Origin of the sequence: Anaerospora sp. (assembly GCF_032013335.1) — a bacterium.
Taxonomy (GTDB): domain Bacteria; phylum Bacillota; class Negativicutes; order Sporomusales; family DSM-15969; genus Anaerospora.
Genome location: NZ_DALZUO010000031.1, coordinates 1 through 43,070, shown reverse-complemented (window position 1 = coordinate 43,070; position 43,070 = coordinate 1). Strand labels below are relative to the sequence as shown.

The window sequence follows — 43,070 nt, the reverse complement described above, 5'->3', positions numbered from 1 at the left end:
CATTCTTACGGATTTCTTCACGTGATTATTTCACCGCCCTGCTAGATAAGTACAAAAATCATCATAATTGCTAAGTACTGTAAAAACTGTTGCCAATAAAGAGCGATTTAGATTAAAACATAAGAAATGCCAGGCTGCATTTTGCAACCTGGCAGCCATATACAAAAATGTACGTAGACCCATAGCTTTGCGTCCTTACTTTTCAATAAGTTTGCAGTTTATTGCCTTATTTTATTTTTAAAAACATAATTGGCAATTTGAGTCACTATTTTTACATTTTATCATTATTATATAATTTGTATCAAGCTTTATTATAACGGAATCACTCTTATTAGATTTGTAATTTTTTCTAACATTCATTGATATTGTGTGAAATAACTAAAAATAAAACTGGAGAAGTTACTTTACCAAAAACTATCATGATTCTTAATACCAAACTTTTCTGCTCTTGCAAGTAATGCATCTTTTTTCGTACTCTGACAATACTTTTTATTATACATTGCCTCATCTGCTATATGTAATAAAGCATCAACGCCTACTTCCATCCTGCTGTCTACCATGATTAATCCCGTACTTACCCCCATAGAAAAGGGTTTATTCACCGATGCTGAAATAGTCTTCAGTTGCTGCTGAAGGCGGTTAATACTTTGCTCGGCATAAGACACTGAGCATTGGCTGAATATTACTGCAAACTCATCGCCTCCGATTCTGCCGGCAATGTCGGTTCTCCGTAGTGTTTTAAGAAGAAGCGAGGTGAACGTGTTAATATACCAATCACCCTCTAGATGGCCATAAGTATCATTAACCTTCTTTAAATCATCTAAATCCATGAATGCCAGAAAGAATATGCCGTCTTCGGCCCGTAATTTCTGTAATGCCATTTCTAGATTTACGCGAAAAGTTCTGCGATTCAGCAACCCAGTCATGTCATCCATCATTGCAAGCTGCTCTAATTTTTTGATTTGATTATGCGTCGTAGTTATATCAACTAAGCTAAGTAATACATGGGACATCCCTTTAAAGGTAACGGAAGCAGTATGAATTTTTACGATTTTTTGTTGATCTTTCAGCAATAAGACATATTCAGGTATGTCCATACAGTTATTTTGAATACATTGCTTCCAGGCTTTGAAATTTTTATGTTCTATATCAAAGAAGCTGTTTATCAAGTTTGCTGCATTTTCGTCTTCCGCATATCGTAAAAAGCTAACAGCAGCCGCGTTTAATCGTACTATCTGCAGCTCATTTCTTGATACCATCAGTATCGGTACAGGTACCATATTGAATAGATATTCTACATTATCGCTTCTCAGGAAATTCAATATAATCACCCGCTTTCTCAGGTCACCATAACCAGCATTCAGCATGTGGAGAAAGCCAAGGCCCGGCCAGTATGCTAGCCTAACTATAGCAAATGATTTATTTAATTCCTATTGGCTGGGAGGATAAAAAAAAATCCTCTGAAATATCATCAGAGGATAACGAGCCGTACTACAGTAATCCTTAACAGCGGAATTGCAGTAAATGCAATGCAATGGCTATATTAAACCTGGTCTCAAAGGTCTCGATCGAGGCCCCCAAAATGCTTTCTATCCGCTGCTTCCGGGACACAATTGTTTTGTGGTGAAGAAACATATCCTGGGCAACAACTTTCAGATTAGAAGACTGAATGATTTTCTTTAGTGTCATCATCAGGTCGGTATTATTTTCCCGATCATAGTTTATTAACTTGCCCACCATTCGGTCAATGAATTCGGCAGCATCCTGCCCGTCAGCCAATGGATAAAGCAGCTGGTAGGCCTGCCCATCATAATAGTGATGAATTTCCCTCTCTGGCCAAAGTCGTAAGCCAAGATTCGCTGCCGCTCTTGCCTGATAACAAAGCAAGGCAAAGCTTTCCACTTTGCCTTGCTTACCGGCAGTCCCTACTGAAAGTCCAAACTGGGAAAGGTTGTGTTCCAACTGTTTTTTCAATTCAAGACCGGTATGTATTTGCCGTTCTTTCGAGTCTCCCGTTAATGCAGTGTGGAGCACACCGATACCATTGCCCCATTCCCATGCCACAACGCCCTGGTAGGCATTCAGCTTATCTACCATCATATCGATAATGATCTGTACTTCAGCTGCATCCACAGTAGTCTGGCTGAGCGGATTGCCTTGCCAGCTGGTTAACTGTATATAAAATACATGAAACATCGCTGGCAAATACAACTTTAACTGCCGCGCCACACTCCAGGCCGTTTCATCAAAAATGCGGCTCCCTTCCGCTAATTCAAGCAGAAACTGATTGCGCCGGTGTCGATTATAGGAATGGACAACCTTTTCCTCGGCCTTAATTCTTTCTTCAATTTCCCGCTCTAATTCATGTTGAATCTCCTGCAAGTACACTTGCTGAGAATCACTTATTTTGGTCATCTTCATCATAGATTGGAGATTTCTTTCAAAGATAGCAGCCATGTGCTTATACTGAACGAGCAATTCATTATCTATATATTGTTGATCATTGCATATCCCTTTAATTTGCGCTAATTGTTCTAACTCCTCTTGAAACAACTGGCGAATATCACTACCCAATTCAAACACCTCTAAATTCGGAGTCCCCTAATTGGGGGATGATTATTGGTAAACCTCTTCGGCAATTACATTAAATTTCACATTAAGTTCTTCACGAAACTCCTCACCGCATTCCCTCATGCTTCTGTTTCTTGCTGTATAATGCCAATTGATGCAGACGTTGGCTCCGGCATTAAACGCATCCTCCAACAAATAGATCATATCCATTATGCATTTTGTACTGCTGGTATTCATATATGAAATATTTAGTTCAACAATAATTTCATGATCTGCAGCAGCCAGATACTTTTTCAGCCACACAAATAAATCATGATAAAATGCTGGTGGATTTTCAGGGTAGGATTGTCCCATTATTTTTAAAACTCCTGCTTCCGGATTGAAATCAACTTCCGGCGAGGACTTTGTACTTGCCCGATATAACCGTTCCAACAACAAAACCTCCTTGCTACAGGCTTACTTTTAGAGTGAAAAAAGAGTATTGCTCATCACGTGCCATGAACATATACTCGAGAGGGAACGCCGCCTTGCGTGCCATATCAATAATTCCTAAACCAGCGCTTTCAGAAGTATTGCTGGTTTTTCTTAATGTTGCTTTATAAAATTGTTTTAACTGTTCTTTTGTTAAGGTATTAAGATAATCAATGCGCTCTTTCAACTTTTCTACATCTTCATTATGCACCAAATTACCAGAGCAAACAAAGAACCGTTCTTTCTGCCGTCCGATAACAATAATACTTTCGAAAGCACGACGACTGATTTCCAGCTGATCATTACCTAAGGCTTTCTTTAAGAAATAAGTTTTAATATTTTGCGCCTGCTCAATATAAACGGAAAACACATTGTGGCTGTCGGTTTCGTCAGTCCCTTTTTCTGCTTGCAAATAGGACGTGATTGCTGTCCCGATCTCTTCAATAATCCCTTGGGTGAAAGAGCCGTTAAAACTCACAATAATTCCATAGCTAGTCAATTCACCAATCAATTGATGCAGATTTTCATTAATCACAATCTACAAGCCTCCTTTTAAAGCTCAAAGCCGATAACCGTAATATCATCGCGTTGTTTTTCGCTTCCCATGTACGCGTGAAGACTATCCATCAAAACGTTTTTTTGTTCTTCCAGCGGAAGTGCTTCGTTCTCCAGCAGTAATTGTGCAAAATTATCCATGCCAAAAGGATTCGAGTCATTCTCGCCATGCTGATCAAAAAAGCCGTCAGTAGACAAATACAACCTATCCCCATCCTTATAGGTAATTTCTCTGTTTTGAAAAGAATTAGCCGCCTTCTTCCCCAAACGGTTTCTTGCTTCATAGCCAATACTGCGCCTGGAGCCGGAAATTTCTTTTATTTTTTTATTACGCAGATGAAACAGCGGCAGCCGTGCCCCAGAAAATACGATTTTCCGCTCACCACAGTTAACGAAAACCAGCCCCATATCCAAACCGGCATAGAGATGATCGTGATTGGTGCCTGATGAGTAAAAAGTCTCCCGCACTTTTTCATCCAAAATCGTAAGAAGATCAGCAGGCGTAAGATCTAACTTGTTTTCAAAAGCTTTAAGCATTTGATTAACTGCTAGTGTCATAAATGCCCCTGGTACACCATGTCCAGTGCAGTCAATAACTGCTGCCATAAAGCCGCCAACGCGGGGAACAATCCAATAAAAATCTCCGCCCACAATGTCACGGGGCTTCCAGATAACAAATGACGCCGATGCAAAACCAGCCATTAGCTCTGAATTGGGTAACATCGACCGTTGAATAACGGCAGCATAGTGGATACTGTCCGTAATGAATCTGTTTTGTAACCGAACCTCTTGCTCGGCCTTTTGCCTGATCAGGATTTCTCCCTTTAAGAGTTGTTCCCGCTCCTCTAGTTTGACCACCATGGAGTTAAATGCAAGAGAAAACTCTCCCATGAAATCAATTCGCTGCTGGTAGTCACCCTTTTCTATCTGTTGAGCCTGCCAGGTCAGGTGACTAAGCTTAGAATGGAGTTCTTTCAGCCCGCTGGCTAAAAAATTCGTTTTCCCCGGACGTTGGGCATTCAGGACACCTCTGGTCAAAGGTATTGTATATTCGTACAGTTCCTTCAACTGCCTGGCTAAGCGATTGAAAGAGATTACCACTTCCGCCAGCGGCTCACTGCACTCTGTTACCGATATTTCATCCGGATATTTACCTTGTATTAGCAGCTTGAAGCCTGCTTGCAATTGACTGGCCGCCGTCACATCATGATCATTCATACACACACCTGATAATCAGCCGCTACAAGTGACGAGAAACCGGCACGTGCGGTCTCCGGTCGCCCAGCAGTCGATTTCCTTTGCAGTAAACTGCTTGCCTGTGTATTCATTGAGTATACCAGCAATAAATCCTTCATCGTAATCGCAGACTGATTCCTCTGTAATAGGCAGTCCGGAGCAGTCCAAATCTTCTTCTACTGTTAAAATAAACTCCAATTTATCCATATCTGCCGATTCCAGGCGAAGAATACCGATCTTGAGTTCTGCCAGCTTCTTCTGCAGTTGAGCAACAAAGCTGTCAAATTCAAGATTTTTATCTATCATATTTTTACAGAACTCCGTACCTGCAAGTTTTCCAGCCTCTCGCAGAAGGTTGCTGGCCTGCTCGCAGCCATATTCACGGTTCAACACATCACGCAATGTAAACTGAAATAAGCGATAAACAAGAACCGGCATATCTGCTCCTAAGTTAGCCCGTCCAGAGCCAATGTCCCCTAAACATTCCCAATCAAATTTATCATTTTGCTGATCATCCTTGAATTTATACACACAGCTCACCCCAGCCTATCATGTTTTATCAATCAGAAGACAAAATTCATCATTATTGGTAATTATTCGTAATTTACCAACATTTTTCCTTCCAAACAAACAGATATTGTCCAAATTCGTTACAGCGAACAGGCTCCGGCGAGCTAAGGGTATGTGAATTTATAAAGTAAAATATCCTCAGCTTTTCAGCTGAGGATCTCCGCTATCTCCCTATTCATTCTTGCAGGGTGAGAAGGAAATTTGAATACTATGACCAATAGATTTAATTAAACAAAGAGAATTCTTTTAGCATTTCCGCTTGTTCAGGGTCATCAATAAAATCATCCAGGAATTCTAACCCCACCCAAAAATCACAGTCAAACTTTTCCATAATCATCATTACCGTCAGACCTTCTATCGCGAATTTCTTGGTAATTGACTTGTTTTTTACATATGCATCAATGAGAGGCTGCAGCTTTTGATCCAAATGACTTACACTAGTAACAGAATCATCTATCTGCGTTTCTTGATAACCATCTTCCAACATGAGTCTTCGCACCGCTTCCCGATCAAAACTGACCACTTACATCCCTCCTTTTGCTTACGCCTTGCTCCATATAATGCTACGCAGGCGGTATTTGAAGTTAGAACAATCGTAAGGAGATTTTGTATGGAACTCAACGGCATTCACTTATCCAGCTTACTTATTACGCTGATCATTGTTATTGGCAGCAGTCTCTATTCTTCACGATCGGTAAAATCTGCTCAGGACTATAGTCTAGGTGGACGAACAGCGGGAGCACCGCTTATTGCTGGCTGTATTGCGGGAACCGTTGTAGGCGGGGGAGCTACGGTAGGAACTGCCCAATTGGCCTATTCAGCGGGACTTTCTGCTTGGTGGTTTACCCTAGGCTCAGGGATTGCCTTTATCATCATGGGACTATTCTACGCACGTCCGCTGCGCAGTACCGGATTAGAAACCATTCCGCAATATCTCGTCCTTAACTATGGAAAAAAAGCAGGTCCGATCGCCAGTGTCATTTCATCGATCGGCATTTTATTTAGTGCCGTAGCAAGCTGTTTGCCTGCAATACAGATTATCGCAGCAATATTTACTATTACCCCTTGGATGGCAGCGATACTATTGATATTCTTAGTAACTGCTTATGTCTTCTTCGGTGGAATGAAAGGCTCCGGGATATCAGGAATGCTCAAGCTTGGAATTGTCTGGCTAACTCTGTTTGCGGCAGGTGAAACTGCCTACTCTGCTTTACAAAGTATGTCTGCTTTAGAAATAGTTTTTCCGGTCTACCCATGGTTTAGCCTTTTTGGCAATGGTTTTGGAGCAGCGCTTAGTAATCTTTTCTCACTGATTGTCGGCATTATTTGTACCCAAACATATATACAGGCAATTTTTTCTGCTTCTGATTCCCGCACCGCTTCGATCGGTGCTTTTACAGCAGCGCTTGTCGTAATTCCAGTCGGCCTGCCGTCTATTGCAATTGCCATGTACATGCAGGCAGCCCATCCCCCGGTCCTGCCAATCTTGGTTTTACCAATCTATTTGCTCCAGTATCAGCCCGCCTGGCTGGGAGGAGTTGGGTTAGCCGGGATCCTGTTATCTTTAATTGGCTCAATTGCGGGGCTGTCTTTAGGAATTGGAACGATGGTTGCTAAGGATCTCTGCTTCGAACTGTTACAGATTAAAGCAGAAAAAACTTTATTATGGATTAATCGCATTACGGTCCTGTCTGTAACGTTAACTGCCGTTCTAATTGCCATCTTAAACCTAAAATCCCAGGTATTAGCCTGGAACTATTTGTCTATGGCGCTCAGAGGTAGCGGAGTTTTTCTTCCTCTTTCATTAGCAATATTTGCTCCAGGCAGATTAAAAAAAAGCTGGGCTATTTCTTCTATGATGATAAGTACTGCTGCCGCAGTAGGCTGCGCCATATTACGCCTCCCACTAGATCCTTTATCTGCAGGCATCACAGTAAGCACCGTAATTATCTCTTTTGGACTGATACGATCTGGTCAGAATACAGAAACAAACTAGTAAAGGCAGCGGAGAGATGCTCCGCTGCCTTTACTTTATCTCATTTTCGCATTTACGGGTCTTACTGCTCAGCTATTTGAGCTTTTCTATTCTTCGATTGGTACAAGCTCTGCCTGAAAGTGACGAAGGATAGGAGGCTCCCAGACAATTCTGTATCCCCTTTTAATCTCATGCGCTCTCTCTTTAATTGCAATCAGCGCATCTGCCATAATATCAAAATGACTCTGCGTATATACACGGCGCGGAATAGCCAACCGGGTAAACTCAAAGGCTGCATGAAGCTGTTCTTTTGTATCAGGATCATTCCCTAACATATAGGAACCGATATCACAAGACCGGATTCCGGCTTCCTTGTACAGCTCAATCGCAAGCACCTGACCAGGAAACTCATGGTAGGGCAGCTGCGGAAACATGGCCTGGGCATCAACGAATACGCCATGCCCACCTACTGGTGCCTGGTAAGCGATACCGGCATCATCTAAGCGTGCCGCCAGATATTCCATTTGCCCGATGCGGTATCTCAAATAGTTTTCATCAAGCCCTTCATACAATCCAATAGCCAGCGCTTCGAGATCCCTTCCCGATAATCCGCCATAAGTTGTAAAGCCTTCATACGAAATACAACGTGCTTTAATAGGCAGGATCAGTGGCGAGTTTGCATCTTTTACTCCGATTAAGCCCCCCATATTGACTACCGTATCCTTTTTCGCGGACATCGTAAACATATCAGCGCAGTCAAACATGGCTCTAATGATTTCCTTGATTGATTGGTCTTTAAATTCTTCTTCACGCAGTTTGATAAAATAAGCATTCTCAGCATAACGGGCAGCATCAATATTCAAGGGAATATGATATTTCTTGCAGACAGCAGCTACATCGCGGATATTCTGCACCGATACAGGCTGTCCGCCGGCAGAATTATTCGTAATCGTTACAACAACTAAGCCAACATTCTCAGCACCGTATTCTTGAATAAAACTCTCCATTTTTTTGACATCCATATTGCCTTTAAAGGGAGCTCTTTTAACCGGATCCTTCGCTTCCTCAACAACACAGTCAATAGCACGGGCTCCGCATAATTCCACATGAGCCCTTGTTGTGTCAAAAAACATATTCGAGATCGCCACTTTGCCCTGCTCAAGCATTGTGCCAAAAAGAACTTTCTCAGCTGCACGGCCCTGATGAACAGGCTGAATAAAACCGTAGTTAAAAATATCCTTGCCTGCTTCAAGCAGCTTATAATAGCTGGAGGAACCGGCGTAAGCCTCGTCCCCCCTCATAATACCTGCCCACATTTGATCAGACATCGCATTCGTCCCGGAATCTGTTAATAAATCAATGTACACGTCCTGCCCTGCAAGATTAAATACATTGTATTTTGCTTCTTTAATTTTTTGTTCTCTTTCTTCACGGGTAAGCATTTTAATGGGTTCTACCATTTTAATTCTAAAAGGTTCAGGAATATACTTAATTGCCATAAAAATTCCTCCCAAATTATCAATGATCTGCTCATACACACCTACCTCGCAACTATCATGCCAAATGAAAAATCAGCGCAGCCGGTGGTTTCCGGCTGCGCTGATAAATTTACTTGTCAAAAATTCTTATCACGTTGATAAGAAAACTTATCACTTTCTTCTATACTGGCAAACTACAATTTTTATCAATTCACGTGCGTATTCTCAAATTTTATACTCACGGATTTTATTTAAGATGGTGGTGTTAGATACTCCTAAGACTTGCCCCGCTAATCTGGACGAAGGATATTTCTTTAACACGCTGGTAATCACTTCTTTTTCAACATTTGCTACAACATCCCTCAAGTGCGGCCACTCATCACAAAGGGGAATATTTACTTGCAAGGTCTGTTGTTTTTTATTGATCATACTGCTTTTCAAGGCAGTATGATCAATAATGTCTGTCCAATCCCAGAAATGCTCTGGCCTGATTTCCGTCGTATCAATTAAATTAATCAATCGCTCTAACGTATTTTCCAGCTGCCGTACATTTCCCGGCCATTTCTGAGTTACCAAAAGCTCGACGCTTTCCTTGGTTAAATGCACTTCCGGCTTCTGTATCTTGTTGCAAATCTTGCGGATTAAATGTTGGGCCAATAAGGGTATATCCTCTTTTCGTTCCCGCAGAGGCAAGATTACCAGCGGAATAACGTTAAGCCGGTAGTACAAATCATCCCGGAATTCGCCGGACCTTATCATCTCTTCCAAATTGCGATGGGTCGCGGCTATAATTCGCACATCTACACGAATATCTTTATTCCCGCCTACTCTGCGAATACTGCCTTCCTGCAAAACCCGCAGCAGGCGCACCTGCAGCCTTAGCGATATATCTCCTATTTCGTCAAGAAACAAGGTACCACCGTTGGCTTGTTCAAAAAGACCCTGCCGTCCGCCCTTAACTGCACCAGTATAAGCGCCTTCTTCATAACCAAACAACTCACTTTCCAGCAAGCTCTCTGTTAAAGCAGCACAGTTGATGGGGATAAAAGGATTTTTCCCTCTCGTCCCCGCTGCATGAATAGCTGTTGCAAACAACTCCTTACCTGTACCACTTTCCCCTCGCAATAATATGGTAGAAGAGTTTCTGGCTACCGTACGGGCGGAAGCGATTAACCTAATCATGGAAGGACTTTGGTGTACAATATCGTCAAACGTAAAGCGGTTCGCTTTTTCCGCATGTAAAATAACCTTCTCTACTTGTTGAAAATCCTGAATGGTTGCCACTGCGCCGATAATTTCTCCCTGGTCATTCCGGATAGGTATACTGCCTGATAGGAATTGTAAAACCTTCTCATTTCTTGTTACTTGCCATTTTTTCAGCTTTGATATGTGTCCAAATCTCAGCGCTTCAAGAATAGGCGGTGCCTCACCTACCAGCTCTTCCACCTTTAACCCCAGGGCTTCTTCCATCGTGCACTGTAGTATATTGCAAGTAACATCATTAATGTGTGAAATGACTCCCTCTTTATTAACCGCCAGGACTCCTTCGTTAACGGAATTAAGGATAGTCCGCAGTTCAATTTCTTTTTCCTGATAAGGCATTTGCGTGCGAAAGGCAACAGAGGTAATATTTTTAAGTGCGGTAAGCTCGGCTACTAAACAGGTAACCTGCTCTTCGGCAGCACATTGAAACTGAATGACCATTCCATGATTAGGAATAACCTCCATAGCAATTTTATCAATGTTATTTTTCTCTGTAATTCTAAATATCTCATAACCCAAGCCAGGGCAATTTACAAAATCAATCTGTATGATATATTCACGCACGTTTATTCCGCCCTTCATATTGTGATGTAGGGATAGCCAGTACTACCTTCTCCAGCACATGATAAAAAGCCTTCCGGGGGGTTATCCCCAGAAGGCCTGATTTCAATTTGCCCACTCTACCGATTCTGACAAACATCGTGAACCTTTAGCTTATAGCCAATGCCGCGAATCGTTTGTATGATCACTTCATTATTAAACATCCTCAGTTTCTTTCGCAGCAATCGTACATAAGCATCGAGATTATTGGAAGATACAGCTGCTTCCACTCCCCATATCCGCTCTAAAATAAACTCTCTCGGCACCACGCGCTCCTGATTTCGCACAAGCAAATCAAGCAATTGAAATTCCCGGCTGGTAAGCTGTATTTCCGTTTCTCCCTGCCGTATACAATATGTTACGCAATTAAAAATCAAATTGCCAACTTGTAAAATTTCATCAGACATTTTCGCTCTGCTGCGCCTTGCCAATGCCTGGACCTGTGCAAGCAATTCTGTGAGCTCAATCGATTTGACAAACCAAGCATCAGCGGAGGTACTTAGGTCTGCAATACGATCCTGATCAGCCTCTTTTGCCATCAGCATCAGAATTGCCCCCCGATAACCACGTATGCGCAAACTCTTACAGATACTAACACTTGTTTGTCCGGGGATCATCCAATCAAGAATAACAACGTCATAGGGAGCATGAAGAGCATATTCGAATGCCATATCACCGTTTACTACCCAGTCAACCTGGTTTGCAGCTTCTTCCAGCATATGTTTGATTTTATTACCCAGCTTGGCATCAGCTTCAGCAAGTAATATCCGCATACAGGCAACCTCCTTCCAGTAGTTCCTCAAGTTCCTCAAGTCACTCTTATCTGTTATCAATATAATAATAATTCAATTCTTTACTGTATTTTACCAGTTGAGGGTTAAAGGAAACTGTTTCTTCGAGAAATATTTTCTTTTGCTTATCCGGTACCACAATCAGGCTATTGGGGGACTTTTGCGCAAAATCAGTTACTCCTTGAAGAGGCATTGTATATTTACTTGACCAACTCATTTCCCTATGCTGGTGCAAATCTAGCACATCGTCCCGTTCAAGTTTTACGGCAATATTTCCGTTATAAAATACCGCCGATGTACTGTAAAACTGATATAGACCAATCTTCTCTATTCCTAATGCGTCAATATTTTCTGCTAAGCTTTTCCCAGATCGGGTTTCAGCTATGACAGGAAATACAAAAAAAGAAAGTAAAATATAGGACCCCATATGACATAAACAAAGTACATTAAAAAGGTAAGCCGTATTGCGATTTTTTGACTTCCACAAAAATGCCATCAAGAGTAAAAGTAACATAATTGCCGCTACGCAAAGCACAAAACTCGCTAAATAATGGTGTGCAATGATTATATACACACAAAGCAATAGTACTAGCGGTCCCCCCAGCCAGTAGATAATTGCCTTTTTGTTGCCTCGCGCAAGCATGCCCTCAAGGTGTACGGCAGTTAATACCGCTACCGGAAGAAGTATAGGAAACGTGTAAGTTAAATATTTAGTGGCCATAGCTGAGTAAACTCCAAAATATGTCGCTACCCACAGGAGGAGAAACAACAAGAGAGGAGAAGCATTGGTACGCAGGTCTTTACAGCTTTGTAGTAAAGCTTTGATGGCTAAAGCCGACCATGGCAGCATGCTTAGCACAAATACAACAAGATAATAATAGCTCACGTCATCCGCTGGATGCTCGGACACTGTTGCCCGAAGATAATTGTGCACTCCAAAAAAAGTATTGATAAACTCAGCCCCATGCAGAAAATACATCGCAGCATACCAGGGCAGCGCCACAACTATAAAGAGGATAATCCCCTGCGGTGTCACTATTTCTCTTAGCTTTGTCCATTTACGCCTCAGAATTAAAAAGAGCAAAATGACTAAGCCTGGCAGCAATGCTCCGGCGGGACCTTTGGTCAATACTGCTAAAGCCATGCTAGCATACATACCAAGATACCAACGCTTCTTACCATCCATTTTTACATATCCAAAATAAAAAAAGATCAGCGCAGCACTGTTAAACAAAAAAAAGACCATATCTGTAATAACTAACTTCGCCAGCACGGTATACTCAAAGGATGTCCCCAGAATCACCACCGACAAAACCGCTATCGGCTTATACGTAATTTTAATTACAAACCAATATATCAGCACAAGTCCTGCGGCTGCGAAAACTGCCGGCATTAACCGTGCCGCCCATTCGGAAAACCCGAAAAGCTGAAAAGCTATAGCCGTAAGCCAATAGAAAAGCACCGGCTTATCGAACCAAACATTGCCATATATCCTTGGTGACAGCCAGTCTGCTGAGAGCACCATTTCTTTTGCAGTGAGCGCATAGTTTGCTTCTACGGGGTCGGTGATCGGGACCATTTGATTAAAGAGCATATAAATGAAAAAAGAGAGAAGAAATATGCTCAGGCAATTCCACTTGTGACAAACCTGCTTCTCTGCCGCTGCAGTTGTTTTTACATTCATACGCTTCCTCCCACCCAAGCTAATTACCATCACGTACAAACAAGATTTTATCCTCATGGGCAGCTAATACGCGAAGCTTACTCCGAATATCCGAGTTCAGCTTGTCATATTTTTCTTTTTGCACAATAAAATAAGCTTTATCGTTTTTTTCTAGCACAGCCGCGGCCAGTTCTTCCGAATTCAGCTCAATACCTGCTAGTCCGCTGTAGTACACAAAGCCTGGCCGATAAAATTTGGCAATATAGACCGGCGCTTGACCATCATACTGCTGCTTAAATTCTTCAACCATCGGTTTTACCGAAACTGCGGGGGTAATAACAGGAAGTGTATGGAGCATTAAAAAGGCTGTGAACACAACCATTCCCACTACATACGTGATAAACACCTTGCCAAAATCATGACGATAACTATGATACAAAACGGCAGCGGCCAGTATCGTCAACACTCCTGCTATCATCCTAACCGGAAAGATAAGCTCTGCCGACACCACTGCACTGGCGTAAGACAAGCCTGCAATGAGGATTGCGGCAGCCCCTCCAAAAGCGATGGCTGAAAGCTTCAGCGCCTTATATCGCCCTTGTGTCCAGGCTTTGTCAAAATAATAGCCCACTAGCATCGCTAACGGAGGATACATGGGCAAAATATACGAAACTAACTTCGTCTGGGAAAGAGAGAAGAAGCCAAACACTGTCACAATCCATATGAGCAGAAACGTACAGGTTTTTCGCTCCTGACCTTGCTCTTTCCAGCCTGTATAACAAGCTTGAGCTAAGAAGGCAGTCCAAGGAAAAAAGCCCAGAATGACTACCGGAATATAGTAATACCATAGCTTTCCCGACGAATGTTCCGGCTGTAAAAAGCGAGTAACATTGTGAAAGCCTAAGAATGTGTCAATAAAGTCCATCCCATGAAAATAATACATAGCCACATACCAGGGAAGTGCAATAACTGCAAAAAGGAGGATTCCCTTACCTGCCTTCATCTGCTTGACTGTTGCCAGTGTACTTGTCAACATCAGATATCCGCCTATGATCACCACACAGAAAAACAGTGCAACCGGCCCCTTGGTGACCACTCCAAGAGCAGCAAAACTATAAAGCAAATAGTAGTTTTTATGCAGAAAGGACAAGAGTGCCGCTAGCAAAAAGAAGGTCAGCGTCATATCCGTAACGGCTGCATTGCCTAAATAGAAATACTCCAGACTTGTTCCTAATACCAGAGCTGCAAGCAATCCGGCACGTTCATTGAATAGCTTCCGTCCTGATAAATAGACCAAAAGCGATCCTCCAACCGCAAAAAAAGCAGAAGGAAAGCGCGCGGCAAATTCTCCACCACCAAAAACTTGAGAAGCTGCTGCCACAAGCCAATAATACATGGGCGGCTTATCATACCAGAAGTCACCATAAATGCGGGGAGAAATAAAATCGTGAACCTGCAGCATTTCTCTTGCTGTTTCGGCATATACCGGCTCATCCGGATCCATCAGAGGCTGAGAACCCAAATAAGAAAACATCAGTATCCCTACTATGCCGATGATAATTGCTATATGGAGCCATTTATTTTTATCTGTCATTGTATACTGCCCTTTCCAGTCGACCTCGCACATTTATTTGCATAGCCTCTGCTGCAAAGCATGCAGCATTAGCTCTAACCCTTCAGATAAAGTATATGAGGGCTTCCACTTCAGGCCATTATAGGCTGCCTGGTTAGCGAGTACAGAACGCTGTATATCATTACAGCGCATTGCTGCATTTCTGCCAGTGACTGGCTCCTTGAGCATGGAGGACAATAAGGCAAGCAATTCATTGATACTTGTCTCTTTCGCTGTGCTCACATTGTAGCTCCGGTTTGCTGCATCTGAGAATAGGGCCTGATAGTTTGCCTGTGCCACATCTTTAACATAGATGTAGTCTCGCGTCTGGCTCCCATCACCGTAAACGGTTAACTCTTGGCCGGCAAGCAGTTTGTTCAGAAATATACTGATAACCCCACCTTCGCCGTTGGCACCCTGACGTTCGCCAAAAACATTTGCATAGCGCAGTGCGACATATTCAAGACCAAAGTTTTGGTAATACAAATTTAGATACTGCTCGCCCGTCCATTTGCTCTGCCCATAAAAAGAAGCGGGCTGCTTCTCCCATTCTTCCCCAATCGGCAAGGCAGCCGTATCGCCATAAATTGCTGCACTTGATGCAAAAACAAACCGTTTTACCTCCGATAACCGGCATGCCTCCAACAAATTGACCAAACCACGAATATTAACATCACAATCGTAATAAGGCTCTTCCAGTGATTTACCTACCGTCGTTTGAGCGGCCTGATGAATAACATAGTCAAAACGTTCTCTTGCCAGCAACTCTTTGAGATCAGCATCGCGAATGTCTTTTTTTAGAAAAACTGCCTCGGGGCTGATGTTGCCAAAGGATCCGGTTGTCAAATTATCCAGGATATATACCTGCAGATTCGCCTTAACCAAGGTGTCCACAATGTGTGAGCCAATAAAACCGGCTCCTCCCGTTACTAAAACTTTCATCTTTTCCGCCCCTCTCATTTTTCAAGCACCAAGCTTGTCTTGTTTCTGCGAAACAACATTAACGGCATTGCTCTGCAGCTCAGCACTGACCCAGTATAGCGGGCGCTGTTTAACCTCTTCGAAAATGCGCCCGACGTATTCACCGATAATTCCCAGGCCTACTAGCTGGAGCCCGCCCAGCAGCAGCACACTGGCTGCTATCGTAGCCCACCCCGGAACAGCAGTATCTGTAAACATTTTCGTATACACCACGTCCACTGTTACGCCAAAGCTCAGTGCTCCAAAGAGCAGTCCCAAATATAAGGCAAAGCGAAGCGGGAGCCTGGAATAGGCAGTAATGCCATCAAGCGCAAATGATAACATTTTTCTGGGAGAAAACTTTGATTTTCCCGCGTAGCGTGCAGGTGCTGTAAATTCCACCTTCGCCTGCCGGTATCCCATACCGCCGATGATCCCGCGGATAAAGCGGGCCTTTTCCTTAAAGTGCTGAAAGGTTTGTACGACCTTTCTGTCGAGAAGCCGGAAATCTGAGCCGCCTTCGACGATCGGAACCTGGGACATTGCATTGATTAAGCGATAGAACATGCCTGAGGTGAACTTTTTCAACCAAGAAACACCTGCTGTATCTATACGGATGGTTTGAACAATCTCAAACCCTTCTTCCCATTTGCTTAGCAATAGCGGCAGCAACTGCGGAGGATGCTGCAGATCGCCGTCCATCGTAATCACTGCATCTCCTTTGGCATAATCCAGCCCACAGGTTAACGCTACCTGATGCCCAAAATTACGGGCAAGCAAAACTGCTTTTACCCTTGTATCTTGCTGCGACAAACGCTCAAGAATAACGGGAGTGCCGTCAGAAGAGCCATCATCAATAAACAGCAGTTCAAATGAATACCCTAACGGATCCATATATTTACAAACTTCCTGATAAAACACTTTTATGTTTTCCTGCTCGTTATAAACAGGCACAACAATTGAAATAAGGCTCATTTGCTTTTCCTCCTCAGCTACCTGCGATTTTTTCCCTTTGTTAATTGCAAGACTGAGTATAGCAAGTCATTCTGAAATTAACATGAAAAGGCTCAACCATCTGTTAGAAAAGATGGTTGAGCCTTTTTTGTAACTGCAAAAAAAGATAGCATGTCTGTCCGTCAACGAAGATCGAACAAGTATCGCCCCCTGCCGCAATGAGACCGATTACCTTAACCGTGCTTCTTTATGCCCTCTTCCAGCGTATGCCAGGATAAGACCGCGCATTTTACACGGGCAGGCATATTGGAGATATTCTTAAGCGCAGCTGCTTCATCCAAAACCTCCAGTTCTTCGTCATCCGTAATCTCCCGCTTGATCATTCCCAGAAAGGTGGCAATGAGTTCCTGCGCCTTTTCCAGCGTTTGTCCGCGAATCAAGTCAATCATCATCGAGGTAGAGGCTTGCGAGATAGCGCACCCGCTGCCAGTGAAAGCAGCCTCTATAATGATACCCTGCTCCAGCTTGAGTTCCAGGTCAATTTCATCACCGCAGCTGGGATTTCGTCCTTTTAAGATGCAGGTAGGATTCGTCATATGTTTTTTATTTCTCGCCGATTTGCTGTGTTCGGCAATGATTTCCGTATAAATTTCACTTAAGTCCATAGCCCAGCACTCCCCTAACACGGCTTAAGCTATCCACTAATGCATCAATGTCGCTGCGTGTATTATAAAAATAAAGGCTCGCCCGGCATGTAGCATTCACGCCTAAATACTTCATTAAAGGATGGGCGCAATGATGACCTGCCCGGATAGCAATTCCGTCTGCATCAAGGATGGAAGAAACATCATGAGGATGAATATCTTGCACATTAAAGGATATAACGCCTGTTTTATCAACGAGATCGCCGCAGCCATATAAGGTAATATAGGGCAGTTTCCTAAGTTCGGCGATTGCATAGCGAACTAAATCCTTTTCAGCCTCCTCAATAGTAGGCAAACCGATGGCTTGAAGATAGTCAATCGCTGCCGACAGCCCCATAGCTCCCCCCACATTTTGCGTTCCCGCTTCAAACTTGGCAGGCAGCGGTGCAAATGTAGTTTCCTGCTCTTCAACATATTCAATCATGTCTCCACCGAATAAGAAGGGAGGCATTGCCTCTAATAGCTCCTCCTTGCCGTACAAAACGCCAATTCCCATAGGAGCAAGCATCTTGTGACCGGAAAAGACAAAGAAATCCGCATCCAGCTCCTGTACATTTACCGGCAGGTGAGGAACGCTCTGAGCACCATCCACCACTACAACCGCCCCCACTGCATGAGCTAGTTCAGTGATCCGCTTAATAGGATTGATAATCCCCAATACATTGGACACATGGGTGATTGCAACCAGTCTGGTTTTGGCAGTGATTTTTTGCTCCAGTTCTGCTTCAGGCAACGTACCGTCATCGCTGACATACAAATACTTTAAGACAGCGCCTTTTGCTTTGGCAACTTGCTGCCAGGGCACCAGATTGCTGTGATGCTCTGCAATAGAGAGTACAATCTCATCACCGGCCTGAATAAAATTCATTCCATAACTATACGCTACCAAGTTCAGTGATTCTGTGGCATTTTTCGTGAAAATAATTTCACTGGATTTGGCTGCTCCCAGGAACTCCCTAACTTTATCCCGGGTATTCTCATAAATCTCAGTCGCTTTGACGCTAAGCTCATAGGCACCGCGATGAGGATTTGCATTAAAAGCATGATAATATTGTTCAACAGCGCGAATGACGGACAGCGGCTTCTGTGTAGTAGCGCCGTTATCCAAATATACCAGCCTTTTTTCATTCGTTGTCCGCTGCAGAATAGGAAAGTCTGCCCGATAGTTATTGGACATGATGTAGCCTCCTTTTGACATAGCCCGAAATTTCTTCCCGTAAGGCCAATATTGGGATCTCTTCCAATATTGGCTGAAAGGCTGCTTCAATGATGAGTTTCTTGGCGTCCGTTTCACTAAGACCTCTGCTCATAAGATAAAACATTTTATCTTCATCCAGCCTTCCCGCGCTGGCAGCATGCTGTCCCTGAACGGCATCCTCGCCACACAGCATCAGGGGAACTGACCTGTTGCGCACATTAGGACTCAATAAAACGGCATATTCCTCTTCCTTCCCATTGGCACCTTTGGCTCCTCTGATAAAATCGAGTGTGCCCCGGAAGATTTTCTGACTATTGTCAAGCAGAGCGCCCCGTGCTTTGATTACTCCTGACGTTTCCCTGGCCTGATAGGTAAGTACGTAATTTATATCTAGCTGCCGGTTCTGATCGCCAAAATAAATGGAGTTGATGTTCCCGTCACTGTTTGTCCCGGTCAGACGGTTCTTGCAATTCGTGATCACCTGCTGGGCTCCCAGTTCAATCAGTGTACAATCAACCCGTCCCTGATCACCGGTAATGGCCCCTACTGCATCGATATGGACCGCATCACCAGACAGCATTTGCACCTTTACCAGATGCACTTTTGCTCCGGCCTGAGCAACGATTCTGGTTACACCATTATGATAGCCTTTACTGCCTTCCTGGGAAAGATAATTGATCACAACCGTTATTTCACTGTTTTCCCGGGCAAGAATGAAATGATTGTCAACAAGCACCGGATTTTCCTCATTCAAATCGTACTGCAGGACAACCGGAGTTTCGGCCTTTTTCCCTGCTTCGATTTCAATAAAATAACCACTGTTATAGCTATCGGCTGCAAAGTGACTTAACGAGTCACTAACACCGGCTTCAAGCTGGTTCTCCAGGTGTTTTATCGTATCTTTGAAGGAACCGATATCCCCTATTTTTACGGCTTCACTACGTTGAAATACCGGCTGCTTACGATATGCTGTGACCACCGGCATATCCATGTTCAGCGTACTCTCATTGACTCCCAGCCAGTTCCAGGTCCGTGCAGGAATAGGGTTTACCTTTTCATTGTGTTTTGCCATGTCATCACCCCTCAGCCTATGGCGCCTTCCAGTTCCAAATTAATTAGATTGTTCATTTCCACTGCATATTCCAGCGGCAGTTCTTTGGCGACCGGCTCGACAAAGCCTCGTACAATCATCGCTTTCGCCTCTTCTTCGCTGATACCACGGCTCATCAGATAAAAAATCGCTTCTTCACTGATTCTCCCGATTTTTGCTTCATGTCCGATCTCTACTTCATCCTGTAAAATATCCAGCACAGGCAAAGTATCCGAGCGGGAAAGATCGTCAAGCATCAGCGACTCACAGTTGACTGACGACCTGACGTGATGCGCCTGAGGAGTGACCTTAACCGCACCGCGATATACGGCAATTCCGCCGCCTTTGGCAATGGAGCGTGAGCTGATGTTGGAGGAGGTATAGGGCGCGGCATGAACGACCGCAGCACCGGTATCGAGTATCTGCCCTTCGGCAGCAAATGTTACACCGTTAAACTCTGCTCTTGCCCCTTCCCCTTTTAGGATACTGCGGGGATAGAGCATGGAAATCTTAGAACCAAAAGAACCAGACACCCACTCAATACTGCCATTCTTCTCTACTACAGCCCGTTTGGTGTTCAAATTAAGCATGTTCCGTGACCAGTTCTCAATGGTCGAGTAGCGCAGGCTCGCCCCTTCATTAACATACAGTTCCACACAACCGGCATGCAGGTTGGTTACATTGTATTTGGGTGCCGAGCAGCCTTCAATGAAATGCAGCTTGGCTCCTTTATCCACAATAATCAGGGTATGCTCAAACTGTCCAGCCCCCGGAGCATTCAGACGAAAGTATGACTGCAGCGGAATGTCCACCTCTACACCAGGCGGCACATATACAAAAGACCCGCCCGACCATACGGCCCCATGGAGTGCTACAAACTTATGATCCCTGGGAGTAACCAGCTTCATAAAATGCTGTTTCACGACATCTTCGTGCTCTCTAAGCGCACTTTCCATGTCGGTATATATAACACCCTGTTTGACCAGTTCTTCTTTGACATTATGATATACCACTTCCGAGTCATACTGTGCTCCTACACCAGCCAGCGATTCCTGTTCTGCCTGAGGTATCCCCAGCCGTTCGAAGGTGTTCTTAATATCTTCCGGTACTTCCTGCCAACTGCCCTTCATTTCGGTATCAGGGCGAACATAGGTAACAATACTGTCCATATCCAGTTCTTTCAAAGCGGGCCCCCAGGATGGCATCGCTGTTTGATAATAGATGTCCAATGCCTGTAGCCGGAAATCGCGCATCCATTCGGGGTCCTTTTTTTCCCGGGAAATATCCAGCACAATCTGGGACGTCAGCCCGCTGTCCGATTTGTAGCGGGAACGGTCTGCATTTTTTATATCATAGAGGCCCCGGTCAATATCGGCCACCTCTGTTCTCTTCTTATCCATAAACTCACCTCATCTCAGCCAGCGTTTTTACAGCCTCCGGAAACTAAAGAAGAATACCCTTCGCTGTTGATTTTATCAACAAGTCCGGCATCTCCTGAACAGATAATCCTGCCATTCATCAGAACATGTACCCGGTCTACCTGCAATTGCTCCAGAATTTTTGTATTATGGGTAATAATTAGTACCCCATTTTGAGCATTTTTAAAGCGGCTTACGCCTGCAGAAACAATACGAACCGCATCCACATCAAGACCGGAATCTGTTTCATCCAGCAAAGCGAGCTTCGGATTGAGCATCATCATCTGCAATATCTCATTGCGTTTCTTCTCACCACCGGAGAACCCCACATTTACGTGCCGTGAAGCATATGCGGTATCCATTTTCAAAGCATCCATTGCCTTTTGCAGATTCTTTTTAAAGGCCATGATTTTTACTGTTTCACCCGATATGGCATTTTGTGAAGTTCGGATCAGATTTTCTACGGTAATGCCGGGAATCTCCTCCGGATTTTGAAATGACAGAAAAATCCCTTTGCGGGCTCTTTCGTGAATCTTCAGCGCGGAAATATCCTCTCCCTCAAAAGCAATGCTGCCTGCCGTCATTTCATATTTCGGCTGCCCCATGATCAGGTTTACCAGCGTGGATTTACCTGAGCCGTTCGGTCCCATGATTACATGGACTTCGCCCTTATTGATCTGAAGGTCTACTCCTTTTAAAATCTCTTTACCATCGACAGCAGCATATAAGCCGCATATGGATAAAAGTTGTTCCGTCATCTCTCCACCTCGTTATTTCTCGTAGTAATACTATGGTAAAATCCAATTCAGACTATTCAAACTGGATTAGTCGGATTTATTCTTATTTTATTTCCTTTTTGAATAGCTGTCAAGGCGCCGACTTGCTGGCATCCCGCTGATAATAAACAAAAGGAGATCAAATTTTCCTAAGAAAATCTGATCTCCAGCTCATTCTGGTCGAACAGTGTTATTACTTATTATACTATTCCTTTAGAGGAAAAAAATCAAGTCTTAGATTTCATGAAAATACCCTTGAGACAAGCGAAATTCTAATCAAAAATAATCCGAAAAATACGGAGTTTGATGTTCAATTGAATCTTCCAGCATATCAACAAGCTCCGGACTGCATACAAGCCGGCCGATTTTATGTAAATATTCCGGACGCTTATATCCCATGAGCATCGTTGTCATCGTTTGAATATCGATCCGTGAGCCGCTGCGCTCTCCCGTACGTGTTATCTCCCCTTTTCCATCAGGCTGAATCAACAAGGTAAAGGAACCTTGATTCCAGGACAACAATGGATCATCCAGTGTAAAAGTCCATACCCGTTCATGGCTGTCCGGCTTAAAGGGATACTGACTAATAAACTGTTCCAGATCCACGATGCGCGCCATATAGTACGGTGAAATAATCTCTTTTATATCCGCATCCTCCAGCAAAAACGCCAGCGGCTCATCAGTATAAATATTGCCGATGACCTTGGAGATCATGGAAAAATGGGCGCTGATAAAGTTCCAGAGTCCACTGCGAGCTTCCTCATTAACAAAAATCATATCTTTAATATGAAAAACTTCATCAGCAATCCAATATAGCACATAACCGTCGGGCTGCCGATCTTCGTTGTAATAAATTGCTGCAGTTAAATCATCATAATCCCATAACCAGTATTCATTCCAGGCCAGATTATTACGCAGCATTGCCCCATGACTCTGATAGGCAAAGCGTTCATAAGCGGCTTTTAATTCGTCACTTTCAATATCGACCCGTTCAATTTCCCCCGGAACCTGTTTATTCTTTGGCAGCTGGTAATCATTTACCTCAAATACAATTTTATCTGAAATAATTTCCCAGCCTTTTCGACGATAGTAAGGAATGGAATAAGGATATAAATAAGAAATGGACTGCTTTTTCTCACGCATACCTGCCAAGGCCTGAAATAACAGCTTATGCATCAGACCCTGGTTGGAATACTCCGGAAAAGTACCTACCCCGGTAAGCCCTCCCATATCATAGGTTCGGTCAAAAATCCTCACTTGGAAAGGATATACAGCGACCTGGGATACAAGCTTATCCCCGTCAAACCAGCCATGAACTTCGGCCTGCTCCAATACCGGAGATTTGGCCAAAACCATGTCCCGTTCTTCCCAGCCAAACTTATGCAAATCATTATTCGTCACCTGAAAAACATACCTGAGCAATTGACTGTACTGCTCCAGATGCTCCATACCAACCTTTTGCATCTTTAATCTTTTTTCTCTACCCATATGAAACCTCTCATCTCCGAAAGTAATCAACCAACTAGCACAACTAACTTATATTATACCAGACGGAGATGAGCTAAATGCGGTTTTAGAAACAGATTAGCACATTTCTATTGGACCAGCCTTTAATCTGTGGAAATACTTTTGCCCAATGCTTCAGCTCTTATTAACCCATCCGTCTTCAAAACATCATCTTTATCATGCAATCCCGGTACGATAACGACACCTCTATCCTGCCAGTGCAGGTACTCAGCAATCAGCTTATACGAAGCGACGATTCCGGCAAACTTTGCCTCATCCTTATCGCCGCCACTGACTACCAGCGCACATTCTTTGATTTTCCAATCCTTGCCGGCAATCAAATAAGAATAGAATTTATCGATAGCGGCCTTCAACTGTGCCGGAAAGGAAAACCAATACAAAGGTGTTGCAAATACAAGCATATCCGCCTGTTCTAACAGCGGTGCGAGTTCATTAAAATCGTCCGGAATAATACAGGCCTGACCTTTTTGAAAACAGGCCTTACAGTCTATACAGCCTTTAATAGTTTTGCCGGCAGTTGCATATTTTACAACCGTATGTCCTGAATGCCGGGCACCAGTCATAAATGCCTCTGCCAGCTTATCAGTATTACCGCTATTGCGCGGGCTGCCTGTCAAAACGAGTATATTTTTTGGCATTGATTTATCAACCTCCTTTTTTCCTAATCATACTCATTCTGCTGCAAGCTAACAAGTACGCACTTATTTGTTGCCTAGTAACCGTTTATATACCTGCCGCCGCCAAAGCAGCTAGGCAAGATTATCACAGCCTAAGATATTAGCAGCATTATAATGCAAAAAAAAACCGCTCAAGCATATAGATGCCGAGCGCAAAGATTATTTATCTTGCTGCAATTCCTGATTTGCTTTGTTTTTTGCCTGCTTTGCAAATTCAATTAGCTGCAGCACCGGAAAACCTGCTTGACGAATAAGGTCGCCAGCTTGCCCCTGTTTGGAGTCAGATGGGTTAGGCTGCTTAACAGAAACGGAAAGCACGTTGTTATTCTTGTCATAATTAAATTTTACATGCATCTTATTGACCTTCATAGCTTACACCCCTTTTGATAAGCTCGGAGATTGTTTATGCTGCTAATAGTATATGCGGAACCTAGTTGCCGGGGCACCTGAGAGTAAAAGATTATCCTTAATGCAGGGAGTGTATATAATTGGGTTGCAAGGGAACATGACAATTATCTCCCGTACTTAGGCATAAAATAAGAGCCTTCGCGGCCCTTATCATCCACAGACCCCATTGTCCTGATGAACAACTATATCCTCCTCTACCATATCTTTTACTTTTCTGTTTTGCAATTGCATATACATATGGGCGCCTGAAAGTTGTAGTACCGGCATAATAAGATAAGATGAATGCAGGTAAAAATCACGAAGTACCATATCTACTATGAGTAATGGGGAATTTAGAAGAATAAACCAGCCACCAGACAAAAGGATGCTTAGTGAAACTTTATAAGTGCAATTTTTCCATGATTCTTTCAAGCTTATCATTATTGATGTTCTATTATCAAAAAAATAAAATTGCGAGAAAAAGAACTTTGTAAATACGAACAGACTCAATAGGAATAGTGCTATAAATATCGGTATCATCATCAGTGAACCTAATGGGATATTAGCTAAGTGAACTAATACAAGAATAAATCCGGTTGGAAGCAGCAATACAATACAACCCAATAAAACAGCTAAGATAGAAAGAATACAAGCCTTGCAATAAATGATAGGCTTAAGAATAACATCCTCGAAATTGTAGTCTTTATTTGTTATTGCACATATGCTTACGCTGACAATGCCAAGAAATAAAAGAGTTTCAGGAATTGCTATGAGCCCTTTTAAAATCCAATCTTCAGGAAAAGCATCCCGAATACTACCTAATATCATATAGAGTAAAGCTATAGGAATCCAAAACGCTGATCTTCTTCGCATTTCACCAAAAGCGTACATATAAGCATCAATGGTCTTAAGCATAGGCACCTCCTGATAATTGATTTGATTGAGTATAATAATTACTATAATATACATTTGACAGAACTAATTAACAGACCTTCAACGGCCACCCTCTTAGGGAGATATTTTAAGTGACCATTACCTGAATTAGAACATAAAAGACTTACGATTAAAACTTACTTAGAAACGAGGTTTAAAGATGTTTTTTCCCACATTCTATTGGTCTAGTCTTGTAATTCCAATACTTATGCTATTTCCTAACTTTCTATGTTTCTTATTTCCACCAATCAACACGCTCCAATTTAAAGAAAAAAACGAGCCTCTTATTCTACTAATATTAGAAAGTATTGGAAGAATAGGGGTAACAGTTATTCCGCTGTTCTATCCAATCCTATTAAATAACAATGCAAGCTATTTTTATTTAACGTGTTTATTCCTATTACTCTTCTTCTATTACGCTTGCTGGTTACGCTTTTTTAGATTTGCTCGCAACTATGCAGCCCTCTTTCTGCCTATGGGGCATATACCAATTCCCGTGGCAGTCAGTCCAGTTCTCTTCTTCCTGGTTTCAGCAGCAATACTCCACTCACTTCCTATGCTTGTTGCGGCTATACTACTAGCCTCTGGACATCTACCACTCAGCTATAGAGAATATCAACGAATCATTCATCAAAAATTACACTTATAGAACAAGGCAATAAGTAAGTACAATCCGTTTTTATTCCGCCAAGCAACTTCTCATCAAGTAATAAGATTTACTTACTGCTACAAACCTTTTCCTAAAAGAGATAATATCCATCAAGATCGTTAATTGAAAAAACGAGGAATGGATTGCTCCATTCCTCGTTTTTTATACGTTTCATTTATTGCAATTACTTTTTATTCTTCAAGTCTATGTCCTGACTTTTTAGCGCCTTTGCAATTTTGTATTTTTTATAAAACCACCAAGTCAGCACTGCACAAGCCAATGTCACTGATCCATTTACGGCTATGCTAGAAACCTCATTAGGATCTATTATTACAGAAACCCCAGCTAAAACCATCATCCCCGAAACGAAAAGACCTACTAACCATATCAAATAAAAACACTTCCTCGCTGCAATATAATTAAGCAAAATTATACCACAACAAAAGCAACTTTACTTCTTTTGCACCAGACTTCCTATTTTTTCTATGCCTATACGTTCATTACTCGATAACGAGTTCATCGAAGTGCAAAAAAGCCTTCCAGAAAATCGCTGGAAGGCTTGAACTATATATAGCAAGATCGGCAGCAATCTAGCTGCACTCCCTGTTTATGTAACTTCCCTATAATTTGTACAATATTAAACGCCAGAAAGACCTAAAGGTTTTGCTTTAATCAAATCTTTGTAATTCAACTCTTTCGCTCCCAAAATGAAAATAGGCCCCTACTAAGGCCATTTTATAGCGTCTATTTCTTCTACCGTTTTGGCTGCAGCAACTTCTCCCTGTAGCTTCCATCCCGTTTGTTTACACGTTCCTATATGAAGCGCCATATCTATTACTAGCTGCTGCATCTGTGCGGCATTATGTTGTAATACCTGCTTGCAATTCTGACCTTCCAGCACTGCCCGAATCGGTATTTGCCCTTTATAGAGTGGATGAGTGGCAAAGCTTGCAGTCTGTGCTGCTTGTAGCATAAGCATTATATTCTGCTGATCAGCTTCCGTACTGTCGTATGTGGCAACTATGCCGGTAGTAGCCGATGCAAAGCCGCTCGTTATTGCGGTGGCTGTCCAAGTATCAATTTGCTGCAGTTTAGCATACTTGCTTTCGACCAATGTTGGCCCCGCCTGTATTTCCTCCCATACAGCTTCTATCTCTGCCTCAGTCGGGCATGTTTGCTGCGCGTCTTCCCATGTAGCAACGAGGTTAAAATAGGTATCCGACATTCGCCACGCTGCACCAGGGCGTATTTTATCTAGCACAAGTGCAATGTCCATTATTAGCCCACCTTCCAAAATTTTATAACTGCGTATACTTCTATTCCCATGCTGGACGGGTAGCCAAACCCATAGTTCGTGCATGTGGAACTGCACCGGTGTTGCAGTTCGAGTACTTTAGGCGCAGGCAGTGTAAATTTACCACTTAAAAAGGCGTGAGTAATTACGCTGTTTCCGTCTAAGCTCGCAAATGAGTTTTCCGTGGTCCCTGTTAGCAGGGTAACGTCGTCCGTGATATTGTATAACCTCATTTGGTTTAAATCTACTGCCATAACAGGGGCAGACGCATCTACAATATAGGTACCAGCTTGCAAGAATATTTGATTAGTATTTAAAGTTGCAATGCTACCATCATTGGCGGAAAAAGTATTTAAAGTGCGAGTTCTCCAAGCTCCAGAAGTAAAAGTCCCACCACTGCTTCCAGAAGCTTTTTCGTCGTGAATTTCAATATATTTTAGATCATCCTGTTTTCCAACTACCGTATTAGCTAGTTCTGTAATATCCACCGCTCCCTGGTTGGTTACAGCACCAAAAGCCTTGACGCAATACAGCATACTAATAGATTTAGGGCGTGTTTCATCCGAAGTTCTCGCAACCCGAGATGCATCAAAGCTAAAAGATTCGGTTTGACCTCCACCATCGGAAGCATTACCTACTTGCCCAGTATTGAATAATGCAAATGCGCCATTTGCGGTACTACCTACATTTCTGCCATGTGCAACATTATAGATGTTGCCTGTTATATTTTGTAAGGCATCTGCTTGCCAAGTTCCAGGCGGCCTACTAAAATCACTACCTTTAACAATATCGACTATACGCGGTAATCTAAAATTCGTACTACCATCACCACTAGAATATGCTCCGACTGAAGACTGTGCCGCTGCCTGTGTCTGCCAAGCGCTTTCCGTTACCAACGGCGCATTGCCCTGAATCCAGGACCATAAATCAGGATAAGCAGCACGGCTTACCAGGGAGCCCTCCAGAGCTAGACTTCCAACAGGAGGCGTATTTGCCAAGATCGAGAAGGTAAAGCCTATGGGTAATCCTGTTGTTACTGTTGTGGCAATAGAAAGGTTGTTCGAACCGTCAAATGTCCCAGTCCCTTCTACATCTCCTACTAAGCTTATCGTTCTTGCAGTCGTTAGTTTTGTAGCAGTTGCTGCATTTCCTGTGCAGCTATCTGCTGTAACTGCCGTAACAGGTATGACAATATTTCCACTTCCATCGAAGCCCGTTGATGTTCCTGTGGCTTTGCCGCTTATGGCTATTGTCCTAGCTGTACCGAGTTTGGTAGCAGTTGCTGCGTTCCCGGTAACTCCAGTAGGCAATTGTCCATTACCATCTAATTTGAGCAGCTTTCCGGCCGCCGCAGTAGATGCAATTAATGCATTAATTGCATCCAAAGTTATTGCAGGAGGTACCCACCAACTTGCCTTACCGGTGATTTGCTTAACCATGTTGCCAAGCTTACTCCATAGGCGAGTTGGTGTATCGGCCCCTTCTGCTGCAGTAACCGTATCTGTTATAGTCCGGTTACCCACTTTAGCGTCTGTGACACTGCCATCAGGATGATCTATCACAGCTGCATTCTTATGAGCATTTAAAATAGCCGTTGTAATCAACCCATCCAGGCTAATAGTCGCCTTAATATTAGCAGCATTCGAAAAAGCTAGCTGAACTACCAGTTCTTCAGCTACTGCGACAGTACCGCCCTCTGCCGGCAGGTAATCCGGGCTTCCATCGGCCGTATAGGCATATAGGATTTCCCCCAAATCCGGATCTTGCGCATATACGCCTAGTTCTCGAACGTAAAACCCCGCTGCTAATCCAGCATTAGTAACTACAGCCGTTATTTTACAAACTCCTGATTCTAAGGGGGTTAGCGCGGATATGCCAAGATTTTTCTTGGGCGCTAGTAAGTCAGTTAAGGCATCAACGGTTTGCCCGCTTCCCATAGTCCCATCACCAATTTTCAATTTGGTTATGGTCATGACAGCCCCTGCTTCCACTTTGGCCTGCAAGGCTCTTCCCTTAGCTGTCAATAATGTGCCATTCCAATTAGGCATGCTTAATTTCAACTCCTTTTCGGTTATAAACAGTGCCACCGCAGTAAGTCGTTCCCGAGACACGAGGTGCCCAGAATGCCGCCGGCAGAATTGTAACTGTTTTCAAACTGCTGCAGGCTCCTCCCATGTAGACAGTTCCGATCATTTCCCGGTACAAAGAAACGCCCTCCAGCCAGGAGCGCGTGTTTTTTACTGTATCGATCGCCTTTTTTAGTTTCGGATACATTTCGGCCGTAACCTGGCCATTTATTTTAATGACGCGAAAATGATACGGTTCACCACCGTATTCAAACCATTCCTGAACGACCGCATCCTCAAGAATTGCTGTTACAACTTCTTCTACCGCATGCGGCGTCCCCTTGCGGCGATGAGTTTCAATTGCATTCTTTACGAGTTTTCGTTTTTGAGCTAAACTAATTCCCGGCTCGTAGAAGTCAACATGAAACTGCCAGGCCAAGCTATCTACAATATCCTCTGTCAGTTCATCAAGCCGGGGTAATAAAAGGGTTGTTGAAATAGCAGCGGTTATTTTTCGCAGTTCAGTATCAAGCACCGCCGCTGCTGTCTGAATAGCAGGATCATCCTTAATGCTGGGCGGAACTAAATCAATCAGCTGAATTTGCGCTATATCAACCATCGCTGATACCTCCAAAGCCTGCTGTTACCCTGTTAACCTGCGCTACCTGATATTTTTCCAGTGCAAGGAACTCAGGCAGTTCTACCTCTACACGACTGGCTCCAGCGGCGCGCATCCGTCCAATTAACTCTGTCGGATTTATGCTCCGCCCTATTGCTGTTTTTTGCCATACGTTATAGTCATTGATTGCCTGGCCAACTGCCTGTTGAATGGCCGTTGTCTTCGTAATATTATCCTTGTCAATATAATAAGTCAGGTTAACATCATAGCTTACGCCTTCCGGCGGTAAGGCAATGACTTGATCAGTCAATGGACGAGTCTTTTTATTCCCTACACTCGCTAACACAGTATCCAAAATTTCCGTACCAGGGATCTCACCATTTTTGAGCAGTGGCCTGAGCTCTACGACGCCAGGGCTTGGACTTCTCACCGACACATCAACAATATTTTGATTAGCTGACATGGCCCAAAAGCGATAAGCCCCCTCCGGGCCAGCCACGCTATATTTCTCCGGAGCCTGCCGAATACGCTCCCGGTACGCATCATCATCTTCCTGTTCCGCTCCGCCTTCACTCTCGGTAATATTGGCAATAGACTGTACCCAGGGAAGAGGATCGACTAATTGGTTGATCTGACCGGGTACATACCCATTCCCAATTGTACCGGTTGCCGTACAAACTGCCGGCGCATTACCAGATACAGCTCCTGACGGAATGGTAATAGGGTTAGCTACCTGAAATACAATTCCATTGACTGTTGTGCCGCGAATTCCCGCCGGAATTGTCACAGTTTGCGGCTGCACAGAAGAAAGGGTAAAACGAATCGTTGTTTGTGCTGCTGACGCTCCTAATCTGGTTACACCAACCAGTGTACCCATATGATCCAGTACAGTGCCTTGGGCATAGGCAAGCAAGTTTTGCTTTGCACTTTCATTAATGAGAATTCGTTGTTGAATAACAATCGCAGCCATTGCCTGTAAAAATAACCGGACAGGATCACCCTGAGCAAGTGACCGTCCGGTAATCCCTTCATACATCGTTATTACTGCCGCCTCAATATTCGCTGCATCAGTATCAACAAAACTTATTGATGGTAAATCATCAAACGCCATTATCTCACTCCTTTCAGCCGCTGCGCGACCAGTAATACGGTACCGGCAGCTTTTGCCCCATAAATTCCTTTCGCTGCTGCCATTTTATCAGCATTCTCGGTCTCAGAAACTCTCGCCAATACATGAATGGCTGTGGTCATTGGGTCTGTAATAGATTGAGTAACTAGACCAGCTGCATCTAAGCCTAAGCTTCCATAGGCGTTTTGGGCTTGACTGTCCATACTGTTATCCTGCAAATTCTGCGTTGCCGTTAAGATTGATGATATGCTGGTCGCTGCCAGTGAAGGATCTCGCACTCCGTTTACAGCAACCGTCACCAGATCAGCCAAATTCTGCGCAGAGAAACCCGTTTTTTTTGCCTGTACTTCTACCTGTTTCGTTACTTGCTCCTTTTTCTGCTCTTCTGCAGCCGCAGCAGTCGAAACAGGATTGGTACCAGCATCACTAGCCACATAGTATTCTTTGAGGCTCACATCAACAGCAATGTAAAAAATGTTGCCATGACTATCGATATATTTCCAGGCTTCATTCATGTTATCAATTATGTAACTGCCTAGCACTTTACCACCGATAACCAGGGTATTAGCCTCACCCTTTGTAACCATGTCACGCAGCAGGTTCGCTTCTTTGAATGGATTCAGTCCCAGATAGGCAGATAAAATGACCTGGAACGAAATTTCATCCAGGCCGGGGGCAATAAACTCCAATTTGGGTTTTAACCCAATAATGTCATGCTGTTCAAATTTTGCCGCCGTTTTCCGTTTAAAATCATCAAAAGTCCGTGTTTTTTCAGCCGATATTTCAAACGTAATTGGGCCAAATGTTCCGATGCTCATTGCCTCACCCCTTTAACCTTAGCACGACATAGGGTTTTACATTACCGGATTCAGCGTTACCAGTAAAGCTTACTTTCACAACTGCGACCCGGGGCTCAAACTTTTCTATGGCCTGCACAATTTCAGCCGCTAACTTGGCCTGCAATACTGGCAGCGGCAAATCAAGCATAATGGCATCAACACCGAATGAACGGTTTAGCGGAGTCGAATAAATAGGTGTAGCTATTATCGTCTGCACATTTTGTATGACTTCCTCCATAACGCTAGACGGTGCAAAATTGACCTTATTCTTATTGGCTATTGCTGAAACTATAAATTCCATGTCTGCCTCCTATACTGGTACTCCGCTTGTATCTCCGCCTGAACGTACACCGCCATGTGCATGGTTTTTAAGACTGATGCCATCAGCTATGACATCTCCTGTAACTGTTACTTGACCGACAACATGAACTGGCCCCTGGGCGATAATCGTCAACGTGTGGTTCGAGCAGTCGTATTCAAGGTGTGTGCCATCTTCAAACTGCACACATCGTTTCTCCCCTGTATTGACAGGCGGTCTGTCATTAGTGGAATAAAAAGAGCCCAGGATAAATCCCTGGGCATTGCCATTGGGCAGGAAAAGACAGACAACCTGTTCTCCCACATGGGGCATCCAGTAATCTTTATTGCGCAGGCTCTGCCGGACAATTACCGGCAAGTCATAGGACACCAGGTTTTGGCGATCTTCAAATACTACCCGGACGGTTGCCTGCGCTGGATCAGTGGAAGATACCCTGCCTACTCTTATTAAATTTTTCAAAACCGCATCCATTAATATCCCTCCAAGACCTTACGTAAATCAAGCTTTGCCCGGTACCCACAGCCAGTATGTTCAGCCTCTTCTATAAAATACTTGCCATTCAATTTCCCATATCCTTCAACCAATACTGTTGTGGCCGCCAATAATCGAACATCGCCTATCAGCGTAAATGACATTTTCGTTTCTTCGCGATTTTGTTTGCGTAATTTCTTTTTTGCCAATCGCTCAGCCTCGCCGAGACTGCTTACTCGCTGATTAACAACAAGGGTTTTCCCTGTTGCCGGCTTGTTAGGCGCCGTAAAGGTATAGGATATATTTTGATTATTGTTGGAAGAGTAGTATTCAACCTTACAAGCCGAATAGACATTGCACGTAGAGGTGGAAAAGCTATGATCTACTATCCAGGACTGCCCACGTTTGATGGTCATCACCGGATCCAGCGATTCATACTTTTCATCGTCAAATATAACAATCTGCTGATCAGCAATTTTGAGCGAAAGTCCCGCATCTTCACATATTTTCTGCAAAAATGCCAAATCAGACTGTTCTGTTTGCTCTAACCGGTCCCGCTCGGGATCATCCTCCGTATCATAAAACAGGGAAAACCCGGCATTGCTTGCAATATCCCCGGCAATCGCAGATAATTTTACTTTTTCCCAGCTGCGTGTTTTCTCTTCCCCCCGGAGTGATGATGATTCAGGAATGGACAGAGCTTTAATCGTTATCTCTGTTGGCGAGCTTTTGCCGTCAATCGAGTCTATTTCAAAAATACCGAGAGGCAATTCTTCCGTCTTATCTTGCTCCTGCCAATGCTCGGTAACCAAGGCCGCTTTTAACGTTGCCCCCTTGTCCGGCATCCAGTCACCCATCCATCGTCCATCCCGATCCTCGACGGTAATTTGTAAATCATCCGCTTTACCACTGGCATGGTCCGTGTACGAAAAACTTTTTAAATAGGCCGCCAAATCGGCTGAGATATCTTTATTATTATATAATAGCTTTAGTCTCGCTCTGCGAGCTTGCATTTCTTATCACCTCTTCCATGGCGGCAGGGAAGTTGTAGCTGCAGTCGCTACTTCCGGAACCTTAATCACCATATCGGCTGAAAATAGTACTATTTCCTGGAATTGTGGATTGGCTTCAATCAATACTGACATCAAATGTTCATTACCATAGAGTTTATAAGCAATCATATCCCAGGTATCACCAAGGACTGTTGTATATCTACGCATATTCCAGCCTCCTTTGCTGTTCCATAAAAGCCGTCATGCGGGATTCAAAATCACCTACTTCATCTTGTACGACTTGACGAAGCTTACTCTCTACATTCGAATCCCCACCATTTAGATAAATGGATGGATTAAACGTAAAGCTTACCCCCTCACGTTTATTGCTGGCAGTCGATCCATTGACGAACTCGTTGAAGGGGGTACTACTATCCATCATGTGTCCTGCAGTTGTCGCGAGCGACATGCCTTGAGAAGTGCCAGTCAAGGGAATACCCAGTGCCGCCGCTCCCGTTCCATTGGCCTGAGTTGGTACCTGCATGGCCACTTTAGGGCTAACATGATCGTTAGCATCATACAAAATCTCGCCGCCGCCAAAAAAGTTTTTAAATTCTTTCTTCTTATCCCGTAACCAATTCAAAACCGGACCAAAACGGCTGTAAATCCCATCAATAAAGCTTTGCAATGCGGCTGCAGGATCATTCCATAGCTGGTTCCACCAAACTTGAACGGTAGCCCAGTTTGAAACTAACCAATATCCGGCTCCAACCAACAGCGCTATTCCCGCGATGACCAAGCCTATGGGATTAGCTGCCATAGCCGCATTCCAGGCCCACTGGGCTGCTGTCCAGGACCACGTGGCTACAGTAACAATGCCAGTCCATGCAGCCCGCAAAATAAGCTGTCCTATCCCCAGTGCGGCGTTTCCTACTACCATAGCGGCATTCCAAACCCACTGCGCTGCTGTCCAGGCCCAGGTAGCTGCCGTAACTATTCCCGTCCATACTACCCGTAGAATAAGCTTTCCTATACCCATTGCAGCCTTTCCTACTGACATTGCCGTATTCCAGGCCCACTGGGCTCCAGCACTTAAACGGGCAGCCAGTTCCATTCTCTTTGACCATTGATATATACTGGCAAACGGTGAAATGATCGACCAGCCAACCCAGGAAAGGGTGGAGAGTGCCACTGAGGTACCTATCACCGCACCGGTTAATTTAAAAGCTGCGCTGCTTAAGGTTGGATATTCCTTGCTGACTTCTCCAATCCAATCTGCAGCTTTACTTAATGAACCCAAGAGAGAAGCAAAGTCCGGCAATACCGGTTGGCCTATATTGATCTCCATACGGGCAATAGCCGCTTGTAAGCCCTCCTGTTTGCGTTCTGGACTTTGGGACTGAATTTTAAACCCTTTTGTTAGACTGCCTTTAGCAGCATCGGCGTTCCCCATTTTTATTACGCGCAGGAATTCTTCATAATTGCGCGATATTTTCGAGATATTATCAATGTTCTCTGGGCCAAACAACTCAGCTAATATATTCTTTTTACTTGCCCCGTCTAACCCTTGAATGCGTTCAAAGAGGTTCATCATAGTTCCTTCTGCATTGGTTAGCGCCCCTGACTGCAATTCTTCCGCTGACATGCCAAGCTGCGCCAACGCCGCTTGAAAGGATTCTGATTGGGCCGGAGCATTCGAAACTTTTGCAAGTAAGGTATTTAAGGCAGTACCGGAGGCTTCACTCGATTCACCCATATGCAGCAGCGCGGCAGACATGCCTGCTAAAGTTGTCTGGGACAGTGTAGGCAGTATCGACGCAGCATTTGTGCTGGTATCTTTTAATACACTAATCATATCCGTACCGGCAACATGGGTCCGGCCATTCAAATAGTTAACCGTATCTGCCAGGGCTTCCAATTGCGCCATACCTTGAGAAGTTTGCAAATTCAGCCCCATATTGCTGCCGATTCTGGCAAAATCTGCGCCAACTTGTTCAGCTGGTGCCTTAAAAGCCTTGCCCATCATCGTTCCCATACGGGCAAATTTATCAATATTTTCTATACCCTGTACCCCGGATTTACCTGCTGCAGCAAATGCCTTGGCCATGTTTTCAGGCCCAATGCTCATATCTTTGCTCGCCTGCATAACCCGGTTTTGTGCCTGATCATAAACATCGGTCAGCTGACCGGCATCATTCCGGGCACCGTCGATTTGCTTGGCAACGTCTGACATAGCGGTTTCAAAGTTCATTGCCGTAAAGATAGGGCCGCTAATCATTTTTGCTGCTCCAATGCCATCCATTATGTTCTTTTTGGCATTTGTACGGGATTGTTCCACTTTCTTTTGCAGGCTAAAGGTCTTTTCGTAGCTTTTTTGATGCTGTTCTGCTTTGTACATTTTGGCTGTTAATTTTTCATAGGAGGCAGAATACTCTAATACCGAAATTGCATTTTTCTTATATTGGCCATCAAGATTTTTCATTTCGGCTTTGAGACTCTTTACTTGGGTATTTAATTGAGTCATTCTTTCTGAAGCCGATGAGAAGGTCGAATTCATAATACCAAAAGCAATTTCATACATACGGCTCATCGACGCTTCACCCCTTTTTGACTCTCCATAATCGTGCTAATCCATTCATTTAATTCAAACAAGGGAGTATTCAGCCAGTGCGTAACCGGTGCGTGTGTTTCCTGGGCAAGACGCAAGGCAATCCTCCGCAGCAGTTTAGATGGCTTCGCCCCCATGCCTAACCGAGCAAAAAACCCTGTACTTCCCCGGTTACCGAACTAAATTCCTTTGCTGGTAATGCTTTGATTAAATCTACCGTTACATGAGCTGCTTTCGCAGCAATGATAGCTTGATATTCTTTACTGGATTCCAGCATCACTGCCCGAACCCCTAATGCCCGTGCTTCATTTTCAGCATCAATGACATCTTTACCGGTTAAGGATTCGAGATCCATTGACAAAGCCTCATAATTCTTACCTTCAAACTGTAACGAATTCCTGAACCGTACAATCGTGAGTCCCTTTTCTTCCATTGCTATTTTTGCCTGAACGTCCATTGCTGTTCCTCCTTATGTATGCAAAAATCATATTCATAGCAGCCTGTTTACCACCGATAAAAACAATAGCCGTACCCGTTCAGGGTACGGCTGCTTGTTTAACCACCAAGAGCCAGGCGGACGGCAGCCAAATAATCGACACCATCAATTTTGCAAATAAAGTTGAGTTTATCAATTTCGATATACTCTTTACCGTCATACCAGATTTTCATGTAGGTTACTTCAAACTCGTTTGACGACTCTGTTGGTGAACCTACCTCAAGCTTGCCTGGTTTCGTACTTTTGGGAGTACAATTCACGGTTACCCGCAACGGTACTGCTTTATACTGTCCGTTCGCCGCATCATTGACCTGGATTGCCCCCCGCAAATCCAGCTGGTGGACCTTAGGTGCTGCTAATGACAGCAAGCGAGGCGTTGGAGTCCGCCATGAAAGCGAGAGTGTCATGCTCTGGTAGTGGCCAATAACCGGACTGTCATATTCACCGGCGATGCCGGCTCCCTTCACCGTTTCGGTCATTGACTCCAGCTCTGGCAGCTCGGCATCAACGATACCGGCAAAATTAACGCCGTTTTCATATACGCGAAAATTAATTAGTTTCTCTGGAATTTGATTCACGTTGCCTACCTCCTTTTACTCACCGAATAAAGACTTGAAATACGAAGTATCGTACTCAATTACTTCTTCTATATTTTCAGCCGGCGCCGGTGGAGCCACATAATAATGCAAGCGGAAAACACCATTCAATAGATCAGTAGTTGGATTTTCCTCTTCCAAAAACGCTACCCGTCCACCGAGAATCATTTCGCGCGCCGCTAATCCATTAAGCCAAATATTAGCACTATCCACCAGACTTTCAACAAAGCGGCGGGTAATAGGACCGTCTATTTTCTGCCAGTGGGTAAGAATAAGCGTATTGGCGATCCAGTTAAACATTCGCCGGACCGGAATATAAGTATCTTTAATATCAGTGATGCCCGGGTATGCACCAGTACGGTTGCCCCATGCTTTCCAGCCGCCGATAAAATTGAGTGCTGTTACGATACCTTCCCCATTCAGGTAGTTTGCCTGAGACAAATCGAGATAGATTTCTTTGCCTTCAGCCGTTATTGCCGCATTCGCCTGCAGCGATTTATTGGAAGGAGACACATAGGGAATATCATCATTGGCTGCATCCGTCTGGCAGCAGATCCCGGCAAGCTGCGTACTTAAGTGGAACTGTTTCCCGCCAAGAGAGACCTTCGGCCAGCAGACAATCAACTGCTCATCAACATAGTTATTAGTATTTTTCCAGGCCGGTGCCTGCGTATATTGCTTAACAGCCGCTGTGCCTGTTGTGGGAATATCCGCTATCGCAGTTGCCTGGAAAACGCCATTGATATTTCTGGCTTTCGCATGCATGACAGCTGCAACCACCGGATCACCCGACCAGCCTGGCGCTAAAATCTGTCCTGGCACGAGCCGGAATAACGGATAAATTTTGGATACCAGCTCCAGTCCTTCCGTTTCACCTGTTGTGACATCAATTCCCCCGACAATGTCATCACTATTGACTGCTTCAGGATTCAGCTTTGTATAAGAAATAACCAGCGACGTTTGTCCCGTTAAAACGGCACCACCTTGTACAGGTGTTATGACTACATTCAAATCATCATTATAGCCAGCTACATAATCGGTACCCTTCACTAACGGCTGACCTGCAGACACAAGCTTTACTACCAGTGTATCCAGCATAACCGGCTCACCTTTAATGATTGCTGTTCCGCCTTCGATTGTCATCGCCTTATCCGTAACTGCTGTTTTGTGCACTGTTGCATCAAGTACATTGATCAATACGATCGGTGCCACATTAAACAAAGAGAAATGGCTGTAAATAAATTCACAAAGCGTGTACTTCTCCCAGTCGGCAGAATAGCCGAAAGCAGCCACTGCCTCTGCATAGCTATAGCAGAGAACTGGCTTGTTGGCCGGCATCGGATTGGTCGCCAAATGTACGGGGGCAGTGCCAAACACCACTGGCAGGCCGGCCGAAGTCTTTACGGGCGGAATAATCGATGTTGGAATTTCTGACGAATAGACACCATGTTTATAAACCACGCTGAAGTCCTCCTTTATTAATAAAATCCATTACTGCCTGATAGCGCAAGTTTTCTAATGAGCCTTGCTGACCAAGCGCAGTGTTTACCCGGCTTAAGTCTTCCGGCTTTACAAACAGTGCCTTGATTTCCGGGCACTTGCTGGTTACTGCTTTTAAGTGCGGGGAAATCCCGCCCTTAAAAATGACATTGCGCTGTAATAGGCCGCCCGGCAGATTAGGCCCGCAATAAATTAAGCGCTCTGCTTTTGCAGGCGCTTTTTGCTTGCTTTGCTTACTCGTACTCTCCATACATACCTTCCTCCATTTCTGTTAATAAAGGCCTGGCGATTTCCCACTGGGTAGTCATCCAGGCCATAAAATAAGGCCAAGGCTTATCTTCGGGCATTTCATATTTCACCGGCATTTGCAAATTAAACTGTCTGGCCAGCGGCCTTGACCGAAAAATCGCCTGCCGGATTCTTTCCAGAATATTCATCGTATCCCGCCAGCTCTGGCCTTGTTTTGCATACGTCATGGCAATAATCTTAATAGTTGCACTCCCTGATTGTGCCTGCTCTTCCCCGGAGAGAAAACGAACAATAACAAACGGTACAGACCTTTCTATTTCCTCTGCCAGGGACGGCTTTCCCGCACCGGAATCCTCTTCATCGAAAAAGCCCGGGATAATGACCGGAGCGCGAAAAGCACCATTTTTTGTTTCCAGCAATATATCCTGGGTTGCGTGTTCAATGAGTGTGCAAAGCTCATTTACTAAAATTAGTGGTGTGCTCATCTACCATCCCCCGCATTATCTCGCGCTCTTCGATCACTGGACATTAGTTGTCCAGGCCGCTGCGCAGCAGTTTGTGTCGGCAGCCTCGCTTTTTGTCTGGCCTGCTGCTGTCTATTCATCCTGACCTCCTTAGTAATTGATTCCATAGGATCAGAAGCCAGACTTTCATCACCCGACTTCCGGATAACAGAAAAGACCGCCAGCGTGCGCCGACAGTCTTTTACCTGTGCACCAATACAGGAGACTTTTTGTCTCCCCTTTCCAGAGGGCATAATATTGCCTTCTATTATTTATCCGTACATGTTCACACCCAATCAGCAGGTTAGTTTTTTAAATTAGAGAGCAATAGGAATTTACTCGCCATATACTTGCTGCTCGTTTGTAAAATGATTCAAATAAAAAGCCACCCAAGTGGCCATTCTTGTTTTATCTAGATACTAAAGCAGCCTTTCCCCTTAGTTAATGTATAAGATTTCCCAGTCGCCAGATTGTTTCAAAATCACATGATCCTGTGTCTCATACTCAACATCATACTCAGCAGAATGCACCGCCTTGCGATACTTACCGCCTTTAATAGTTGTAATAGTCATTTTATCGTTTGTGCACACATCCGTGCTTGCTTCAATTGTAGGCAAGTACGCAAAACCATACCCAGCTTGACCAATAATCATGCTATCCCATGCTGCCATTGGTATGCTCGAAAGTGCATCCGCCGTAATACCGATTACTTTAACATGTGCGGCAATACCTGCATAATCTGTATCAGTCCATACGCCGGATACCCATTTCTGCTTTATTGCCCCATCCGGACTAATTTTAATGCAGTTTTGGAAGGTTGTTCCGTCCCAAGTCTTGTAAGTGAGTAAATCTGTAGTCAATAATAGGTGCATTGCACCCCGACCACTAAGTGTACCGATTAATTCCGCCTTTTTGAAGTGGGTAAGGTTTGCAATAGAGATTAAACTCTTGGGAATAAACAGACGCTCAAGTGGAACAGCCGTTATTTTCTGACTTAACGCATTAGAAACACTCTCGTCCGTATAACGCAAGATTTTGTATTTACCTAGCTGCGCTAAAGTTTCTGCTGTAGGTAGCAGAGCAGCATCCATCCCATCCGATAGAAACAGTGCTTTTTTGTGTGCGTCAGTAAGTGTAGGCCAATCACCCTCTACAGATTGCCAACTTGTTGTGTATTTTTTAATCCCATCACTAGTCAGGAACAACAGCTTATTTACAGGCCTATTTCCCGTATTGTCCCAAGCATAAGGACCACCATAGACACCTATCGAAGATCGGTTGCCATCTGGATTCAGAATTGTTGGATCCCCTGCGTTATTCCAAGTACCAGAAGTAATATTATAATCTGCTGTATTGTACGCAGCACTTATCAAGGAATATGGCGGTGTTGGCTTTACAGTATAAAATACAAAATACTTAAACGATGTTGCTGAATTATTAACGACTACAGATGGGGTTATGTTACTATTACCCATCCAACTAAGGTTTTCTACCGCAAAACAGTTGGTAAGTTTTAAATTAAAGTAAGAATGATAGGAACCCGATGTAACACTAGCATCATTTAATACCACACAATTGTTGAGATTTATTGTAAACCAATAGTTTCTGTTTGTATCAAAATCATGATCTATATTTGCTGAATATATTAATCTGTAGCAAGTCAAAGTTACTTTACCAGCTAAGTATAACTCGACTTTCAGTGTTGTTAAATAAGTTTCGCCAATTACAGTAACATCTTTTCTTGCTAATATTTTAGATGAAGTATATGTTCCTGCGGCTAGTTTAATAGCATCGCCTGCAGTTAATATCCCATATGCTTTTGCAAACGTAGCATAGGGATTATTTACTGTTCCATTTCCGGTAGTGTCATTTCCACTAACATTATCTACATACCATATTTTATTAAAACTGAGGGTTTCATTATTAATTTTAATGGTCTCCATTTATATCACCTCTACTTTTTCCACGGCTTTAAATACACTATGATCAATCCAATCACTTTCATCATATGTTCCGGCTTCCATCGCCCGATGTACAGGGAAAACGGATTGATACACCGTCTTAGGACGCATTGTACCATCCCAAATATAATAAGGCGATAGTTCACCGCTTTGTCCGTCAATGATAAACTTTTCGGCATCCGCATTATCAAAATCATAGTCAATTTGCGTACTTTCCTGCCCAGGTACAAATATTCTTGCTTGTACCAAACCCAACTTCGAGGGCAATTCTACCGTTTTAGGTGCCGTCACATTAAGTTGGCTAACACGCTGCACTATTCCCTGTCCACCATTATTAAAGGAAGATAAACATTCCCAATTAGCCAAGTCCACCGTTAAGGAAACTGCTGTATGATTGTTAATGCAACGATATAATGATCCGTTGTTAGTTACCAAATCATTTACTGTATAGTGCTGTCCTGCCGCCCAAACTGAAACCTGTCTTTGAAAGCCAACATGACCAGATTTATCATATTCTAAATTCGTTAATTGAGTATGGTCAGTTACCCCTGATCCAGTTCCTTTGCCTTTTTGTTTAAACCAAGACATTAGCACTCACCCCTTACGATGCTGCGGAATGGTCCGTTCGTTTGGATACCGAAACTTTTTTGAGGCGCAATATTATCGTCGAAAACCTCGTCCGGTTTAACCGCTACCTTACAATACCCCAGATCAATCACTAGATCGCTAGTGCCGTCATTTACAATGGCAATGCTTACAATGTCTTTTGGGTATTGCTTAAATACTCCGGAGTCCCCACTAAAGCTGTCAATTATTACCTCTCTTTTTTCATTTATATTTGTCATGTAAATCTCCCCTTTTAATTTTTATATCAATGCAAAAAGCACTAATACCACCCGATAAAGATGTTGACTCGACACCAAAACTAGCCATAGGACAAGCGTCATTCGACTTGAATATGAAGCGTTAGCATAAATTCATACAAAAAAGGCCACCAAAACGCTTGCCGCCTTATGCGATCTGCGCTGGTAGCCTTTTTTATTTTCCTGTTTTACCATTATGCCGCTTTAAATCAAAAAACATCGCCAGTTTGTCACAATATAGCTTCTAAGGCCATTACTTCAAGCAACACTACTACTCCGCCAGCGTGTCGAAAGGCATATATTGCCCTCTATTATTTATCCGTACAGGTTAGTTCTCAATCAGCAGTTATAAATTATAAAATATTTGTGTTAACAAAAGCTTCACGAAAGTAGAAAAAACGCTACGACCTTATAGCTATGCTCATTGCAACTTAGAAAGGCTGTTCCGAGTTTTCTATCCTAGCTTCAACTCTTGAGATCCGCCAGCCGAAGCCACCGGGCGGTGAA

At 43.7% G+C, this 43,070-nt stretch carries 44 protein-coding genes and 1 riboswitch; of the genes, 1 reads left to right on the top strand and 43 read right to left on the bottom strand.

Going from position 1 to position 43,070, the window contains the following annotated elements; genetic code table 11:
• Positions 1 to 139: 139 nt before the first annotated feature.
• Positions 140 to 226, bottom strand: a riboswitch (cyclic di-GMP riboswitch).
• A gap of 178 nt (positions 227 to 404) precedes the next feature.
• From RTR76_RS18425 to RTR76_RS18395, 7 genes are all read right to left on the bottom strand, one after another.
• Positions 405 to 1,322 (bottom strand): GGDEF domain-containing protein, encoded by a 918-nt coding sequence (locus RTR76_RS18425; protein ID WP_312523633.1) that lies wholly within the window; start codon positions 1,320 to 1,322, stop codon positions 405 to 407.
• Between the two features lie 181 nt (positions 1,323 to 1,503).
• On the bottom strand, positions 1,504 to 2,583 hold the full coding sequence (locus RTR76_RS18420; protein WP_312523632.1) for a helix-turn-helix domain-containing protein: 1,080 nt from the start codon (positions 2,581 to 2,583) through the stop codon (positions 1,504 to 1,506).
• A 33-nt stretch (positions 2,584 to 2,616) separates the two neighbouring features.
• Entirely contained in the window at positions 2,617 to 3,003 is a 387-nt protein-coding gene (locus tag RTR76_RS18415) for a DUF1987 domain-containing protein (protein WP_312523631.1), read from the bottom strand.
• Between the two features lie 16 nt (positions 3,004 to 3,019).
• Complete coding sequence (locus tag RTR76_RS18410) at positions 3,020 to 3,577, bottom strand: SiaB family protein kinase (protein WP_312523630.1); 558 nt, start codon at positions 3,575 to 3,577, stop codon at positions 3,020 to 3,022.
• 17 nt (positions 3,578 to 3,594) lie between these two features.
• On the bottom strand, positions 3,595 to 4,815 hold the full coding sequence (locus RTR76_RS18405; RefSeq protein WP_312523629.1) for a SpoIIE family protein phosphatase: 1,221 nt from the start codon (positions 4,813 to 4,815) through the stop codon (positions 3,595 to 3,597).
• Between the two features lie 15 nt (positions 4,816 to 4,830).
• Positions 4,831 to 5,364 carry a V4R domain-containing protein gene (locus tag RTR76_RS18400; protein WP_312523627.1) on the bottom strand — a complete coding sequence of 178 codons (534 nt, stop codon included), beginning with the start codon at positions 5,362 to 5,364 and terminating at the stop codon, positions 4,831 to 4,833.
• 262 nt (positions 5,365 to 5,626) lie between these two features.
• Positions 5,627 to 5,926: a hypothetical protein gene (locus RTR76_RS18395; RefSeq protein ID WP_312523625.1), complete on the bottom strand. Its 300-nt coding sequence runs from the start codon at positions 5,924 to 5,926 to the stop codon at positions 5,627 to 5,629.
• Between the two features lie 87 nt (positions 5,927 to 6,013).
• On the opposite strand from RTR76_RS18395, the gene RTR76_RS18390 reads away from it, so the two are divergent.
• A complete protein-coding gene (locus RTR76_RS18390) occupies positions 6,014 to 7,399 on the top strand; it encodes a sodium:solute symporter family protein (RefSeq protein ID WP_312523619.1) in 1,386 nt (461 codons plus the stop codon).
• Between the two features lie 86 nt (positions 7,400 to 7,485).
• On the opposite strand, the gene RTR76_RS18385 is transcribed toward RTR76_RS18390, so the two are convergent.
• The 36 genes from RTR76_RS18385 to RTR76_RS18210 form a co-directional block, all read right to left on the bottom strand.
• Positions 7,486 to 8,877, bottom strand: coding sequence for a tryptophanase (locus RTR76_RS18385; protein WP_312523617.1), 1,392 nt, complete (start codon positions 8,875 to 8,877; stop codon positions 7,486 to 7,488).
• Between the two features lie 204 nt (positions 8,878 to 9,081).
• Complete coding sequence (locus RTR76_RS18380; RefSeq protein ID WP_312523613.1) at positions 9,082 to 10,683, bottom strand: sigma 54-interacting transcriptional regulator; 1,602 nt, start codon at positions 10,681 to 10,683, stop codon at positions 9,082 to 9,084.
• 116 nt (positions 10,684 to 10,799) lie between these two features.
• On the bottom strand, positions 10,800 to 11,492 hold the full coding sequence (locus tag RTR76_RS18375; RefSeq protein WP_312523597.1) for a response regulator transcription factor: 693 nt from the start codon (positions 11,490 to 11,492) through the stop codon (positions 10,800 to 10,802).
• 46 nt (positions 11,493 to 11,538) lie between these two features.
• Entirely contained in the window at positions 11,539 to 13,194 is a 1,656-nt protein-coding gene (locus tag RTR76_RS18370) for a glycosyltransferase family 39 protein (RefSeq protein ID WP_312523593.1), read from the bottom strand.
• A gap of 19 nt (positions 13,195 to 13,213) precedes the next feature.
• The gene (locus tag RTR76_RS18365; RefSeq protein WP_312523591.1) at positions 13,214 to 14,767 is read right to left on the bottom strand and encodes a glycosyltransferase family 39 protein; all 1,554 of its coding nucleotides are present in this window, start codon (positions 14,765 to 14,767) and stop codon (positions 13,214 to 13,216) included.
• Positions 14,768 to 14,800: 33 nt separating this feature from the next.
• A complete protein-coding gene (locus RTR76_RS18360; RefSeq protein WP_312523583.1) occupies positions 14,801 to 15,727 on the bottom strand; it encodes an NAD-dependent epimerase/dehydratase family protein in 927 nt (308 codons plus the stop codon).
• Between the two features lie 21 nt (positions 15,728 to 15,748).
• Entirely contained in the window at positions 15,749 to 16,720 is a 972-nt protein-coding gene (locus RTR76_RS18355; protein ID WP_312523579.1) for a glycosyltransferase family 2 protein, read from the bottom strand.
• A 212-nt stretch (positions 16,721 to 16,932) separates the two neighbouring features.
• Positions 16,933 to 17,364, bottom strand: a complete 432-nt coding sequence (gene sufU / locus RTR76_RS18350) for a Fe-S cluster assembly sulfur transfer protein SufU (protein WP_312523577.1) — start codon at positions 17,362 to 17,364, stop codon at positions 16,933 to 16,935.
• Positions 17,351 to 18,580: a cysteine desulfurase gene (locus tag RTR76_RS18345; RefSeq protein WP_312523572.1), complete on the bottom strand. Its 1,230-nt coding sequence runs from the start codon at positions 18,578 to 18,580 to the stop codon at positions 17,351 to 17,353. The genes sufU and RTR76_RS18345 overlap by 14 nt, the downstream gene beginning before the upstream one ends.
• Positions 18,570 to 19,673: a Fe-S cluster assembly protein SufD gene (sufD, locus tag RTR76_RS18340; protein ID WP_312523570.1), complete on the bottom strand. Its 1,104-nt coding sequence runs from the start codon at positions 19,671 to 19,673 to the stop codon at positions 18,570 to 18,572. Before sufD ends, RTR76_RS18345 begins: the two co-directional genes overlap by 11 nt.
• Positions 19,674 to 19,684: 11 nt before the next feature.
• On the bottom strand, positions 19,685 to 21,091 hold the full coding sequence (gene sufB / locus RTR76_RS18335) for a Fe-S cluster assembly protein SufB (RefSeq protein WP_312523568.1): 1,407 nt from the start codon (positions 21,089 to 21,091) through the stop codon (positions 19,685 to 19,687).
• Positions 21,092 to 21,105: 14 nt separating this feature from the next.
• Entirely contained in the window at positions 21,106 to 21,867 is a 762-nt protein-coding gene (sufC, locus tag RTR76_RS18330; RefSeq protein ID WP_312523566.1) for a Fe-S cluster assembly ATPase SufC, read from the bottom strand.
• A gap of 294 nt (positions 21,868 to 22,161) precedes the next feature.
• Positions 22,162 to 23,373, bottom strand: coding sequence for a GNAT family N-acetyltransferase (gene eis, locus RTR76_RS18325; RefSeq protein WP_312523565.1), 1,212 nt, complete (start codon positions 23,371 to 23,373; stop codon positions 22,162 to 22,164).
• Between the two features lie 122 nt (positions 23,374 to 23,495).
• Positions 23,496 to 24,050 carry a flavodoxin family protein gene (locus RTR76_RS18320; RefSeq protein WP_312523564.1) on the bottom strand — a complete coding sequence of 185 codons (555 nt, stop codon included), beginning with the start codon at positions 24,048 to 24,050 and terminating at the stop codon, positions 23,496 to 23,498.
• Between the two features lie 198 nt (positions 24,051 to 24,248).
• Positions 24,249 to 24,458, bottom strand: a complete 210-nt coding sequence (locus RTR76_RS18315) for a hypothetical protein (protein ID WP_312523563.1) — start codon at positions 24,456 to 24,458, stop codon at positions 24,249 to 24,251.
• A 189-nt stretch (positions 24,459 to 24,647) separates the two neighbouring features.
• Positions 24,648 to 25,391: a hypothetical protein gene (locus RTR76_RS18310; protein ID WP_312523562.1), complete on the bottom strand. Its 744-nt coding sequence runs from the start codon at positions 25,389 to 25,391 to the stop codon at positions 24,648 to 24,650.
• Positions 25,392 to 26,242: 851 nt separating this feature from the next.
• The gene (locus tag RTR76_RS18305) at positions 26,243 to 26,449 is read right to left on the bottom strand and encodes a hypothetical protein (protein WP_312523561.1); all 207 of its coding nucleotides are present in this window, start codon (positions 26,447 to 26,449) and stop codon (positions 26,243 to 26,245) included.
• A gap of 333 nt (positions 26,450 to 26,782) precedes the next feature.
• A complete protein-coding gene (locus RTR76_RS18300) occupies positions 26,783 to 27,334 on the bottom strand; it encodes a hypothetical protein (RefSeq protein ID WP_312523560.1) in 552 nt (183 codons plus the stop codon).
• 2 nt (positions 27,335 to 27,336) lie between these two features.
• A complete protein-coding gene (locus RTR76_RS18295) occupies positions 27,337 to 29,400 on the bottom strand; it encodes a hypothetical protein (RefSeq protein WP_312523558.1) in 2,064 nt (687 codons plus the stop codon).
• The gene (locus tag RTR76_RS18290; protein ID WP_312523556.1) at positions 29,393 to 30,037 is read right to left on the bottom strand and encodes a phage tail protein I; all 645 of its coding nucleotides are present in this window, start codon (positions 30,035 to 30,037) and stop codon (positions 29,393 to 29,395) included. The genes RTR76_RS18295 and RTR76_RS18290 overlap by 8 nt, the downstream gene beginning before the upstream one ends.
• The gene (locus RTR76_RS18285; protein ID WP_312523554.1) at positions 30,030 to 31,148 is read right to left on the bottom strand and encodes a baseplate J/gp47 family protein; all 1,119 of its coding nucleotides are present in this window, start codon (positions 31,146 to 31,148) and stop codon (positions 30,030 to 30,032) included. Before RTR76_RS18285 ends, RTR76_RS18290 begins: the two co-directional genes overlap by 8 nt.
• The gene (locus RTR76_RS18280) at positions 31,148 to 31,984 is read right to left on the bottom strand and encodes a phage tail protein (protein WP_312523552.1); all 837 of its coding nucleotides are present in this window, start codon (positions 31,982 to 31,984) and stop codon (positions 31,148 to 31,150) included. The genes RTR76_RS18285 and RTR76_RS18280 overlap by 1 nt, the downstream gene beginning before the upstream one ends.
• A 4-nt stretch (positions 31,985 to 31,988) precedes the next feature.
• Entirely contained in the window at positions 31,989 to 32,306 is a 318-nt protein-coding gene (locus tag RTR76_RS18275; RefSeq protein WP_312523550.1) for a GPW/gp25 family protein, read from the bottom strand.
• 9 nt (positions 32,307 to 32,315) lie between these two features.
• Positions 32,316 to 32,795 (bottom strand): phage baseplate assembly protein V, encoded by a 480-nt coding sequence (locus RTR76_RS18270; protein WP_312523548.1) that lies wholly within the window; start codon positions 32,793 to 32,795, stop codon positions 32,316 to 32,318.
• Positions 32,795 to 33,808, bottom strand: coding sequence for a contractile injection system protein, VgrG/Pvc8 family (locus tag RTR76_RS18265; protein ID WP_312523545.1), 1,014 nt, complete (start codon positions 33,806 to 33,808; stop codon positions 32,795 to 32,797). Before RTR76_RS18265 ends, RTR76_RS18270 begins: the two co-directional genes overlap by 1 nt.
• 6 nt (positions 33,809 to 33,814) lie before the next feature.
• Positions 33,815 to 34,015, bottom strand: coding sequence for a tail protein X (locus tag RTR76_RS18260; RefSeq protein ID WP_312523543.1), 201 nt, complete (start codon positions 34,013 to 34,015; stop codon positions 33,815 to 33,817).
• Positions 34,008 to 36,377: a phage tail tape measure protein gene (locus RTR76_RS18255; protein WP_312523541.1), complete on the bottom strand. Its 2,370-nt coding sequence runs from the start codon at positions 36,375 to 36,377 to the stop codon at positions 34,008 to 34,010. Before RTR76_RS18255 ends, RTR76_RS18260 begins: the two co-directional genes overlap by 8 nt.
• A gap of 157 nt (positions 36,378 to 36,534) precedes the next feature.
• A complete protein-coding gene (locus RTR76_RS18250) occupies positions 36,535 to 36,852 on the bottom strand; it encodes a phage tail assembly protein (protein WP_312523540.1) in 318 nt (105 codons plus the stop codon).
• A gap of 98 nt (positions 36,853 to 36,950) precedes the next feature.
• A complete protein-coding gene (locus RTR76_RS18245; RefSeq protein WP_312523538.1) occupies positions 36,951 to 37,469 on the bottom strand; it encodes a phage major tail tube protein in 519 nt (172 codons plus the stop codon).
• A 15-nt stretch (positions 37,470 to 37,484) separates the two neighbouring features.
• Complete coding sequence (locus RTR76_RS18240) at positions 37,485 to 38,948, bottom strand: phage tail sheath family protein (protein ID WP_312523536.1); 1,464 nt, start codon at positions 38,946 to 38,948, stop codon at positions 37,485 to 37,487.
• Entirely contained in the window at positions 38,938 to 39,237 is a 300-nt protein-coding gene (locus tag RTR76_RS18235; RefSeq protein ID WP_312523534.1) for a hypothetical protein, read from the bottom strand. Before RTR76_RS18235 ends, RTR76_RS18240 begins: the two co-directional genes overlap by 11 nt.
• Positions 39,221 to 39,721: a hypothetical protein gene (locus tag RTR76_RS18230; RefSeq protein WP_312523532.1), complete on the bottom strand. Its 501-nt coding sequence runs from the start codon at positions 39,719 to 39,721 to the stop codon at positions 39,221 to 39,223. The genes RTR76_RS18235 and RTR76_RS18230 overlap by 17 nt, the downstream gene beginning before the upstream one ends.
• Positions 39,718 to 39,993: a hypothetical protein gene (locus RTR76_RS18225; protein WP_312523530.1), complete on the bottom strand. Its 276-nt coding sequence runs from the start codon at positions 39,991 to 39,993 to the stop codon at positions 39,718 to 39,720. Before RTR76_RS18225 ends, RTR76_RS18230 begins: the two co-directional genes overlap by 4 nt.
• Before the next feature lie 183 nt (positions 39,994 to 40,176).
• Positions 40,177 to 41,682 (bottom strand): hypothetical protein, encoded by a 1,506-nt coding sequence (locus RTR76_RS18220; protein ID WP_312523528.1) that lies wholly within the window; start codon positions 41,680 to 41,682, stop codon positions 40,177 to 40,179.
• Complete coding sequence (locus RTR76_RS18215) at positions 41,683 to 42,288, bottom strand: carbohydrate-binding protein (protein WP_312523526.1); 606 nt, start codon at positions 42,286 to 42,288, stop codon at positions 41,683 to 41,685.
• Positions 42,288 to 42,545: a hypothetical protein gene (locus RTR76_RS18210; RefSeq protein ID WP_312523524.1), complete on the bottom strand. Its 258-nt coding sequence runs from the start codon at positions 42,543 to 42,545 to the stop codon at positions 42,288 to 42,290. The genes RTR76_RS18215 and RTR76_RS18210 overlap by 1 nt, the downstream gene beginning before the upstream one ends.
• Positions 42,546 to 43,070 lie beyond the last annotated feature (525 nt).

Bases quoted from the DNA above. Each gene is read 5' to 3' on its own strand.
- RTR76_RS18405 (WP_312523629.1), bottom strand. From the start codon at position 4,815: ATGAATGATCATGATGTGACGGCGGCCAGTCAATTGCAAGCAGGCTTC.
- RTR76_RS18390 (WP_312523619.1), top strand. From the start codon at position 6,014: ATGGAACTCAACGGCATTCACTTATCCAGCTTACTTATTACGCTGATC.
- RTR76_RS18385 (WP_312523617.1), bottom strand. From the start codon at position 8,877: ATGGCAATTAAGTATATTCCTGAACCTTTTAGAATTAAAATGGTAGAA.
- RTR76_RS18375 (WP_312523597.1), bottom strand. From the start codon at position 11,492: ATGCGGATATTACTTGCTGAAGCTGATGCCAAGCTGGGTAATAAAATC.
- RTR76_RS18370 (WP_312523593.1), bottom strand. From the start codon at position 13,194: ATGAATGTAAAAACAACTGCAGCGGCAGAGAAGCAGGTTTGTCACAAG.
- RTR76_RS18365 (WP_312523591.1), bottom strand. From the start codon at position 14,767: ATGACAGATAAAAATAAATGGCTCCATATAGCAATTATCATCGGCATA.
- RTR76_RS18360 (WP_312523583.1), bottom strand. From the start codon at position 15,727: ATGAAAGTTTTAGTAACGGGAGGAGCCGGTTTTATTGGCTCACACATT.
- RTR76_RS18355 (WP_312523579.1), bottom strand. From the start codon at position 16,720: ATGAGCCTTATTTCAATTGTTGTGCCTGTTTATAACGAGCAGGAAAAC.
- sufU (WP_312523577.1), bottom strand. From the start codon at position 17,364: ATGGACTTAAGTGAAATTTATACGGAAATCATTGCCGAACACAGCAAA.
- RTR76_RS18345 (WP_312523572.1), bottom strand. From the start codon at position 18,580: ATGTCCAATAACTATCGGGCAGACTTTCCTATTCTGCAGCGGACAACG.
- sufD (WP_312523570.1), bottom strand. From the start codon at position 19,673: ATGGCAAAACACAATGAAAAGGTAAACCCTATTCCTGCACGGACCTGG.
- sufB (WP_312523568.1), bottom strand. From the start codon at position 21,091: ATGGATAAGAAGAGAACAGAGGTGGCCGATATTGACCGGGGCCTCTAT.
- sufC (WP_312523566.1), bottom strand. From the start codon at position 21,867: ATGACGGAACAACTTTTATCCATATGCGGCTTATATGCTGCTGTCGAT.
- eis (WP_312523565.1), bottom strand. From the start codon at position 23,373: ATGGGTAGAGAAAAAAGATTAAAGATGCAAAAGGTTGGTATGGAGCAT.
- RTR76_RS18320 (WP_312523564.1), bottom strand. From the start codon at position 24,050: ATGCCAAAAAATATACTCGTTTTGACAGGCAGCCCGCGCAATAGCGGT.
- RTR76_RS18315 (WP_312523563.1), bottom strand. From the start codon at position 24,458: ATGAAGGTCAATAAGATGCATGTAAAATTTAATTATGACAAGAATAAC.
- RTR76_RS18310 (WP_312523562.1), bottom strand. From the start codon at position 25,391: ATGCTTAAGACCATTGATGCTTATATGTACGCTTTTGGTGAAATGCGA.
- RTR76_RS18300 (WP_312523560.1), bottom strand. From the start codon at position 27,334: ATGGACATTGCACTTGTGCTAGATAAAATACGCCCTGGTGCAGCGTGG.
- RTR76_RS18295 (WP_312523558.1), bottom strand. From the start codon at position 29,400: ATGCCTAATTGGAATGGCACATTATTGACAGCTAAGGGAAGAGCCTTG.
- RTR76_RS18290 (WP_312523556.1), bottom strand. From the start codon at position 30,037: ATGGTTGATATAGCGCAAATTCAGCTGATTGATTTAGTTCCGCCCAGC.
- RTR76_RS18285 (WP_312523554.1), bottom strand. From the start codon at position 31,148: ATGGCGTTTGATGATTTACCATCAATAAGTTTTGTTGATACTGATGCA.
- RTR76_RS18280 (WP_312523552.1), bottom strand. From the start codon at position 31,984: ATGAGCATCGGAACATTTGGCCCAATTACGTTTGAAATATCGGCTGAA.
- RTR76_RS18275 (WP_312523550.1), bottom strand. From the start codon at position 32,306: ATGGAATTTATAGTTTCAGCAATAGCCAATAAGAATAAGGTCAATTTT.
- RTR76_RS18270 (WP_312523548.1), bottom strand. From the start codon at position 32,795: ATGGATGCGGTTTTGAAAAATTTAATAAGAGTAGGCAGGGTATCTTCC.
- RTR76_RS18265 (WP_312523545.1), bottom strand. From the start codon at position 33,808: ATGCAAGCTCGCAGAGCGAGACTAAAGCTATTATATAATAATAAAGAT.
- RTR76_RS18260 (WP_312523543.1), bottom strand. From the start codon at position 34,015: ATGCGTAGATATACAACAGTCCTTGGTGATACCTGGGATATGATTGCT.
- RTR76_RS18255 (WP_312523541.1), bottom strand. From the start codon at position 36,377: ATGAGCCGTATGTATGAAATTGCTTTTGGTATTATGAATTCGACCTTC.
- RTR76_RS18250 (WP_312523540.1), bottom strand. From the start codon at position 36,852: ATGGACGTTCAGGCAAAAATAGCAATGGAAGAAAAGGGACTCACGATT.
- RTR76_RS18235 (WP_312523534.1), bottom strand. From the start codon at position 39,237: ATGGAGAGTACGAGTAAGCAAAGCAAGCAAAAAGCGCCTGCAAAAGCA.
- RTR76_RS18230 (WP_312523532.1), bottom strand. From the start codon at position 39,721: ATGAGCACACCACTAATTTTAGTAAATGAGCTTTGCACACTCATTGAA.
- RTR76_RS18225 (WP_312523530.1), bottom strand. From the start codon at position 39,993: ATGCCCTCTGGAAAGGGGAGACAAAAAGTCTCCTGTATTGGTGCACAG.
- RTR76_RS18220 (WP_312523528.1), bottom strand. From the start codon at position 41,682: ATGGAGACCATTAAAATTAATAATGAAACCCTCAGTTTTAATAAAATA.
- RTR76_RS18215 (WP_312523526.1), bottom strand. From the start codon at position 42,288: ATGTCTTGGTTTAAACAAAAAGGCAAAGGAACTGGATCAGGGGTAACT.
- RTR76_RS18210 (WP_312523524.1), bottom strand. From the start codon at position 42,545: ATGACAAATATAAATGAAAAAAGAGAGGTAATAATTGACAGCTTTAGT.